At 47.8% G+C, this 45,903-nt stretch carries 35 protein-coding genes and 1 riboswitch; of the genes, 10 read left to right on the top strand and 25 right to left on the bottom strand.

What is annotated here, in order from left to right:
- Positions 1-6 precede the first annotated feature (6 nt).
- A complete protein-coding gene (locus BpJC4_RS05975; RefSeq protein ID WP_151679955.1) occupies positions 7-1,251 on the top strand; it encodes an MFS transporter in 1,245 nt (414 codons plus the stop codon).
- A gap of 42 nt (positions 1,252-1,293) precedes the next feature.
- The gene (gene ggt, locus BpJC4_RS05970) at positions 1,294-2,877 is read left to right on the top strand and encodes a gamma-glutamyltransferase (protein ID WP_151679954.1); all 1,584 of its coding nucleotides are present in this window, start codon (positions 1,294-1,296) and stop codon (positions 2,875-2,877) included.
- A 987-nt stretch (positions 2,878-3,864) separates the two neighbouring features.
- On the opposite strand, the gene BpJC4_RS05965 is transcribed toward ggt, so the two are convergent.
- From BpJC4_RS05965 to tatA, 6 genes are all read right to left on the bottom strand, one after another.
- Positions 3,865-4,572: an amino acid ABC transporter permease gene (locus BpJC4_RS05965; protein ID WP_151697642.1), complete on the bottom strand. Its 708-nt coding sequence runs from the start codon at positions 4,570-4,572 to the stop codon at positions 3,865-3,867.
- Positions 4,573-4,594: 22 nt separating this feature from the next.
- Complete coding sequence (locus tag BpJC4_RS05960; protein ID WP_151679952.1) at positions 4,595-5,248, bottom strand: amino acid ABC transporter permease; 654 nt, start codon at positions 5,246-5,248, stop codon at positions 4,595-4,597.
- Between the two features lie 69 nt (positions 5,249-5,317).
- Positions 5,318-6,121 (bottom strand): transporter substrate-binding domain-containing protein, encoded by an 804-nt coding sequence (locus BpJC4_RS05955; protein ID WP_151679951.1) that lies wholly within the window; start codon positions 6,119-6,121, stop codon positions 5,318-5,320.
- Between the two features lie 23 nt (positions 6,122-6,144).
- Positions 6,145-6,873, bottom strand: coding sequence for an amino acid ABC transporter ATP-binding protein (locus BpJC4_RS05950; protein WP_151679950.1), 729 nt, complete (start codon positions 6,871-6,873; stop codon positions 6,145-6,147).
- Positions 6,874-7,309: 436 nt separating this feature from the next.
- Complete coding sequence (locus tag BpJC4_RS05945; RefSeq protein WP_151679949.1) at positions 7,310-8,332, bottom strand: AI-2E family transporter; 1,023 nt, start codon at positions 8,330-8,332, stop codon at positions 7,310-7,312.
- 131 nt (positions 8,333-8,463) lie between these two features.
- The gene (gene tatA / locus BpJC4_RS05940; RefSeq protein ID WP_151679948.1) at positions 8,464-8,649 is read right to left on the bottom strand and encodes a twin-arginine translocase TatA/TatE family subunit; all 186 of its coding nucleotides are present in this window, start codon (positions 8,647-8,649) and stop codon (positions 8,464-8,466) included.
- Between the two features lie 294 nt (positions 8,650-8,943).
- Between tatA and BpJC4_RS05935 the strand changes: the two genes are divergently transcribed.
- Positions 8,944-9,780 carry an undecaprenyl-diphosphate phosphatase gene (locus BpJC4_RS05935; RefSeq protein ID WP_151679947.1) on the top strand — a complete coding sequence of 279 codons (837 nt, stop codon included), beginning with the start codon at positions 8,944-8,946 and terminating at the stop codon, positions 9,778-9,780.
- 230 nt (positions 9,781-10,010) lie between these two features.
- Here BpJC4_RS05935 and kimA read toward each other — a convergent pair whose 3' ends face one another.
- The 4 genes from kimA to BpJC4_RS05915 all read right to left on the bottom strand — a co-directional run bounded on the left by kimA (position 10,011) and on the right by BpJC4_RS05915 (position 16,969).
- On the bottom strand, positions 10,011-11,831 hold the full coding sequence (kimA, locus tag BpJC4_RS05930; protein ID WP_151679946.1) for a potassium transporter KimA: 1,821 nt from the start codon (positions 11,829-11,831) through the stop codon (positions 10,011-10,013).
- A gap of 99 nt (positions 11,832-11,930) precedes the next feature.
- Positions 11,931-12,074, bottom strand: a riboswitch (cyclic di-AMP (ydaO/yuaA leader).
- Between the two features lie 1,153 nt (positions 12,075-13,227).
- Positions 13,228-14,610, bottom strand: coding sequence for a glycine--tRNA ligase (locus BpJC4_RS05925; protein ID WP_151679945.1), 1,383 nt, complete (start codon positions 14,608-14,610; stop codon positions 13,228-13,230).
- Between the two features lie 766 nt (positions 14,611-15,376).
- Positions 15,377-16,399 carry an HD-GYP domain-containing protein gene (locus BpJC4_RS05920; protein ID WP_151679944.1) on the bottom strand — a complete coding sequence of 341 codons (1,023 nt, stop codon included), beginning with the start codon at positions 16,397-16,399 and terminating at the stop codon, positions 15,377-15,379.
- A 102-nt stretch (positions 16,400-16,501) separates the two neighbouring features.
- Complete coding sequence (locus tag BpJC4_RS05915; RefSeq protein WP_253693483.1) at positions 16,502-16,969, bottom strand: hypothetical protein; 468 nt, start codon at positions 16,967-16,969, stop codon at positions 16,502-16,504.
- A 364-nt stretch (positions 16,970-17,333) separates the two neighbouring features.
- Between BpJC4_RS05915 and BpJC4_RS05910 the strand changes: the two genes are divergently transcribed.
- From BpJC4_RS05910 to ric, 3 genes are all read left to right on the top strand, one after another.
- Positions 17,334-18,452, top strand: a complete 1,119-nt coding sequence (locus BpJC4_RS05910; RefSeq protein WP_151679943.1) for an NADH-dependent flavin oxidoreductase — start codon at positions 17,334-17,336, stop codon at positions 18,450-18,452.
- A 168-nt stretch (positions 18,453-18,620) separates the two neighbouring features.
- Entirely contained in the window at positions 18,621-19,157 is a 537-nt protein-coding gene (locus BpJC4_RS05905; RefSeq protein ID WP_151679942.1) for a YceI family protein, read from the top strand.
- A gap of 322 nt (positions 19,158-19,479) precedes the next feature.
- A complete protein-coding gene (ric, locus tag BpJC4_RS05900; protein WP_151679941.1) occupies positions 19,480-20,184 on the top strand; it encodes an iron-sulfur cluster repair di-iron protein in 705 nt (234 codons plus the stop codon).
- 483 nt (positions 20,185-20,667) lie between these two features.
- On the opposite strand, the gene BpJC4_RS05895 is transcribed toward ric, so the two are convergent.
- The 9 genes from BpJC4_RS05895 to helD form a co-directional block, all read right to left on the bottom strand.
- Positions 20,668-21,360, bottom strand: coding sequence for a Crp/Fnr family transcriptional regulator (locus tag BpJC4_RS05895; protein ID WP_253718635.1), 693 nt, complete (start codon positions 21,358-21,360; stop codon positions 20,668-20,670).
- A gap of 23 nt (positions 21,361-21,383) precedes the next feature.
- On the bottom strand, positions 21,384-22,334 hold the full coding sequence (locus tag BpJC4_RS05890; protein ID WP_172967542.1) for a methyl-accepting chemotaxis protein: 951 nt from the start codon (positions 22,332-22,334) through the stop codon (positions 21,384-21,386).
- Positions 22,335-22,524: 190 nt separating this feature from the next.
- Positions 22,525-23,793, bottom strand: coding sequence for a C4-dicarboxylate transporter DctA (gene dctA, locus BpJC4_RS05885; RefSeq protein ID WP_151679939.1), 1,269 nt, complete (start codon positions 23,791-23,793; stop codon positions 22,525-22,527).
- 243 nt (positions 23,794-24,036) lie between these two features.
- Positions 24,037-24,393, bottom strand: coding sequence for a hypothetical protein (locus BpJC4_RS05880; protein WP_151679938.1), 357 nt, complete (start codon positions 24,391-24,393; stop codon positions 24,037-24,039).
- Positions 24,394-25,021: 628 nt separating this feature from the next.
- Positions 25,022-26,647, bottom strand: coding sequence for a glycerol-3-phosphate dehydrogenase/oxidase (locus tag BpJC4_RS05875; RefSeq protein WP_151697641.1), 1,626 nt, complete (start codon positions 26,645-26,647; stop codon positions 25,022-25,024).
- 236 nt (positions 26,648-26,883) lie between these two features.
- The gene (glpK, locus tag BpJC4_RS05870; protein WP_151679936.1) at positions 26,884-28,374 is read right to left on the bottom strand and encodes a glycerol kinase GlpK; all 1,491 of its coding nucleotides are present in this window, start codon (positions 28,372-28,374) and stop codon (positions 26,884-26,886) included.
- Positions 28,375-28,386: 12 nt separating this feature from the next.
- Positions 28,387-29,187, bottom strand: a complete 801-nt coding sequence (locus BpJC4_RS05865) for an MIP/aquaporin family protein (RefSeq protein WP_151697640.1) — start codon at positions 29,185-29,187, stop codon at positions 28,387-28,389.
- Between the two features lie 247 nt (positions 29,188-29,434).
- Entirely contained in the window at positions 29,435-29,995 is a 561-nt protein-coding gene (locus tag BpJC4_RS05860) for a glycerol-3-phosphate responsive antiterminator (protein WP_151679934.1), read from the bottom strand.
- Between the two features lie 189 nt (positions 29,996-30,184).
- The gene (helD, locus tag BpJC4_RS05855; RefSeq protein ID WP_151697639.1) at positions 30,185-32,476 is read right to left on the bottom strand and encodes an RNA polymerase recycling motor HelD; all 2,292 of its coding nucleotides are present in this window, start codon (positions 32,474-32,476) and stop codon (positions 30,185-30,187) included.
- A 232-nt stretch (positions 32,477-32,708) separates the two neighbouring features.
- Between helD and BpJC4_RS05850 the strand changes: the two genes are divergently transcribed.
- Both BpJC4_RS05850 and BpJC4_RS05845 read left to right on the top strand, forming a co-directional pair.
- Positions 32,709-33,716, top strand: coding sequence for a glycosyltransferase family 2 protein (locus tag BpJC4_RS05850; RefSeq protein WP_151697638.1), 1,008 nt, complete (start codon positions 32,709-32,711; stop codon positions 33,714-33,716).
- A 22-nt stretch (positions 33,717-33,738) separates the two neighbouring features.
- Positions 33,739-34,635: a cation diffusion facilitator family transporter gene (locus BpJC4_RS05845; RefSeq protein ID WP_151679931.1), complete on the top strand. Its 897-nt coding sequence runs from the start codon at positions 33,739-33,741 to the stop codon at positions 34,633-34,635.
- A 521-nt stretch (positions 34,636-35,156) separates the two neighbouring features.
- Here BpJC4_RS05845 and BpJC4_RS05840 read toward each other — a convergent pair.
- Positions 35,157-36,458, bottom strand: coding sequence for a CitMHS family transporter (locus BpJC4_RS05840; protein WP_151679930.1), 1,302 nt, complete (start codon positions 36,456-36,458; stop codon positions 35,157-35,159).
- Between the two features lie 196 nt (positions 36,459-36,654).
- On the opposite strand from BpJC4_RS05840, the gene BpJC4_RS05835 reads away from it, so the two are divergent.
- The gene (locus tag BpJC4_RS05835) at positions 36,655-36,924 is read left to right on the top strand and encodes a hypothetical protein (RefSeq protein WP_151697637.1); all 270 of its coding nucleotides are present in this window, start codon (positions 36,655-36,657) and stop codon (positions 36,922-36,924) included.
- Positions 36,925-37,267: 343 nt separating this feature from the next.
- Here the strand turns inward: BpJC4_RS05835 and BpJC4_RS05830 are convergent, their stop codons facing one another.
- The 4 genes from BpJC4_RS05830 to BpJC4_RS05815 all read right to left on the bottom strand — a co-directional run bounded on the left by BpJC4_RS05830 (position 37,268) and on the right by BpJC4_RS05815 (position 42,109).
- Positions 37,268-37,948, bottom strand: a complete 681-nt coding sequence (locus BpJC4_RS05830) for a response regulator (RefSeq protein ID WP_151679928.1) — start codon at positions 37,946-37,948, stop codon at positions 37,268-37,270.
- Between the two features lie 6 nt (positions 37,949-37,954).
- Positions 37,955-39,547, bottom strand: coding sequence for an ATP-binding protein (locus tag BpJC4_RS05825; protein WP_151697636.1), 1,593 nt, complete (start codon positions 39,545-39,547; stop codon positions 37,955-37,957).
- Between the two features lie 325 nt (positions 39,548-39,872).
- Positions 39,873-41,126 carry an ammonium transporter gene (locus tag BpJC4_RS05820; RefSeq protein ID WP_151697635.1) on the bottom strand — a complete coding sequence of 418 codons (1,254 nt, stop codon included), beginning with the start codon at positions 41,124-41,126 and terminating at the stop codon, positions 39,873-39,875.
- A gap of 359 nt (positions 41,127-41,485) precedes the next feature.
- A complete protein-coding gene (locus BpJC4_RS05815; RefSeq protein ID WP_151679925.1) occupies positions 41,486-42,109 on the bottom strand; it encodes an NUDIX hydrolase in 624 nt (207 codons plus the stop codon).
- A 130-nt stretch (positions 42,110-42,239) separates the two neighbouring features.
- Here BpJC4_RS05815 and BpJC4_RS05810 point away from each other — a divergent pair, with 130 nt between their 5' ends.
- Entirely contained in the window at positions 42,240-43,397 is a 1,158-nt protein-coding gene (locus BpJC4_RS05810) for an iron-containing alcohol dehydrogenase (protein WP_151679924.1), read from the top strand.
- A gap of 1,094 nt (positions 43,398-44,491) precedes the next feature.
- On the opposite strand, the gene BpJC4_RS05805 is transcribed toward BpJC4_RS05810, so the two are convergent.
- Positions 44,492-45,895, bottom strand: a complete 1,404-nt coding sequence (locus tag BpJC4_RS05805; RefSeq protein ID WP_151679923.1) for an amino acid permease — start codon at positions 45,893-45,895, stop codon at positions 44,492-44,494.
- Positions 45,896-45,903 lie beyond the last annotated feature (8 nt).

Below are 45,903 nucleotides of genomic sequence, written 5' to 3'. Positions count from 1 at the left end.
AAAATCATGAAGAAAAACCATCCAATTTTATTAATTATCCTTTTTTCACTGGGCTGGGCTTTTATGTATGCTGACCGCAATATTTTATCCCCGGTTATGGGTACGATCCAAAGTGAATGGGGGCTGTCAAAAAGCGAACTCGGATTGATGTCAACCGTATTTTTTATTACCTATGCTTTTATGCAAATTCCTGCAGGCTTTCTGGCCGACCGGTTTGGAAGATTAAAAATCTTAGTCAGTGGATATGTATTATTTGGCATCGGTACTTTTTTAAGCGGCCTGGCTCCCGGTTTTCTTGTATTTCTTTTGGTGAGGGCATTGACCGGCTTAGGTGAAGGGACTTATTACGGACCGCAATACGGCATCTCTTCCAACAGCATTCCTAAAAAATACCGGGGGATTTCATCCGCAATGATTAACAGCGGAATGGCGTTGGGGATTTCCTTAGGCTTTATCGCATCCAGTTACTTTACCTTTACATTAAAAAAAGATTGGCAGTTTTCCTTCTATTTGTTTGGGATTTTAACAGTTTTCGTTGCAGCGCTTATCGGCATCTTTATAAAAGATACTAAAAACCATACGACACATTTGCAAGAACCGTCAAATTTTCATGAAATCCAAAATATAAGAGTACTCTTCAGCCGCAATCACATTTTGACTTATATCTTAATTTTCTGCTCGCTATACGGTTTTTTCAGTATGATGACCTGGCTTCCATACTACTTGCAGACAGCAAGAGGAATCGATGCTTCTAAAACGGGGATTATTGCATCGCTTGTACCATGGGCGTCTATCCCTGGTGCTATTTTCTTCGGTCATCTTTCGGACCAGGTTAAAAATAAGAAGCCGCTCATTCTCGTTCTTGCATTGTGTGGTGCTATTTGCCAATTTATGATTCCGTATGTCCATAGTTATTTTTTGATGCTGGCAGGTCTAGTGATTTACGGCCTTATTGGAAAACTTGCGCTTGATCCTGTTTTAATCTCCTTTGTGGCGGACAATACACCTGCGCATATGTATGCCCGTGCTTACGGCATCTTTAATTTCGCGGGGATGTTATCCTCTATTTTCGCGCCATATATTACAGGATATTTTGCGGAATTAACCGGCAAAATCGAAATTGGGTTTTACATATCCGGCATATTGCTACTGGCAGGTAGCTTCTTATTCTTATTGGCCCAAACAAAATACTCCATGTCTGCTATGCGCGTTAAAAATATAGAATTAGACTATACTGATATTTCCAAATGATTTAAAATTTATTACAAGATGATTCGAGAAAGGAGTAAAAAAATGGGGAGTAAACCGGTCATTGGCACGAAAACGATGGTTGTCAGCCCGCATTATTTGGCTTCCATGGCAGGGGCAAAAATATTGGAAAAGGGGGGAAATGCTTTTGACGCAGCGGTTGCTGTGAGCGCGTGTTTGGCTGTTGTCTATCCGCATATGACAGGGCTTGGCGGTGATTCTTTTTGGCTGATCTGGAATGAAGCTGAACAGCGTCTCAATGCCTTTAACGGGAGCGGACGCAGCGGTTATCAGGTAAACTTATCGTGTTACGAAGGGGAACAGTCGATCCCGTTGAGGGGAACAAGGAGCTGTATCACGGTGCCCGGTATGGTGGACAGCTGGGATGCAATTTTAAAAACTTACGGGCGGCTGCAGCTAGGGGACGTGCTGGAGCCGGCGATCGGTTATGCTTTAAACGGCTTTCCCTTGTCCACGCACCAGGCGAAAAACACCCGGACTGCTTACGGGGCATTGGCAGGCAGCCGGCCGGGATGCGACATCTATCTTCCAAGCGGGCAAATCCCTGCGCCGGGTTCCCGGTTCGTCCAAAAAGAGCTCGGCCGGTCTTTGCAGCAAATCGCCGAACTGGGGCGCGATGCATTTTATAAAGGCGGTATCGCAAAGGAAATCGTTTCTTATTTAAAAGAAAACGGCGGTTACTTAACAATCGATGATTTTGCCGACCATCACGGGGACTGGGTGGATCCGATTTCGACCGATTACCGCGGTTATACCATTTACCAGTTACCGCCGAATTCGCAAGGTTTTTCCGCGTTGATGGCGCTTAATATATTGGAACATTTTGATTTTTCTTCCATACATCCGCGCTCGTTTGATTATTTTCATTTGCTGGCGGAAGCTTTGAAAAAAAGTTTCCGCGACCGCGACCAAGTGCTGACGGATCCGGAATTTTATGATATTCCGTTAGATCAATTGCTGAGCAAAGCATACGGGGCCCAGCTTGCCGCAGCAATTGACCGGAACCGGGCAGCTGAAGCGGAATCTGAGCCGCTCGGGCGCGATACCGCTTATGCGGCGGTGGTTGATGAAGATGGAAATGCCGTTTCGTTTATCCAAAGTCTTTATTTTGAGTTCGGCTCCGGAGTGGTGGCCGGCAGCACCGGCATCCTGCTGCAAAACAGGGGGTCTTATTTTTCTTTAGATCCGCAGCATGTGAACCGTCTTGAGCCGCACAAACGGACATTCCATACGCTGATGCCTGCGATGGCCTTTTTGGACGGAAAACCTGCAATTTTGTACGGGACACAGGGAGGCGAAGGCCAGCCGCAGACACAGACGGCTGTGATTACAAGAATGATTGATTACGGGATGGATCCGCAGCAGGCCGTCAGTGAACCGCGTTTTGTGTGGGGACGGACCTGGGGGGAAGCTTCCAATGATTTAAAAGTGGAAGCGCGTGTGGGCGACGAAGTTTTGAAGCAATTGGCCGATGCTGGACATTCTGTAAAAAAAGTCAAAGATTTTGACGGTGTGATGGGCCAGGCGCATGCCATTCAAATTGATGAAAACGAGTTCCGGATCGGGGGAACCGACCCAAGAAGCGATGGAGCTCCGATCGGGTGGTAATGAGTTTGGTGCTGCCCCGGCGATGCAGGCTGGGGCAGTTTACTTTTTTCAAGACCGCTTTGGGTTGGTTCGAGTTGGTTTTTGGGCTTTTATAATGACATGTTCGCTGGTGGCTTTGCTGCGAAATGGCCTTTTCGGGCGTTGTCAAGACCATTTTGTGAATTTCCACATTATTTCAGATTGTGATTTTCAAATTATTCCAGATGTATAATATTCAATACACGGCTTGATATGGAGTGGTGAACATGGTAGGCTGCTAGTTAGCTTTGGCGATTTTCTTTTTTCTCCTAACCCCATCGCATCGCCATCAAGCCATGCCCACAGAGGCTCCATGTCAAGCCACCAAAGAGCATCATTATTCGTAATATACAGTGCATATGCTTAATTTTTCGTGAAAAATCTGGAGTAATTTGAAAAAAACCGACTGTTTTTTGCCGAAATAATGTGCCCATTTACAGCTGTTTCAATGTCGGTTTTGACCCGAAATGGACCTTAGATGGCTTATAAGGTACGTTCGAAGCTTATTTCTTCCTCCCAATGGTCCTTAGCTTGCTCCTAAGGTACGTTCGAAGCTTATTTCTTCCTCCCAATGGTCCTTAGCTTGCTCCTAAGGTACGTTCGAAGCTTATTTCTTCCTCTCAATGAACCTTAGATGGCTTATAAGGTACGTTCGAAGCTTATTTCTTCCTCCCAATGGTCCTTAGATGGCTTATAAGGGACTTTCGAAGCTTATTTTTTCTTCTCAATAGACCTTAGATGGCTTATAAGGGACGTTCACACTTATTTTTTGCCTCGTTATGAACCTTAGCAAGCTTCTAAAGGCTGTTTTGAAAAATTTACACATTGAAATATTCTATTGCGCCCCTGTAAAAGGCCTGGTTTTGCACGGTGGGTTTGCTCCGAAGCGGGTTGTAACTGCAAGTGCTTGAGAAGGCCTTGTTCAAGATGTCCAAAACCAAAAAGGGTATCCCAAAAGCCGGGATACCGTTAAAGCAAGTTTTCGGTTGTGTTGGCGAGCTGTTTGGCGGCGGAGCGGTCCGGATCGAGGCGTTTTTCCAACCTCCGCGCCAAAATCGACAACAGGTAGTTGACAATAAAATACATAAATCCGGCGAGCAGCAGGATCGGGATGATGTATTTCGCACCGCTTTCCCCGTTGTAGACGCCTTTTGCATTATGCAACAGTTCCGGCAGCGAGATGATGATTGCAAGCGAAGTGTCTTTTAACAGTGAGATGAACTGGCTCACGAGCGGCGGGATCATTTTTTTCAAAGCCTGCGGCAAGATAATGTACCACAGCGTTTGGATATAACTGAGGCCTGACGAACGGGCGGCTTCGATCTGCCCCTTTGGGATCGAGTTCAAACCGCCGCGTACAATTTCGGCAATCATCGCCGATTCAAACACGGTCAAAGCCGCAATTGCAGCCATCGTGACACTCATTTTGATGCCGATTTCCGGCAGGGCAAAATATGTAAAAAATATAATTAAAATAAGCGGCAGGTTCCGGATTACTTCGACCACAAGCGCCACCACGTGAGATACCACCGGGATTTTTGCGTAGCGCAAAATGCCGAGTATGCAGCCGAAAATGAAGCTTAACACAATCGCGACAATGGCAACTTTCAAAGTAACCGCAAAGCCCTGCAGCAAATAAATCAAATTACTGCTTGAATATGCTCCGGCAAAGTCCATGATGTTCCCCCTCCTTGTAAGATTAATCGGTCTTTGCCAGCCGGCGTTCCAAGAAATTCACGAGCAGGCTGAGCGGAATGGTCAGGACAAGGTAAAACATACCGACAAAAATATACGTATCAAACGTAACCCAAGTTTTTTCGTGGATAATATCGGCGTAGTACATAAGGTCGAGACCGGCGAAAACCCCGAGGATGGAGGAGTTTTTGACCAGGTTCAGGAATTGGTTGCCAATCGGCGGGATGACGATTTTGATCGCTTGCGGCAGGATCACATAGCGCATCGCCTGGATATACGTCAGGCCCGTGGAACGCGCTGCTTCGAGCTGGCCCTTGTCCACCGATTGGATACCGGCGCGCACGGCTTCTGCGATAAAGGCGGCGGTATAAATGGAAAGCGCAATGGTGCCTGCGGTAAATCCGCTGAAGTTAATGTGGAAATAACTGAGCCCGTTGTAGAAAAAGAAACCGGTCAGGATTAATGGAATGTTGCGGATAACTTCCACGTAGACGGTACCGATCAAATTCAGCAGCTTGACAGGGGCAAGGCGGAAAACGGCAATGATGTTGCCGAGGATGAAACTGGCGATGAGGCCGATAATGCTGATTTTAATCGTGTTGACGAAACCCTGCATGTATAGGTCGAAATTGTCGGTGAGGATCGAAAAATCAAGCATACCTGTTTCACTCCTTTAATGTTCCATTAGCGGAAAGGGATGGGCGATTTTGCCCACCCCTTATCCTGATCATTGTTCTTTGATCCATTTGTTTTTGATTTTGTCGTATTCCCCGCTGTCTTTCAGTTCTTTCAACGCTTTGTTGACGGCTTTCACGAGTTTCGTATTGCCTTTTTTCATCGCGATGCCATACGGTTCATTTGTGAATGTCCCGCCAACAACCTGATAGTTCGGATCCTGGGCAGCCATGCCGTAAAGGATCGAGTTGTCGGTTGTCAGCGCATCCCCTTTTCCGGATTTCAAAGCCGTGAACGCCTCCTGATAGTTTTCATATTCCAGCACTTGCGTATCCGGTGCGGCTTTCTTGACGTTGTCCCCGGAAGTTGCACCTTTTACTGTCAATACTTTTGTGCCTTTTGTCAAATCTTTGACGCTTTTAATCTTGCTGCCTTTTTTCACAAGGAGCGACTGTCCGGCATCAAAGTAAACATCCGAGAAGTCCACCACTTTTTTCCGGTCCGGCGTGATCGTCATGGTCGCGACAACCATGTCGACATCGCCGTTTTGAAGCATCGGAATCCGCGTTTTGGACGTGACTTCCTTCAGTTGCACTTTTACCTTGTCGCCGAAAATTTTCTTGGAGATCGCTTTGGCAATGTCCACGTCAAAGCCTTCCACTTTTCCGGTTTTCGGATCTTTGTAGCCAAATAGATATGTATCATATTTGACCCCAACAACCACTTTTCCCCTTTTCTTGATTTGCTGGACCGGATCGCTGCTGCTTGTCGTTTTTGACTTGCCGCAGCCCGCCATCAAAGCAGCCGCCAAAACAAAAACCAAGCCCACTGTGAACCATTTCTTTAATTTTCCCATGCTAATCCCCCTTATATATTTATTTAATGATTGAGAACACGATTTAAAAAGGTGCGCGCCCGTTCTTCACGCGGGTTTTTGAAAAATGCTTCCGGCGTATTGTCTTCGATGATTTTCCCCTGGTCCATAAAGATGACGCGGTCTGCCACTTCGCGGGCGAATCCCATTTCGTGCGTGACGACCACCATTGTCATGCCGTCTTTTGCAAGTGACTTCATAACATCGAGCACTTCCCCGATCATTTCCGGGTCGAGCGCGGAAGTCGGTTCGTCAAACAGCATGATGCTCGGTTCCATCGCAAGCCCCCGGGCAATCGCGACACGCTGCTGCTGACCGCCCGATAATTGCGAAGGGTACGCATTCGCCTTATCCGGGATGCCGACCCTTTCAAGGTAATGCATGGCCTTTTTCTCCGCTTCCTCTTTGCTCATGCCGAGCACTTTGACCGGCGCCAGCGTAATGTTTTGCAAAACGGTCCGGTGCGGATACAGATTGAAATGCTGGAAGACCATGCCGATATTTTTACGCAGTTCGTTGATGTTGGTTTTTTTGTCGTTGACTTTGATATTCCTGACGAAAAGCTCGCCGTCGGTAATCTCTTCCAACCGGTTGATGCAGCGGAGCATCGTGCTTTTCCCAGACCCGGAAGGACCGATGATCACGACAACTTCCCCTTCATCGACTTCGAGATTGATATCTTTTAAAACATGGAAATTTCCGTAATACTTGTTCACATGGCGGAATGAGATCACATCATCACCTCCCCGGCTGTTTTCCTTCATGATGCGCTTCCATTTTTTAGAAACATGACACTACTCTCTATTTTAGAGTATATCAGTCTATTTGAATAACATCAATATTTTTATAAATGGAATTTTTCTGTTGGCTGGTGCCGGTTTATAGGAGCAAAATACTTTTTCAGAAAAATGTTGGGTTGCATTTTATTGTTTCACGATCATCCGTATTTTCAATAGTGGATGTCTCATCCTGGAATTTGCAGAACAGCGGTCCTGTAAGCTGCAGGAAGCTGTCCAGAAATCTCTTTTTCCTCTGACGGTCATGATAAAACTTCACAGTGCCGGTTCCTCAGGGGAAATTTGTTTTAAATGAAAAAACCCGTTGAGAAAAATGATTATCTCAACAGGTTTTCTTGTTTTAATGGAGCTTTTGGGCAGCTCCCAATGGTGTTTATTTTCTTTTCTGCTGCGCATCCTGGCCGGTAACTTCCAGCACGTCGAGGAAGAACATAACAATCGGGATGCCGAGGATCAGCCCCCACACGCCGAAGAAATGTTCGCAAAAGATTAAGATCAGAAATGTAAAGAAGACAGGCAGATTCGTCTTCGATGACATCAACTGCGGATTTAGAACATACGCTTCAACCGCGTGCACGATTACAACCAGGATGAGGACGTACAGTACTTTCATCCCTCCGCCGATGCTGTAGGCAATGACGCAAAGCGGAATAAGTGAAATGAATACGCCGGCAACAGGGATCAGACCGAACCCAAAAATAAGAATCGCCAGGCCGAACAGCTGAGGGAAGCCGAGAATCCACAGCCCGATCGTAGTGAGCAGGCAATTGACGATCGCGATAATGAACTGCGCTTCGATCACTTTCCCAAATGTTCCCACAAATTTGATGCCGAAATACTCCATTTCATCGTAAAACGCCGCAAGCTTGCTTGTTTTAAACTGCTTCGTAAAGCGGATAATCCGGTCTTTTTCGAGCAGGAAAAACAGGCTGAGGATAATCGCCATCAACACTTGCAGGCTGACTTTGCTGACGCTTGTGAAATAGTCGAGCAGGATGGAAACGCCCTGCTGCATGTAATCCATAACTTTCTTTTCCTGGATATTTTTTACCAAGTAATTTAAAATTTCGTTGTGCTGAGGCTTCGTGTAGAAGTCGGAGATTTGCATGACAAGCTGGGTTATTTCATTGATTAAAATCGGCAAGTATTTGACGATCCCAAATGCGAGTCCGCCGACGATCAAAATGTACAAAATGAGAACCGCCAGTCTGCGGTTCATCGGGAACCATTTGGTCACGATTTTTTGCAGTCTGTTCACCAAATAGGAAAAAATAAAGGTAAGCAAGATCAAGTCCATCATGCTACGCAAAAGATAAAGCACCAGCGCGATCAGCACAAAGATGGTGATCCTTCTTACCCCTTTTCTTTGGAAAAAAGAAAACAAACGATCCTCCATAATATTGATTTTGCCCCCTTCAGCATTCAGACAACCGCTTCTCTTTTATTCTTATCTTAACATATTTAAAGCCCGCTAAAATATTTTTTTCAAACAGCAAAACAGCCGCTGCCCGGGACAGCGGCTCATGTTTATGATTCGCTCTTTTTCACCTTCGTTTTTTCTTCATCTTCCATGACCTCATGGACACCTTTTTTGAATTCGCGCAGCGTCTGGCCGGCTGCCCTGCCGAGTTGCGGGAGTTTTGATGGGCCGAAAATTAACAATGCCACCACAAGAATAACCAAGACTTCGCCAAAACTGAGATTCCCGAGCATTTTTTCCCCTCCCTGAACTTCTTTGTATTCATCTTATAGTGTATTGTAAACATTTTCAACTTATAATTGCAGAAATCAATTTATTTTCTGGAAAATCTGTCCGTATAATTTTTCAAAGATCGCGTGGGTACTTGCTGAACGAGTATCCGGCCGTGAAATTATTGTGGGGTATGCACAGCACCCATCCCGATATTTCTAAAAATGCCCGCTTGTACATATAATCGTTTTGTGAAAAAATTTTATTCGCTTTGTCCGGTGTACATGGTAGAATAAAAAAGTCTGGAGGTGACGCATTTGCATTTATGGAACATGTTTGTCGCCGCAATCCTCGGGCTTGTGGAAGGGTTGACGGAATTTGCCCCGGTTTCTTCCACCGGCCATATGATTATTGTGGACGACCTGATTTTGAAATCGAACCATCTTTATGGTGTTGAAGCTGCGAATGTATTTAAAGTTGTCATCCAAATGGGCTCCATTTTGGCGGCGGTTGTCGTATTTTGGGACAGGTTCCTGAATTTGCTCGGGCTGAAGAAAAATATAACGAAAGAGCAGTTGTACGGCGAACGGCTGAAATTGACCCAGGTCATTGTCGGGCTGCTTCCGGCGGCGGTGCTCGGGTTTTTGTTCGAGAATTATATTGATTCCCACTTGTTTTCGATCAAAACAGTGCTCTTTGCCCTTGTCGCCGGCGCGATTTTAATGATTGCCGCTGATTTGCTGCGCCCGCGCAGGCCGAAGACGGAGACAGTTGATCAGATTACGTATACGCAGGCGTTTTTGATCGGGCTTTTCCAATGCCTGTCCTTATGGCCGGGGTTTTCCCGCTCCGGCTCCACGATCTCGGGCGGCGTCCTGCTCGGATTGAGCCACCGGGCCGCATCGGATTTCACGTTTATTATGGCAGTGCCGATCATGTTCGGCGCCAGCTTTCTTTCGCTTGTGAAGCACTGGGATGCTGTGACGGCGCAAACAATCCCGTTTTTTATTGTCGGGTTCATCAGTGCCTTTATTTTCGCGCTGCTTGCGATCCGCTTCTTCCTGAAACTGATCAACAAGGTGAAGCTGATCCCGTTTGCGGTCTACCGTATCATCGTAGCGGTCGTTTTGTTTGTTTTGTTTGTCTATCAATAAGGTTTGGGCTGCGCACCGTTGCGCAGCTTTTTTTGTGGAATGCCGGCGGGCTTGTGGATAGTACAAGCTGGTCATGCCGCTAAGAGACAGTTCCCGTATGATTCCTCGGCATTTTGTCTATTTGAACGCACCAACAGACAAATCCCGCCGTAAGATCTCAGCATCTTTACAGTCCCAGCTAAAGTTTGCCCGTAAAGAAAGGGGCTGCCCGAGATGACAGCCCCCTTCTTTTACTTTTTAAAATGATACGGCAAAGTTGCGACGACGATGTCTTTTTCCCAAAGGAGGCGCATCCGGATGAGGAGCGCGGATTGGTTGTGCAAAATGTTCTGCCAGCGTTTTTTCGGGATAAATTGCGGGATCAAAACCATAACCTGGTATTTGTTTTCCTTTGCTTTCCGCTCAATAATTTCCAAAAATTTCGAGAGTGGCTGGATAATGCTCCGGTATGAAGAATGCAAAGTAACAAGGCGGACACCGTTATTCCACTTTTCCCATTTTTCTTCCATTCTCTTTTCATCTTCGTGGTCAAAAGCGACATAAACTGCGATGACCTGGTCAGATAAAGATTTTGCATAGTTAATCGTCCGTTCCACCACTGTCGTAATGCCGGCTACCGGAACAATGATGACATTGTCGCGGATTTCTTCCTGGAACATGCCTTCAGTCCGGAGCTGCTCGCCGACATCCTGGTAGTGCCGGTTCACTTTCTTGAAAACACTCATGACAATCGGTAAAAAAATGAGCACCGGCCAAACTTGGGTGAATTTTGTAATAAATAAAATCACCAAAACGCTGAATGTAATAAAGGCACCGACACAGTTCACGGACATCCTTCCGATCCACCCTTTTGGTTTTTGGCGGACCCATTTCACTATCATACCGCATTGCGCGAGCGTAAACGGAATGAAAACACCGACCGCGTATAACGGAATAAGGCGTTCCGTATTGCCTCTGAACGCAATGATCAAAAGTATCGAAGCCACGCCGAGAAAGATAATCCCGTTCGAATAACCAAGCCGGTCGCCGCGGATCGTAAACATGCGCGGCATGAATTTATCCCTTGCCAGGTTAAAAGCAAGCTGCGGGAATGCCGAAAACCCGGTATTTGCCGCCAGAACAAGGATCAATGCAGTTGTTGCCTGGACAAAATAATACAATATCCCGTTCCCGAATGTCTTGTGGGCCATTTGCGATACAACGGTTTGTTTTTCTTCCGGTGCAATCCCGAACCAGTAGGCAAGGAAACTGATCCCCGCCAAAAGGCTTGCCAGGATGATCCCCATCATGAAAAGCGTACGGGCCGCGTTTTTCGGCGCCGGTTCCCGGAAGTTCGGGATCGCGTTGGAGATTGCTTCAACCCCTGTTAAAGCCGAACACCCGGACGAGAAAGCTTTTAACAAAATAAACAGCGAAATGCCTGCTACCGGCGTGCCGATTTGCGGATGCAGATCAGGCGGAATTTGCCCTGTTACGATTTTATACAAGCCGACGACAATGACGAGGAAAAGCGCCAGCACAAATAAGTAAACCGGATAAGCGAGAACATTGGCCGATTCCGTCAATCCGCGCAAATTTAAAATGGTAATGACAAGGACAAGAAAAACGGCAATGTACACATTGTACGGGTGCAGACTTTGGAACGCGGAAGTAATGGCATCCGTGCCGGCCGATATGGAAACGGCCACGGTTAAAATATAGTCGACCAGCAGGGATCCGCCTGCAAGAAGGCCGGGACTGACCCCAAGGTTTTCTTTAGAGACGAGGTACGCCCCGCCGCCCTGAGGGTAAGAAAAAATAACCTGACGATAAGATACGATAAGTGCTGCCAATAAAATTAAAATCCCGACTGTAATGGGAATCGAGTACCAAAAAGCCAATGCCCCCACTGTTGCCAGTACGATTAAAACCTGCTCAGGACCGTATGCGACAGATGAAAGCGCATCGGATGAAAGGATCGCCAAAGCCTTTAATTTGGTAAGTTTCTGCCCTTCGAGTTCATTCGAACGCAACGGCCTCCCAATTAAAAATCGTTTAATAGTGGTGAACATTTGAATAGTCTCCTTTTATCTCATATGTTTCATATTGTAGCAAACAGAAAAACCACAAGAGAATTATTCCCCTGTGGTCAAAAGCCCGATCACAGTTTCACATCCTCTCTTATCACGCTGACGAGGTTAGCTGTCGGGTTCGGACATAAGAGTGGCCCTACCTTCGAAAGGATTCACCCCAAAGCGGCGCAGTGCCGCAACATGGTTCCCCCGCTCCGTTTCCGGACTAAGCGGTCCAGTTATGAAACATATTTTTACGTACGACATCCTATCTTACTCCCGTTGCCGCGGTTTGTAAAGACTATTTCGCTTTGCTTATCGGGCTTTCTCCAATTTTTTGCGGGACTATAAAAAATATTTACCCGGCGCGCTCCCGGTCAAACGCACCCTGCCCGCCCTTCTTTTTATTTATTGATGGCCGGGCATAATTCGTCTTGCGGGCCCTGCTCCGGGTTGCTCAATGTACGGCCGCATCATTATCTTAAATCAAACGATGATGATTTCGTAAGTGATAAAACCGCTCCTTTTTGTATCATAACCGAACTTGCCGGAAAGAATCAGGAAATCAGCGATAACATGAAAAAGAAAAGCTTCCCTTTGTAAAATAACTGGCTTCGGAGACCCTGTCTTCGGCTGAACACCCGACCCTTTTCCACCGAATCAGCGGAATCTCCCGGGATATCGGCGGAAAGAATCAGGAAATCGGCGAATCGAAAAAAATACAGGGAGAAGAGCTGCTGTTCCTTCGTAAAAAATTTCTAAACAAGCGGTGCCGGGCTCTTAACTTTGGACAGCTGCCTACCTTGTTCTACCGAATCAGCGGAAACCGCGGGGAAATCAGCGGACTTTCCAGGGATATCGGCGGAAAGAATCAGGAAATCGGCGAAACAAAAAAATACAGGGAGAAGAGCTGCTGTTCCTTCGTAAAAAATTTCTAAACAAGCGGTGCCGGGCTCTTAACTTTGGACAGCTGCCTACCTTGTTCTACCGAATCAGCGGAAACCGCGGGGAAATCAGCGGACTTTCTAGGGATATCGGCGGAAAGGTCAAAAATATCGGCGGAAAGAACCAGAAAATCGGCGAATCGAAAAAAATACAGGGAGAAGAGCTGCTGTTCCTTCGTAAAAAATTTCTAAACAAGCGGTGCCGGACTCTTAACTTTGGCCAGCTGCCCACTTTGTTCTACCGAATCAGCGGAAACCGCGGGGAAATCAGCGGACTTTCCAGGGATATCGGCGGAAAGGTCAAAAATATCGGCGGAAAGAATCAGGAAATCGGCGAAACAAAAAACAGAGAAGTCCGGGAAACCGTACCCCCCTCTGCATGTTTGGTAAAAATTGGATCCTTTTACAGTGGCAAAACCCGCAGAAAACAATTTTCCTGCGGGTTTGCATCATTAAAATTGGACTTTTTCCTCCAAAAATGCTTTCAGTTCGGTGATCGGCAGGCGGGTTTGCTCCATCGTGTCGCGGTCGCGGACGGTTACCATGTGGTCGTCGCGCGAATCGAAGTCGAACGTGATGCAGAACGGTGTGCCGATTTCGTCCTGGCGGCGGTACCGTTTCCCGATCGAGCCGGTTTCGTCAAAGTCGACCATAAATGATTTCGACAAATCAGTGAAAATTTCGCGCGCTTCACCGGAAAGTTTTTTCGACAGCGGCAGAACGGCGGCTTTGTACGGCGCGAGTGCCGGGTGCAGGTGCATCACCGTGCGGCTTGTGCCGTCTTCGAGTTTCTCTTCGTCGTACGCATCAATCATAAAGGCAAGCGCCACGCGGTCTGCGCCAAGCGACGGCTCAATGCAGTACGGAATGAAGCGTTCGTTCGTTTCCTGATCAAGGTACGTGAAGTCTTCGCCCGAATATTCCATATGCCGCCGCAAGTCATAATCGGTGCGGGATGCGATGCCCCACAGTTCGCCCCAGCCGAACGGGAATTTGTATTCAAAGTCGGTCGTCGCGTTCGAGTAGTGGGACAATTCTTCTTTTTCATGGTCGCGCAGACGCAGGTTTTCTTCCTTCATGCCGAGGTTCAGCAAAAATTCGCGTGCATACTGCTTCCAATAGTCGAACCATTTCAGCTCTTCGCCCGGCTTGCAGAAAAATTCAAGTTCCATCTGTTCGAATTCACGCGTGCGGAAAGTAAAGTTCCCCGGTGTGATTTCGTTCCGGAAGCTTTTGCCGATCTGCGCAATCCCGAACGGTAGTTTTTTTCGCATCGTCCGCTGTACATTTTTAAAATTGACGAAGATCCCCTGGGCGGTTTCCGGGCGTAAGTAAAGCTCGTTGGCGCTGTCTTCGGTTACACCCTGGTACGTTTTAAACATGAGGTTGAACTGGCGGATGCCGGTCCAGTTTTTGCTGCCGCAGTCCGGGCAAGCAATGTCATGTTCTTTGATGAGTTCTTCCATTTTTTCAAACGGCAGGCCGTCGACGATCATTTCGATCCCCTTTTCCTGGAGGGCGTTTTCGATCAGTTTGTCGGCGCGGTGCCGGGATTTACAGTTTTTGCAGTCGATCATCGGGTCGTTGAAGTTGCCGAGGTGGCCGCTCGCTTCCCATGTGCGCGGGTTCATCAAAATTGCGGCGTCGAGCCCAACATTGTATGGCGACTCCTGGATGAATTTTTTCCACCACGCCTTTTTGATATTGTTTTTAAATTCGACGCCAAGCGGGCCGTAATCCCATGTGTTCGCAAGTCCCCCGTAAATTTCCGAACCCGGGAAGATAAACCCGCGATGTTTGGCGTGCGACACAATCTGTTCCATTGTTACGCTCATTGTAAAAATCTCTCCTTTTTTCATTGAAATGGTTTCCCTGGGGACGGGAATTTTTCCAATATAAAAAGCTCCCGGCTCCAGGCAACAGCCTGGGGACGAGAGCTTGTATTCCCGCGGTTCCACCCCAGTTGATGCAGATTTTCCGCACCCACTTTCCATGAAAAAATAACTCCGGACTGCCGTTTCGCCGGTTTCCTTGCCGGGCTTCCACCATCCCCGGCTCGCTTTGAAAAGGAGCCCTCCGGTTACTATTGATCCTTCATCGTCGCGTATTGAATTAAATTTACTATATCAAAGATTAGAGACGCAAGTCAATGGGCGCAGAAGTTGGATCTGTTTTTCAAATTCGATAAGGCTGTTTGTATCTTTTAATAGCTCACCAATTTTTGACATCATATTTCCCATGGGAAGACCTATCTCTAAATGTACTCGCCTGCAAGCGTACATTTTTCCACACTTTGACCTCCGGAAAGTATTTTGCTTTGTTTTTAAATTTTCAGGACTGCATTGGGCAGGAAATATCATGGTCAAGAAAAGCATCCTCCTTAAAATGGCGCTTCTGTTTTCACAACTTATATCATCTGCCCGCTGAAAAAACGGATGGAACAGGCACGCTCAGCCTCACGGAAGGGGCGGCCGGCTTGACGGGAACCCAAAACAAACTTACAGCGGATGGCCGATGCCTTGAAAAAAGCGGCTGCCCAGTTTAAAACTTCATAAAAATTGCGGGCGGCCCCGGCTCCCGTTTTTATACGGGGCCGGACGATTATTGCATGTTTGCAATTTGAAACAGGGTCAGTTTTTGTTCCTTGAGGTTTAACAACGGATAACCTTCTATTTTAAGGATGGGCTGATTCGGATAGAGGGGATGAATATGGACAATTTTTCCTCTGGCACCATTTCGCATGGTGATCGGCTGATTCCGGTAATTTTCCATCAGGAAGTTGGCAAAAGGAAGGACGACCTCGGAATCCAGGCGGCCGGCTTTTGCATCGGCCATCAATTCGTCAATCGCATAGAATACCGGTTGCCTCCGGCGGTATGCGCGGTTGGAACAGATCGCATCAAACGTATCTGCCACGGACAAGATTCTGACAAGAAAAGGGATATTTTTCCTGCCTTCCGGGTAACCCGAACCGTCCAACCGTTCATGGTGCATCAGCGCACCTTTTAAAATCATCGGATCCAAAGAAGTATTTTCAAGCAGCCGGTATCCCGCCGCAGGATGCGTTTTTATCACCGCGAACTCTTCATTCGTCAATTTTCCAGGCTTATTGAGGATGCGCGGATCAATGGTGAATTTTCCGATATCGTGGAAAAGCCCCATTTGAGCCAATAGATTTTGCTTCTCGTGCGGCAATTTCAGCATTTTTCCGATGCTGGCGGCAATCAGGCCGACATGGATACAATGCTTGAACAAATATTCATCCGATGAAAAATGTTCCATCAATTCCAAAAAAGAGGTATGGGTGGCGAGCACTTCTTTGTACAGCCTGTGGAAATTTTTCTCCATATCCTGGATTTCGGCATCGCACAGTTCCGCTTTGACTCGAATCGTTTGCTGCAGTTCTTCCATGGAACGGTAAATATTTTCATATAAAACATCATGGAAAATGCCCGTCACTTCCGCGGCAATCCTTCTCCCTTTGAGCGAAGGATCCGGTACGACTTCATATTTATTTAAAATGGAAGCCAGTTTTGCAGTGAGAAACGTTCCTTTCCGCAACAGCAGGATGCCGGTATTGGAGTATAAATCTTCCTTTAGCCTTGCACCTTTCTGAAACTTCATCGAAAAGAGATCCCCCTTCCTTTTTGGAGAACAGGACAGGAAAAAATTTCTTTTCTCTATTTTAACATAGGAAAGGGGAAATGGAAGTCTTTTCCACAAAATTCACTTTTCCGCTTTCGCTTTCAAAAACCGTACCACTTCCGCATAATTGCTTGTGACCAGGGACGGGTTTTCCAATGTTTCATCTATTCTTTTTGTGTCATCCGTTTCCACTAAAATAAAGCCGGGCAGCTCCTGCAGCTGAATCTGCGGGTTGATGCCGCGGATATCGTCATATTGGTAATGCAATTCCAAAGAAACGCTATCCATTTCAAAAAAAGGTGCGTCCTCCTCATCATCCCAAACTTCATCGCTCACGACAATCAGGGTGTACCAGCGTCGATCGCTTTCCGGCCCACTGCATTTTTCTTTGATGATCCGGCCAATGCAGAGCAAACATCCCGCAATGATCAGCGCAATGACGGTATACAGCCATAAATGGGACAACAACAACAGCACTGCCGCAAAAAGCGAAAGGACACTCAACCTTTTTGCCACCATTTGAAGCAGTAGAAGGACATCACTCATCATACACGTCCCCCAATCTAAGATGTAAAGCGTGCTTTCCTCTATGATATGCGCATTTTTTGTCCGTTGTGCCGCTTCGTTTTTTGCAGTTTTATTACGAAATCGGATTTTTGCAAAAAAGCGCCGGGGCATTTGCTTCGATTTTTAATGAAATGGGACTATTCGGTACGAAATCTCCCTGGTGCGTTTCGTTTTCATTTTTCATCAACAGGGAATGTTGTATGAGAAAACCGCAGCATATTTCATTCGCATTGAATTGCGAACCGGAGCGTTTTCCGAAAAAGGTCCTGGTGCGTTTCGTTTCAATTTTTTTACAAATTGGACCATAATAAAAAAGAACGAAATTACAGGAAAGGAGCATCACAAGTTGGACAAATACAGCAAATTGTTTGAACCGATGACGTTTAAAAGCGGCGTAAAGACGGACAACCGCATTGTGATGGCGCCGATGACCCACTATTCCTCCAACGATGACGGAACGGTTTCCGAGGCCGAACTCCGCTATTATGCGGAACGTTCCAATGGGCCGGGTGTCGTGATTACAGCATGCGCCAACGTAACGGCCAACGGGAAAGCTTTCCCGGGGCAGCCCGGCGCCCATGTTGACAGCATGATCGAAGGAATGAGGAAACTTGCGGAAACCATTCAAAAGAACGGATCAAAAGCCGTGCTGCAAATCCATCATGGCGGCCGCGAATGCCCGCCAGAGCTCGTTCCGGACGGGGATGTCGTCAGCGCAAGCGCAGTGGACTCTTCAAACGGCAATGTGCATGCACGCGCATTGACGGACGAAGAAACCGCGGAAATTGTGCGGGCGTACGGAGAAGCTACCCGGCGCGCGATTGAAGCGGGCTTTGACGGGGTGGAAATCCACGGTGCGAACGGCTATCTCATTCAGCAATTTTTCTCCCCGTTTACAAACCGGCGTGATGATCGCTGGGGCGGCAGCCTGGAAAAACGGCTCGCTTTTCCGCTCGCCGTTGTCGATGCAGTGAAAAAAGCGGTCTCCGAACATACCAGGCGGCCGTTTTTAGTCGGGTATAGGCTTTCTCCGGAAGAACCGTACGAACCGGGCATTACAATGGACGAAACTTTTGCGCTTTTGGATGCCCTCGTTGAAAAAGATCTCGACTATCTGCATATTTCACTGCAGGATTTCTGGTCGAATGCCCGCCGCGGCGGAGATCCGGGCCGCTCCCGCATCGAACAGATTTTGGAACGCGTAGACGGCAAAGTGCCGGTGATCGGCGTCGGTTCGCTGCATACCGGCGAAGATGTTTTGAAAGCAATGGAAACAGGTGTGCCGCTTGTTGCCCTCGGACGTGAGCTGATTATGGAACCGCACTGGGTGGAAAAAATCCGCGCCGGAAAAGAAGATGAAATCCAAACGGCGCTCCGAAAAGATGACCGCGAACGGCTTGTTATTCCGGAACCGCTTTGGAACGGGATCGTGTCCAGGCCCGGCTGGTTCCCGTTTGAATCCTGATTTTTTAAAAACTGAACTCCATATCTTAGGCAGCACGCTTTTGATCAACTTTGGAACCGAACCGGCTTTAAAAAGTTGGTTCGGTTTTCTTGACTTTTTTTACTTACGATATTAAACTAGGTTACGAAAAGTAAGTTTTGAGAAATAAATGACCGGGAGGAATTTTTGATGGCAAATGCAAAATGGGCAGTAGACTATGCGCACAGTTCAATTGATTTTACGGTAAAACATATGATGATTTCGAAAGTGAAAGGGTCTTTCCAAAAATTTGAGGCGGACATCGAAGCCGATCCGCAAGATTTAACTTCCGCGAAAATTTCTTTTACAGTTGATGCAAGCAGCATCCATACAAAAAATGCCGACCGCGACAATCACCTGCGTTCTGCTGATTTCTTCGATGTGGAAAACTACCCGAATATTACGTTCGTTTCCAAATCGGTTACGAAAACGGGCGCCAATACGTATGATGTTACCGGCGACTTGACGATCCACGGCGTGACAAAAGAAGAAACATTCAAAGTCACGTTTGAAGGGTTGTCGAAAAACCCGATGAGCGGTGCAGAAACGGCCGGCTTCAGCGCCGAAGGATCCGTAAAACGGAGCGACTACGGCCTCACCTGGAACGCAGCGCTTGAAACAGGCGGCGTACTGGTCGGTGATGAAATTAAATTTACAGTTGAAGTGGAAGCAAGCAAAGCGGAATAAGTTCTTAGGGCGCCAATGTGGTTGGCGCTCTTTTTATTTTTCAGGCAGATATACTTATATAACGTCTTTTTCATTTTAGGATGCACGATAGCGGTCACCAATGGGTTTTGCACTCTGTTTATTTGGGGTTGTGTACCCCGTCAGGTATTTGGAACCATTCGTGGATATCTTTCCTTGGCCCGGATTTTTTCTGCAAGGATACCCCGGAATTTTTAGCAAAGACCCAAATAAGAATTTTTCTCAATTAATGTGATATGCATCACAAACAAGCGGGAGCGGATGCATTATCATAAGATTAGCAAACCGAAAAGGAGTGGATTGGATGGAACGTTTTACGACGAGCCAGACCGTGGGGGAAATTGTGACACTGTTTCCGAAAGCAGCGGATCTGTTTAAAGCAAACCGCATTGATTTTTGCTGCGGCGGCAATGTTTCTGTGAAAGAAGCGGCGGAAAAACGCAATCTTTCGGCAGATGAACTGATTGCGGCGATTCAGGAAATATACGACAAACATGCCGGCAGCGGCAATGAGAAAAATTGGAATGAAGCAAGCTACACGGAAATTGTCAACCATATCCAGGAGACCTACCACGCATTTTTGCGTGAGGAACTGCCGAATTTGAGTCCGTATGTGACAAAAGTAATGCGCGTCCACGGCGAGAACCATCCGCATCTCGTTGAAGTGCACGAAATGTTCAACCGTTTGAAAGCGGAGCTCTTAGAACATACCGAAAAAGAAGATGCCGAACAATTCCCGGCGATCCGCGCGTATGACCTTAATCCGACGGCGGAAAACCTGGCGACTGCAACAAAAGAATTGACCGATCTTGAAACCGAGCATGCTTCCGTCGGCGATATTTTGCACCGCCTTCGTGAGATTACGAATGACTACACGCTTCCGGAAGGGGCATGCCGGACATTCCAGCTTGTTTACCGCCGCCTGGAAAACTTTGAAAATGATACATTCCAGCACATTCATTTGGAAAACAATATTTTGTTTAAGCGCCTGCTTGAAGAAGCCGTTTAACATGTTAGAAGGCTGCCTCATGGATTTGGGACAGCCTTTGCCCCTTCATGAAAGACAAATTGCGGTTCACTGTGATTGTTTTTGTCCTTTATCACTCTTATGAAAGACATTTGGCACCCGGTTCGCCTTTCTTTTGTCTTTCATCACCTTTATGAAGGACATTTCCGTGTACAGTTCTCCCCGTTTTTGGATCTGTCCCAAAAGCCCCTTTTAAGCAGAAATTTTTCTCAAATGGTCTTGAGCAAGTTTCTCAGATCCATTTCTAAGGGGAAATCTTCCTCTAACGGTCGTGACATTGCTTCTCAGAACCATTTCTTCCGGAAAATTTTCCTCTAATGATCTTGAGATGACTTCTCAGAACCGTTTCTTCGGGGAATTAATTCTCTAACGGTCGTGACAGAGATACTCAAAACCATCACCGGGAAAATTTTCCCCCCCTAAGTCAGTTTACCGATTTTTGGAACATCTCCGCCCAATCCATTTTCAGACCCCGAGCAGTTCGTTTGTCAGTTTTTCCTGGTGGATCAGATAGGTTCCTTTTTCTTGCGGGATGATGAGGTTTTTATGTTTAAGCTGGTGAATCGTCCGGCTGACCGTTTCGCGCGTGACGCCGATCATGCTGGCGAGGTCTGAGTTGTTGAGCGGGATTTTGACGAGCACATGGTCGTTTCCGGTTTGGATGCCGTGCGTGCGGGCGAGGCGCAGGAAAAGTTTGATGACTTGCTCATAGGCATTGTTTAAAATTTGGGCTTCGAGGCGGTCCTGCAAGTCGAGGATCTCATCGCTCATCACGCCATATAAGGTCATCGTCAGCTTAGGGTTGTCAAGCAGCACTTTTTCAAAATCAGCGATTCGGACGGCCAGAAGTTCCGTATCGGTGGCGGCCATTGAATTGGCGGGATAGCGGATTTTTCGGAAAAAGCCGACGTGCGGGAACATGTCGCCGTCGCGGAGCAGCGTGACGATCTGCTCTTTGCCGTTTGCATCGGTACGATAAATTTTCACTTCTCCCTGTTCAATAAAATACACGGCTTCCTGCGGGTCGCCACGGAAAAAAATATGGTCTCCTTTTTCGACATGTTTCTTAACGGATACGGCGGCAATCACAGCCAAATCTGAATCTCCCATCCCTTTAAACAGCGGCATTTTTCGCAGCGACTCACTCCGGTTTTCCAAAGCACTCCACTTCCTTTCCTATTCTATTTCAGGCTACGAGCGGCAGCGGTCCTTCTGATTCCTTCTTCGAGTTTCTGATCCACCACTGTTGCGTCTTCAATATGCTGAAGGATCGTTTCGTATGCTTCCCCGAACAGGTTTGTTGCTTCTTCCACTTCTTTCCGGACTTTAAGGGCGTCATCTTTTTCCAGTTGTATTGTTTGCCGAATGTTTTCTATATTTTCCTGGCTTGTTTCGATTGTATGCAGTACTTCAGCAATTTTTTCGGCTGCAAGGGTGCTGGCCGACACGCCGTTGTCCACAAGCTCGGCACTTTTTTGTGTCGCTTCGAGGGAAGACTCAATATCTTTTTGGATGGAAAGCGTCAGCGCGTTGATATTTTCCGTACTCTTTGCCGTGCTTTCCGCCAATTTCCGCACTTCCGAGGCTACGACGGCAAAACCTTTTCCCTGTTCGCCCGCGCGTGCAGCTTCAATCGAGGCATTAAGGGCAAGCAAGTTTGTCTGTTCGGCAATTTCTTTGATGACCTGGACAATTTCCCGGATTTCACTTGATCTTGTGTGCAGCTGCGCAATCTCATTTTGCGTCTTGCGGATTTGCTCCCCCAGCCGGCGGATCGCTTCTGCCGTATTATCAACATATTGGCGGCCTGCCTGCGATTCTTTTACCATACCGGCGGCGAGCTCATTCAGCTTTTCCCCTTTTTCGCCCAAAACAATCGAATGCTCGGAGTTTTCTTTGGTGATGGAAGAAATATTTTTGAATTTATCTTCGATTTTCGTGACCAAATCGCGCAGGACGAGATGTTGCCCGTTCACAAGCTCATGCTGGGCAATGGTGGCGGAAAGCTCTTCGTGAAAACCAGCCAGCCATGTTTCTAGCTGCTCCTGCATTTTTTCTTTTTCCGCCTCCAGTTCGGCAATGCGTTTTTCAAGCTCCTGTTCTTTCTCCAATTGTTTTTTCCTGCCAATCAAGTTGCTTCTCTCCATTCTATTACCGTTTGCTTTCCTATTTTACTATAAAATCATGCCGGATTATAATGCTATGCCGCAAAAACAAAAGGCACCCCTGATTGGAATGCCGTTGAAAAAAAAGCGGCGGCCGGTTGTGGCATCTCACCGCTTTTTAACATTTCAACCCCCCCGATCGGGAGCGCCTTTCTTTTTATGATGGAATCGATTCAGTATGTTCGGCAACCGCTGCAGGTTCTGCCACGCGCTCAAATTCTTTTTCCGTTTTGGAAATGACGACGGTCGCCACCGCATTTCCGATAATATTCGTGATCGCGCGCGATTCGGACATGAACCGGTCGACGCCGATCAGAAGGGCAATCCCCGCAACCGGAATCACCGGGAATGCGGACAATGTTGCGGCCAGTGTGATAAAACCGGAGCCAGTCACGCCCGCCGCCCCTTTTGAGGTCAGCATTAAAATCAACAGCAGCATGATTTGGTGACCGATCGTTAAATGCACATTGTACGCCTGCGCAATGAAGATAGACGCCATGGATAAGTAAATGGCGGTACCGTCCAGGTTAAAAGAATAGCCGGTCGGGACAACGAGGCCGACAACAGATTTCGAGCAGCCAAAGTTTTCGAGTTTTTTCATCAGAGAAGGCATCGCCGATTCCGATGATGAAGTCCCAAGCACAAGCAAAAGTTCTTCCTTAATATAGGCGATGAATTTAAAAATGTTGAACCCGAATATCTTCGCAATGCTGCCGAGCACAAGCAAAATGAAAATGATCATCGTCAAGTAAACGGATGCCATTAATTCGCCGAGGTTGATCAGCGAGCTGGCGCCGAATTGGCCGACCGTATAGGCCATCGCCCCGAATGCGGCAATCGGCGACACCCTCATGACAATGCCGACAATTTTAAAGAAGATTTCGGTCATGTCTTCAAAAAAGCGAATGACCGGTTTCGCTTTTTCCCCCAAAGATGCCGCGGCGGCCCCGAACAGGACGGAGAAAAATAAAATCGGCAAAAGATCGCCCTGTACGAATGCGCCCGCAATGCTTTCCGGAATGATATTGGAAATAAAGCCGATAAAACCGGTTTCGTTGTCTTTCGCCTGGGTGACAAATTGCGAAACCTCGCTTGTCTTGGCTTGGCTCGTATCAATGCCGTGGCCCGGCTGAATCAGGTTGACGACAATGAGCCCGATGGCGAGCGCAATGGTGCTGACGACTTCAAAATAGATGAGCGCCTTGCCTCCGATACGGCCGACTTTTTTCAAATCGCCCATGCCGCCGATGCCGATGACGACCGTAAAGAAAATGATCGGCGGAACGAGCATTTTAATGAGTTTAATAAACCATTGGGCCAAAATGTTCAGCTCGGCGCCGAATTTCGGGGAGGCAAGCCCTACGATAATCCCCAAAATGATGCCGATAACCACTTGCACTGTAAGATTCCGAAAATTGATCTTCACGTTTCCATCCCCTTTGTTTGCGCTTACAATTTAGTGGTTCGAATTATATTTCTATTATATAACAGGTTCACTTTATTTTCATTATTTTTATATTGAAAAGGTTTTGTTTTTTTAGAGGTATGCAAAAAAACGGCGAGATGCCCTGTACGGCACGCCGCTTTTTGTGAAACAAAGTTTTTGGCTACAAATTGCGGACTTTTCCAACGCCGAATTCATTTTTTCTTAAAAATACTTCTTCTGCCATTATAGGCAAAGATCATGGATGGATGAGGAAAGCGTTGCTTTGTCGCGGTCTCCTGCCCCGAAAGCTGCTTTGCCCTGATATCGGTCGCGTCCTGAGGATACTGGACCCAGGCATCCAAATGGTTCGGCACAGTTGAAGATTAAATCCGCAGCCAGATTGGCAACGGAGACCAAGTAATTGTCAACAACATACTGGTATTCGTTCATCACTTTTTCAATCGTTGTATGGATATTTTTGTAGCTTTCCGGGGGCTCGATGTTGTTGATTTGGTCAAATTCATGCTGCATGCCGCCGAGCACGGCCACCATGTCCAATTTCCATTCCAGGTCTTTAAATTCTGCAAAATCAATCTGCATTTTTGCAATGGGGATGCGGCTCTTTTCTCTTTTTTTCTATTTTTCTCCGATTTCTTTTATCTTTCCGCTGATTTCCAAAGGATGTTCGCCGATTTTTTGGTCTTTTCGCTGATTTTTCGAGGAAGTTCGCTGATTCCAGAAAAAGAAAGGAGGGGAACGGCTGGAGTTTCAGACTTTAACGCTGTTTTTAGGAGAAATCTTGACAAAGTTCAGTGCCGTTTCCTCCTTTTTTTGCTCAGCGCCGATTTTTTGGTCTTTTCGCTGATTTTTTGAGGAAGATCGCTGATTTCCCTCTAGTTTCCGCTGATTCCTCTAAAATGAGTAGACTGACCGGCTGCCGTTTCAAGTTTCACCGCCGGTTTTTCAGCTATTTTCTGACGGAGATGCAGCTCTTTTCTCTTTTTTTCTATTTTTCGCCGATTTCTTGTACCTTTCCGCTGATTTACAAAGGATGTCCGCCGATTTTTTGGGCAGTTCCGCCGATTTTTTCAATGTTACCGCTGATTCCTAAAATGGATGAAATGACCAGTTGCCGTTTCAAGTTCCACTACCGATTTTTTCCGGGGGTTCCCCAAACCTCCTCACCCTGATTTTCCATTTCAGCTGCCCCCACTTTGGGTTGTGGACGCTACATTTCCGGCACGGCTTCGCGGATCGCTTCTTCCAATTCTTCCCTGTATTGTTTTTCCGTATCGGAATCCCACGAAAATTCGCGCCCCATCCAGGCAATGACAGGCTCTTTCCATTGGCGAACCCAGTTGATGTCAAAGAAAAGCGTACCGGTGCGGCGGATGAAAAAGTCAACCGGTTTAACGGCCATTTCCTGCTCCACCGCGTATTTGAGCAATGCATACACTTCCCGCGGCAGCCCGGCATCGCCCCCGTTTTTCGCATACACAAAAAGCTGGTCCGCGTTCGTGCCGTATTTTTCCACAATCGCACTGCTTGCTTCAGGAGATAAGCCGCAATCTTCCCCTTCTTTGCTTTTTGATTCAATAAAAGCCGGGAAATTTTCTGAACCGCCGACATCACCGCCGGATATCGGCAGATGTTTCGTTTGGCACGGTCGGAAATTGCCATCGAGCCTTTTCGCAACAAGATCGACGACGGTTTCCGCCATTTTCCGATAGCCCGTCAGTTTTCCGCCGGCGATCGTGATCAGGCCGCTTTCCCCTTCCCAAATTTCGTCTTTACGCGAGATTTCGGATGCGTCTTTCCCTTCTTCATAAATCAAAGGGCGGACACCGGCCCAGCTCGATTCCACATTACGGACAGCTGCTTTTACAGATGGGAACATAAAACGGATTGCTTTTAAAAGATATTCAATGTCTTCCGGCAGCGGTTTCGGATGCACCGGGTCCTTGTCATAAAACGTATCCGTTGTGCCGACATACGTTTTGCCGCCGCGCGGGATTGCAAAAACCATTCTGCCGTCCGGCGTGTCAAAATAAATGGCCTGGCGGAGCGGGAATATGCTTTGGTCAAAGACGATGTGGACCCCTTTCGTGAGGCGCAGCCGTTTTTTCCCCGGCGCATCTTTATCCCGCATTTTGTCGCTCCACGGGCCGGTCGCATTGACTACCGCTTTTGCCCGCACTTTTACAGTTTTCCCGTTGATTTGGTCGCGGACAAGGGCTCCTGTGATGCGGCCGTTTTCGTAAAGGTAATCTTCGGCTTTTGCGTAGTTTACGGCAAGCGCCCCGTGTGCAACCGCCGCTTTCATCACTTCGATCGTCAGCCGCGCATCGTCTGTCCGGTATTCAACATAATAACCGCCGCCTTTGAGCCCGTCTTTTTTAATGAGCGGCTCTTTTTCCAATGTTTCCGCGGCCGACAGCATTTTCCGCCGTTCCTGTTTTTTTACGCCGGCCAAAAAGTCGTACAGCCTTAAGCCGATGTTTGTTGTAAACGCGCCGAACGTCCCCCCTTTGTGGAACGGAAGCAGCATCCATTCCGGCGTTGTCACATGCGGCCCATTTTCATAAACGATCGCCCGTTCTTTTCCGACTTCAGCCACCAGTTTCACTTCAAATTGTTTTAAATACCGGAGCCCGCCGTGGACAAGTTTGGTCGATCTGCTCGAGGTGCCGGCCGCAAAGTCCTGCATTTCAACAAGCGCCACGGACATGCCGCGCGCCACTGCATCATAGGTAATGCCCGCCCCCGTGATGCCGCCGCCGATTACGAGCAAGTCAAATTCCTTTCCGCCCATCTTTTGTAAAATTTGATCACGCTGTTTACTTGAAAATTCCATTTCCGTCGCCTCCGTTATTTGATGATCGGGAAATTCACCCGCTTCCTAAGACGGGGTCCCGCCCGGCTCTTTTTTCCCGCGGGAGACGTGACTTCCTCGGGAAAATTGAACAGAGCCAAAAATCAAAAAGAGACCTGTAACAAGCATTATGGAAATTTTTCCATAAAACTAGCCAGGTCTCTCTGCATCTCTTGACAAGAATATGAACTTTTAACAATTATAACAAAACTTTTTTCTTATTTGAAAGCGATTGTGGCTTGGATTGCTTTTTTCCATCCGGCATACAGGGCGCCGCGTAAAGCTTCGTCGAGTGATGGTTCAAATTTGCGCTCGATTTTCCATTGTTTGGCGATTTCTTCGCGCGATTCCCAGTATCCGACGGCAAGGCCCGCCAAATACGCCGCACCGAGGGCGGTCGTTTCGCTCACGACCGGGCGCTCAACCGGTACGCCTAAAAGATCGCTCTGGAACTGCATAAGGAAATTATTTTTCACCGCTCCGCCGTCCACGCGTAATGTTTTCAGCGGCAAACCCGAATCTGCTTCCATCGCATCCAGCACATCTTTCGTCTGGTAGGCAAGTGATTCGAGGGTGGCGCGGATAAAATGCTCTTTCGTCGTGCCGCGCGTCAGCCCGAACACCGCGCCGCGCACATCGCTTTCCCAGTACGGCGTGCCGAGCCCGACAAATGCCGGCACAACATACACACCATCGGTTGATTCGACCCGTTCCGCGTACGATTCGCTTTGGGCGCTGTCTTTGATCATGCGCATCCCATCGCGCAGCCATTGGATGGCGGATCCGGCGACAAAAATACTGCCTTCAAGCGCATATTCAACCTTTCCGCCAATTCCCCAGGCAAGTGTGGTCAAAAGCCCGTGTTTTGACGCAACCGCTTTTTCGCCGGTGTTCATGAGCATAAAGCAGCCGGTACCGTACGTATTTTTCGCCATGCCTTCTTCATAGCAGGCCTGCCCAAACAATGCCGCCTGCTGGTCGCCAGCCACACCCGCAATCGGGACTTCTTCGCCGAAGAAATGATGCGGTGCCGTTTTGGCGTAAACATGGGAGGACGGCTGGACTTCAGGGAGCATCGAGGCCGGGATATCGAGCATTCCGAGTAGTTCCGGATCCCATTTTAAATCATAAATATTATAAAGCAGCGTCCTTGACGCATTAGAATAGTCGGTCACATGGGCTTTTCCTCCTGAAAATTTCCAGATCAGCCATGTATCGATCGTCCCGAAAAGGAGTTCGCCTTTTTCTGCACGTTCCCTTGCCCCGTCAACATGGTCGAGGATCCATTTGATTTTTGTGCCGCTGAAATACGGGTCGACCAAAAGCCCTGTTTTTTGGCGGATCATGTCTTCATGCCCTTTTGCTTTTAAATCGGCGCAAATCCCCGCTGTCTGCCGCGACTGCCAAACGATCGCGTTGTAAATCGGATGGCCCGTATTTTTATCCCAAACGACTGCCGTTTCGCGCTGGTTTGTAATTCCGATCGCGGCCACCTGCTTCGGCTGGATATCCGCCTCTGTTAAAACGGTTGCAACAACAGCCAGCACCGATGCCCAAATTTCATTTGCATTGTGCTCGACCCAGCCCGGTTTCGGGAAATACTGGGTAAATTCCTGCTGCGCGGTGTGTACGACTTCCCCGTTTTTGTTGAACAGGATCGCCCTTGAACTCGTTGTCCCCTGGTCAATCGATAAAATATACTGCTCCATGCCGTTTCCCCCTCATACGTTCTTTTTCTTGTTTTCTACCATCCATATTACCAGTAATACAAGCAAACACGTTAGCAAAACATACCAAAAGGAAGGTGTCCAGTCGCCTTTAAATACAGCATGGTAAAAAACGCCTCCGAGTGCCCCCCCCAACAGCGGGCCTGCAACCGGCACCCATGCGTATTTCCAGTTGGAAGGGCCTTTTCCCGGGATCGGCAGCAAAAAGTGAGCAATCCGCGGACCGAGGTCGCGTGCCGGATTGATCGCATAACCGGTTGTGCCGCCGAGCGAAATACCGATCGCAACGATCAGCATGCCAACGATAAACGGATTGAGACCATCTGTAAATTTATTTGCGCCGATGGTAAGGATTCCGAGCACCAAAACAAAAGTTCCGATGATTTCACTCAGCATATTCGCAAAATAGTTCGGGATCGCCGGGCCCGTAGAAAATACGGCGAGTTTTATGCCGGGATCGTCCGTTTCTTTCCAGTGCGGCAAAAAGTGGCGAAACACAACAGCCGCTCCGATCATGGCGCCGATCATTTGCGCAACAATATATTCCGCCGCTTTGGACCATGGAAAGTCCCCGTTAAATGCAAGGCCAAATGTGACGGCCGGATTTAAGTGGGCTCCGCTGTATTTTCCAACTGCATAAACGGCCATCGCGACGCCAAGCCCCCATCCGAACGTGATTACAATCCAGCCACCGTTATAAGCAAATGATTTTTTTAAATTGACGTTGGCGCATACTCCCCCGCCAAAAATAATGATAATGGCAGTTCCAATCAGTTCCCCAAGAAATGGGCTCATTTCCCGCTCCCCCTTTTACAATCGTGTGATGAACGGTGAATCTTCCTCCTTTCCGCAAAAAAGAACAAGAAGACCCCCACTACCGCAATTGGATCGCTGCGAGTAAGGTGATCTCCTTGTTCTCCGTCAAAGTTATTAACTTATTTAAGATGATAACGCTTACTTCCCGTTCTGTCAATAAATGTTCACAAAAAAATTTAAGTTCCCGGCGGCCTATGATCATGGCCGCCGCTTTGACTAGCTATTTTTATTTTCTTGCCGCAAACATATCCCAAAGTTCCGTGTCCGAAGTTGTGATGCCCTCTGCCCCCGCTTTGAGCGCATTTTCCACATCTTCCCGGGTGCGGATCAATCCGCCGGCAAAAATCGAAATGCCGAGCCTTTGTTTTACTTCCGTGATCATCCACGGCACAATCCCGGGCAAAATTTCAATATAATCCGGCTGCGTCCTTTCGATCAATTTATAGCTTTTTTCAAGGGCATGTGAATCGATCAGAAACATTCTTTGGATCGAAATGACCCCTTTTTGTTTCGCCTTTTGAATGACATTGGATTTGGTGGAAATCAGCGCGTACGGTTTATATTCCTGGCATAAATACTCTGTTGCGTAATCATCGCTTTTCAGGCCTTGGATGAGGTCCACATGATAAATCATTTTTTTGCCGCTTGCCTTTGCCATTGCTGCGATATGCTTCAGCTGCGAAATGTGCAATTCCAGGAAAATTCCTGTCTCGTAATCACTTTTTAAAAATTTTTCAAACTCCTTCATGTTTGCCGAAGCCGGCAGTATTTTTTGTGACAGAACCATTTTCCTCTCCCCTTACGTTTTTCATAACATTAGTTTACCATTTGGAAGTGGTAAATGCTTCCATCCTGCCCGGGAAAAGGGGAAGCTTCGGCTGATATTCCGCCCTGTTTCACGTTTTCTGTGAAAAAACTAATCCGGTAGCGTGGAGAAGGCCCTTTTTTGGTTGCGAGCAAGACGATCATGGATGTTTTATTCCTCCACATACAAATCCTCCGGCACTTTATCGAGCAGCGGGGTCACGGGGCCGTTGCTGACCAAAACAAGGTTGTGCATGGCCCGGGTGCCGACCGTGTACAGCAGGTTGCGTTCCGCTTCATCGTGGTACGTGGCCGCTGAAACATCGAGCACAATGACACTGTCGAATTCCAACCCTTTCGCGAGATAAGACGGAATGAGGATCGTACCTTCCGGGAGGCCGCTGTATTCTTTTTCAATAAACGTCAGATCCAGTTCTTCCCGCAGTTTTTCGTAAGCCTCCTCGCATTGCTTCCGCGATTTGCCGATGATCGCGACCGTGTTGCTTTCCGCGGATAATTTTTTCACATAAGCCGTGATTTTCGCGATGGCTTCCTCTTGACTCCCCGCAACGGCCACAACCGGCAGTGCGCCTTCGCGATCGAACCATTCGATTTTTTCCCCGTCTTGTAAAATTTCTTTCGTAAAGCGAGTGATCGCGGCTGTCGAGCGGTAGCTTTTTGTCAAATAAACGACCTGTGCCTTTTCTTCCCCGAAAATGTCCTTGATCAGTTCCATCTGCGGTCGGCCGCTTGTGCCGAAAATCGACTGGTTCAAGTCGCCGAGCATTGTGAATTTACTGTACGGGAACAGATAGCGCAAATAAGCCAGCTGAACCGGCGAGTAATCCTGGATTTCATCGATAAAAACATATTTGATCGAACTGCTCATCATTTTGCCAGTTGCAAGGTCGAGCAAATACATGTACGGCACCGTGTCTTCAAACGGCAGCCAGCCTTCCTGGAATGCAGCCCGCGTTTTCGCATCGAGCGGACCTTCTGCACCACGGACAAATTCCGGCGCTTTTTTCAGGAAGTCCAGATACTGCGCCCGGATATGGAAATACCGGAACTGCTTAATATGCTTTCGGATCGAGCTGAAGCGGCGGTTGACAATTTTTCGCGCCAAAAATTCTTTTTCATAGGCAGTACCGCTGAAATCATCCCTGTTCTGGCGCATTTTTCTTTCGGCGTATTTATGGGCCGCCAAAAAAGCCTCCTGCCCGAGCAGTTCGATTTCTTCTTCCACCCACGGTTTTTTGCGCTCCTCTTTTGAAATGCGCTCCAGTTCTTTCAGCAATTGTTTGCTGACAAGCTGGAAACGGTTCGGCAGCGAATAGCTTTCATCATAGGCGTAAAACATGGCGGCAATGTCTTCTTTCGAAATGATCGTTTCGCCTTTAAAGCGGATATCGCGGAAAATGATCCCGCCTTCAAGCAGTTTTTTTGCATAGTCTTCAACGGCACGGAAAAATTCGAGGCTGCCTTTGATTTGCGCAGTTTCTTTATGTTCTGTTTTCCCTTCGAGCGACTCTTCCATCTGATCAAGCAGGCTTTCAACTTTTAAAGCTTTTCCGACGCGGGCCTGGGCATACTCGAGAAAAGTGGTCTGCTGCATATTGTTTTCCCCGAGTTCCGGCAGCACTTTTGAAACATAGTGGTTAAACAGCTGGTTCGGCGAAAACAGGACAATCTGCTCGGAATGGAGCGAGTCGCGGTAACGGTACAATAAATACGCGATCCTTTGCAGGGCAACTGACGTTTTTCCGCTGCCGGCAGCCCCCTGCACAAACAGCAGGTTGCTTGAAACGTCGCGGATGATCCGGTTCTGTTCTTTCTGGATCGTTGCGACAATGCTTTTCATATGGGTGCTCGCGTGATGCCCAAGAATTTCCTGCAGCATCTCATCGCCAATTGACAACCCGGTATCAAACATCGCTTCAATTTTTCCGCGGCGGATTAAAAATTGCCGCTTTAAATCCATGACTCCTTCGCGCCTGCCGTCCGGCGCCTGGTACGAAACAGGCCCCGGAACGCCGTCATAGTAAATACTTGAAATCGGCGCACGCCAGTCATATACGAGATATTCGTCCTCATCACGGTAGGAGGCGGTCCCGATGTAAATCGGCTCGGACGTCTCCCCTTCTTCATGGAAATCAACACGGGCAAAATAAGGCGAGTAAATGAGGCGATCCAGTTGCTTCACGTTTTTTTCCATATGGCCGTAGCTCCGCTCACGCTCGGCAAGGAGTTCTGCCTGCTGGCGGACGCTCGCGGAGGTTTCCACGACATCGTCCGGCTCGTCCAGGTTGACCGTCACATCTTCCCAGAACGTATTGCGGATTTCCTGTGCCTCGCCCCGGACTGCCCTTACTTTTGAAAGCAGCTCCTCTTTTTCTTTTTTCATTTTTCCAACCGTGTAATCAACACGTTTTTGCTCTTGTATCCATTCTTCGTCGTGTGGCATAAATTCGGCACCTTCCTAACTGTAAGCAAAATATTTGACGTTTCTATTTGATGTTTGCTATAATATAATAGGATAAATATATTTATCATTTTTATATGACTCCGTATTTTAGTATACCACATTTCCGGCTGATTTTCCACGTGCCGGATGCCTCTACCGCTCTTCTAAATTCTGCATAAAGTTGCGCATCCTTACAAAAAATATCCGTAATATTGTTTGGAGGTCCGCAACTATGGATAACCCTATACTCACCATTGTTGTTCCTTGTTACAACGAAGAAGCCGTTTTATATGAAACCGAACGGCAATTAACAGAAACGATTTTTTCCCTTATGAATGAAGGCCTCGTTTCGCCGAAAAGCAACATTCTTTTCATCGATGACGGCAGCCGCGACCAGACATGGCCGATCATTGAAGAAATGACAAAGAAAAACCGGCTTGTCAAAGGGTTGAAACTCTCGCGCAATTTTGGGCACCAAAAAGCGCTGCTCGCCGGGCTTGAAGCGGCAAAAGAAGAATCAGACTGCGTCATTTCCATTGACGCCGATCTGCAGGACGACGTTTCGGTCATGCGCGAATTTTTGCTGAAATATCGGGAAGGCTGTGACATTGTATACGGCGTAAGGAAAAGTAGGGAAAAAGATACCGTTTTTAAAAGGGCGACCGCACAAGGGTATTACCGGATGATGAAAAAACTGGGCGTAGATCTTGTTTACAACCATGCAGATTACCGGTTGATGAGCAAACGCGCCCTCGAGGAACTTGCCCGCTTTAAAGAGCAAAATTTGTTTTTGCGTGGCGTGGTGCCGCTGATCGGCTTTAAAACAGCTGAAGTGCTTTACGACCGGAAAGAACGGGCAGCCGGCGAGAGCAAATATCCGCTCAAAAAAATGCTCGCTTTTGCCTTTGACGGCCTCACTTCTTTCAGCGTCGTGCCGATCCGCCTCATTACGCTTGTCGGCCTTTTTACATTTTTATCGAGTAGTATCGCCGGCATTTATGCCCTTTTTGTGAAATTCTTTGGCCATGTGGATGACGGCTGGACATCCATTATTATTTCGATCTGGTTTTTGGGCGGTTTTATGCTGATGAGCCTGGGCTTAATCGGCGAATATATCGGCAAAATTTACCAGGAATCAAAACAGCGGCCGCGTTATACGGTCGAGCGGGATGCAGCCCCTGAGGCAATGGGCCAACAATTGCTGCGGTCCCATTCAGATCCGGCAAAAAGAATCAATTGATGACAACGCTGGAGGTGGAAGCATGATCACGGCACGCGAATCGCTTGCCAGGAAGGTTGCGTGGATCAGCGTTTGGAGCAATATTGTGTTAATGGCCGGAAAGACGCTTGCCGGCTGGCTCGGAAATAGTGATGCCGTGTTTGCGGACGGGATCCACTCTGCGGCGGATGTTTTTGCGTCGGTCATCGTGCTGCTCGTCATTAAAGTGGCCAACAAACCGGCGGACGCCGACCATCCGTACGGGCACGGCAAAGCGGAAGTGATTGTTTCCGGCATTGTCGGCTTATTGCTCCTGCTTGTCGCATTTTATGTCGTGTTTGAAGCGGTGATCGGATTTTTCCACCCCACCGAATCCCCTTCCCTCCTTACTTTATGGGCAGCCGTTTTTTCATATATTGCCAAACTGCTTTTATACCGTTATTCTTTAAAAATTGCCCGGGCGCATAACAGCAAGGCAATCGAAGCGATTGCCTATGACCACAAGGCAGATATTGCCGCATCAATTGCCGCGGCTTTCGGGGTGGTGTTGTCTATTATCGGGGGCAAGTTTCATCTGCCGCTTCTTTTATACGGCGATAAAGTGGCCAGTATTTTTGTCGCTTACTTGATTTTCCGGATCGCCCAGGAAATTTTGGCGGAGTCGTTTAACATTTTAATGGAAAGCAATGTCGATCCTGAACTGCTCGAAGAACTCGAGCATACGATCCACTCTTTCCCGGACGTCCGGCGCATTGACCGCATCCGCGCCCGCGAATACGGCAATTACATCCTCGTTGATATCCGCATTGCCATCGATTACAACAAAACGATCCTTGAAGGCCATAACCTCGGCCAAAAAATCAAAGAGGCCCTGATGAAAAGAAACGACCATATCCGGGAAGTACTCATCCACTTGAATCCGTTTTTCGGTGAAACATAAAAAAGGGGCTGCTCCGGCCAATGCCGGGCAGCTCCTTTTTCCTATGGTTGAGGGTATACATTATAGCAAAGGCCGCGCGACGGGCTGCCATTGAAAAAGCTTCCATGTCTTTTCTAACAGATGACTGTTTTAGAAATCCCATAAGGACCATTTTGATCCTTTTTTCGTGGCATAATGGTCTGGAGGCGTATTCTCTCGACCGTTTCTTCCCTTTTCTCGAAGCTTAATGGTCATGAGGTGACCCTTCTAAACCGTTTCTTTCCGGTTTCCGAGAGTTAATAGACATGGGAGGACTTCTCTAAACCTTTTCAGAACTATCCCGCTGCGAAACGGCTTTAAAAACTGTTCCATCACTATTCACCGGCCAATAAACTGGCTAATGATCGTTTTACAAGTATTCACGCACTAGCTGTTCCAAAATCCCCTTTTAAACAAGAAAACCCGGTGAGATAAAATAATTGTTCTCATCGGGTTTTCCCAGTTTCGCGAAAGGGGATCCTGCCCTTTTCGCTTAAGCCATTTTAAAACGGAATGACGCCGACGGCCAGCGCCACAACAATCATGACAAGCGCCGATCCGCATGCCCATTTTAAAAATGACCGCTGCAAGTCGCCAAACTCTGCGCCGACCATACCGACAAGCAAATAAGTGGACGGAACGAGCGGGCTCAACAGATGGACAGGCAGCCCCAATAATGATGCCCTGCCGATCACCGCCGGGTCAAGGCCGTATGATGCGGCAGCTTTTGCAATGAGTGGCAGGACGCCATAGTAAAACGCATCATTGGACATGAAGAATGTAAATGGCGCACTAATCAATGCCGTAATTACCGCAAAATGCGGGCCCAATGCATCCGGGACATGTGCAATCAGCGTATTGGCCATTGCGTCAATCATTTTCGTACCGGATAAAATCCCTGTAAAAATGCCGGCTGCGAAAATCATCGAGACGACCGACAAAGCATTTCCTGCATAAGCGGCCACCCGCTCTTTTTGCACTTCCATATTCGGGTAATTCACCATCACGGCGATTGCAAAACCGAGCATGAACAAAATTGCCGGCGGCAGCACTTCCATAATCAATCCGACAAGCAGTGCAATCGTTAACAGCCCGTTAAACCAGATCAGTTTCGGGCGTTTCAGCACATTGCCTTCCCCCACTTCAATGGCTGCCGCCTGCTCCAGAAATACCTCATTTTCCGTATTGGCAATCCCAAGGCGCTTCCTTTCTTTTCTTCCAAGGTAAAAAGCGATAAATAGTACAAAGAGCAAGCCGCCGATCATGGAAGGAATGACCGGTGTAAACAACTCGGAAGACTCAAGGCTGAGCGCGCTCATTGCCCTCGCCGTCGGTCCGCCCCACGGAAGGAGATTCATCACACCGGAACCCGAAACCGCGATCCCCGCCAGTACAATCGGCTTCATCCCGATCCTTTGGTACAGCGGCAGCATCGCAGATATCGTAATCATATAAGTTGTCGTCCCATCCCCGTCCAATGAAACGAGGATCACGAGAACCGCCGTCCCGATCGCAATTTTCAGCGGATCCCCTTTCACGACCCGTAAAATCGTGGAAATCACCGGGTCGAACAATCCTGCATCAATCATCAGCCCGAAATACAAAATCGCAAACAAAATCATGATGCCGGTCGGCGCAACGCTTGATACCCCGTCGAGCGCCATTTTCCCGATCCCTTTCCAAAACCCGCCAATTACAGCAAATACAACTGGAATGACCATCAAAGCAATCATAGCGGACAGCCGTTTGGTCATGATTAAAAACATAAAAACTATGATCATAAAAAAACCCATTAACGCTAACATACAGCCACCCCTTTGTTCGTTTATCTCCAGTTTACTCAAACAAAGAAGTATTGTAAGCGTTTGCAACATTAGGGATATAAAATCCTTTTTGGACATTTTGTTCATTTTGTGCACGGAAAAGCGGCGGGATTGTCCCGTCCGGCTTCAGGCATCGCTTGCACCGCCCTGAAGTCATTTTGTCAAAAAACCGGCGGAATTGTCCGCCGGTTTTGGCAATTCTTTGCGCTCCAAATTCAGTCACGAAAAACAGCGTACCCATCACACTGGTTTGGGCAGCCCCGGTTCGTTTTGTCCACGAAAAGCCAGGGCGATTTTCCTGCAGGCCCGAGCAATCGCCTCCACCGCTCAGATTCATTTTGTCCACGAAAAAGCGGGGCTGATCCCGCCGCTTCCTCCTGTTTTTTTGCTCAGCGCCGATTATTTGGGCGTTTCCGCTGATTTATTGGCCTTTTCGCTGATCTTTTGAGAAAATTCGCCGATTTTTTCAATGTTTTCGCTGATTCCTCTAAAATGAGTAGGCTGACTGGCTGCCGTTTCAAGTTTCACCGCCGGTTTTTCAGCCATTTTCTAATGGGGATGCGGCTATCCTCTCTTCTTTTCTACTTTTCGCCGATTTCTCGTACCTTTCCGCTGATTTTTTCTAACCTTCCGACGATTTCCAAGGGAAGACCACCGATTCCCCTCTAGTTACCGCTGATTCCGGAAAAAGAGAAGGGGGAGAACGGCCGTAGTGTCAGACTTTAACGCCGTTTCTTGGAAAATCTTTCAAAAGTTCAGCGCCGCTTTATCCTTTTCTGGAGGCCCGTGCTTTACACGAGGTAATATTTCCGTTCCGGTCTTCCGACAATGCCGTATTCCACTTCTGCCCTGCAAATATGTGCCGAAACCAAGTATTCCAAATAGCGGCGCGCAGTTGTCCGAGAGGCGCCGATTTTTTCGGCGACTTGCTCCGCGGACTGCCCCTGGTCCGGAAGTAGCACCGCTTTCACTTTTCCGAGCGTAATCGCATCAATCCCTTTCGGCAGCGGCGTTTCTTTAGACGCCGCTTCTTGCCGCGCCGCCCCGAACAGCGAATCGACCCACGCCTGGTCAACTGTATCCGCCGTTTGAAACAGGCTTTTTTTATCCAAGTACTTTTTGATCGCGCGTTTAAATTGATCCAGTGATACCGGCTTGATGAAATAATGCTCAACCCCATAATGGAGCGCTTTTTCAATAAAATCTTTTTCCGCGGCTGCCGTAATCATCATGATGTCCAAATGCGGAAACTGGAGCCTAAGGTCAGCCAGCAAATCAACGCCGAGCCGGTCGGGAAAATAAACATCCAAAAGCAAAAAGTCAGGCTTTTTTTCCCGAACCAACTGCAGCGTTTCTTTTGCATTCAGCGCTTTGCCCACGACTTTAAAGCAAGGAAATTCCCCCAAAAACTTTTCATGTACCTGCGCCACACGGAAATCATCTTCAGCAATCACCGCTTTTATAGTTTTCACGATCCGTCACTCCTCCCCTTTCGGCAAATAGACGGTAAAAACCGACCCTTCCCCGGGGTTGCTGTGGACTTCAATAAATCCCCCCAATTCGGAAACGGCGTGGTCGACATTGGACAGCCCGAATCCCCTCGCAGCTTCTCCCGTTTTCGTCGTAAAACCCCTTTCAAATATACGTCCCAGCATTGTCTGTTCTATACCGGTTCCATTATCACTGATTTCAAAAACAATATCGCTGCCCAAATCTGTCGCAAAAAACAAGACCGTTGGATTTTGCGCTTTTGCCGCTGCTTCAAAAGCGTTATCCAGCAAATTGCCGATAATGACAATCAACCGGGATAAATCGATATATTTTGGAAGCGATTGCAAAGAACTGTTCGGATCGATATCAAAATGGATTTTCTTTTCCGATGCTCTGCCCAGTTTCCCCAGCAAAACCGCCTGGACTTTTGAATCCTTAATATTTTGAAAAACACGGGCATGCTGGTTTTGCAGGCTTGCCGATTCTGCGCGGATAAATTCGACGGCATCCTCATATGCCCCCAACTGCAACAACCCGGAGATGACATGCAGTTTATTTGCGTACTCGTGGGACTGGGCGCGCAGATCTTCCGAATATTTGCGGACTTCGCTCAATGTATTGACCATCCTTTCGATTTCAGACCTGTCGCGGAAGGATGCCACGGCCCCCTGTACTTCCCCATGCTCATCCAGGATCGGGGTACTGTTTACAATCAGCGTCCGGCCTTTCCATACCATCTCCCGGTCCATCTTCGGCCGTTTCGATTCCATTACCTCATAAAAAAAGGAAGCCGGAACCAACTCATCGACTTTCATGCGCCTGACAGAACCGCCAATATGCAGCAAGTTTTTTGCCGGCTGGTTCATTGTGGTCACAAAACCTGCACGGTCAACCGCAATGATCCCTTCTTTTACCGCATGCAAAATCGCCCGTTTTTCTTTGTAAAGTGCCGCAATTTCGTACGGTTCGAGCCCCATTGTGTCTTTGCGGATATCCCGCGCAAGAAGCGCGCTCCCCAATACGGCGGCCAAAAAAGAAAGCAGCGCGACACCCCCGGCTTCTTTCGCACGGTTGTCCATTTGCTCGTGAATGTCTCTCAGCATGAAACCGACCGATACAACACCGATGATTTTCCCGTTCCGGTCACGGATCGGCGTTTTGCCGCGCAGCGACGGGCCGAGCGATCCGTTCGCTTTCGATATGTATGATTCGCCTTTTAAAATCGCCCGCTCATTGTCTCCGCCCACCATTTTCTTTCCAATCCGGTTTTTTAGCGGATGTGAGTAGCGGATGCCTTCCCTGTTGCCGACGACGATAAACTCCGCGCCTGTCTGCATGCGGATTTTTTCCGCAAGCGGCTGGATCGTTTCAGCCGGATTCTTGCTTTGAAACGCATCAATTAACGTCGGCATCGTCGCGACCGTTTTCGCAATCTCCAAAGCGAGGCGGCCGTCCTGAGCTTCAATTTGCCGGCTTTCCATGATCATAAAGTAACTTGCAAGCGTCCCGATAATGAAAAATGACATCAGGAGAACAAGCCCCAATATTTTTGTCTGTAATGAAACTCTTATTCTGCGCATCCCCATCCCCCACAAAACCCTACATGCACTTATTTTACATGATTTTGCAAAAATTTTATAATACTGTGCAAAAAAGGGGCGGTTACATAGCTACAAAAAGCGGTAATCCTGTACGCGTTATGGTATCTCACTGCTTTTTTCACAAAAGAAATTATTTCCAATCTCTATTCATATTGCGTCCGACTTTTGTACGCGTAAACAACAAGGCTGCCTGATTTTTCCCAGTGGATGACAACTGTCCGGCTTTATTACACCAAAAATAAGACTGCCAGGAAATTCCCAGCAGCCCGGAAACAGAACCGGTGTCTCCGGCTCTTTTCTCACATTATTTTGCTGCAGCATGTTCATATGCGACTTCTTCATACGGCTCGCCATAAGCATGTTCGCCGTGCATCGTGATGTCTAGGCCTTTGATTTCAGCTTCTTCATCGACGCGGATCGGCATGAACAATTGGATGGCTTTAATGATGACAAATGAGACAACTGCGACGAAAATGTACGTGGAGACAATGGCGACAAGCTGTTTTAAAACGAGCGTCGGGTCGCCGTAGAACAAGCCGTTCGCGCCGGCTGAATTGACCGCTTTTGTTGCGAACAAGCCTGTTGCAATGCCGCCCCATGTGCCGCCGATGCCATGAATGCCGAATGCATCGAGCGTATCATCGTAGCCGAGTTTCGATTTCAAATACGTGACACCCCAGAAGCAGACGATGCCACCGACCAAACCGATCAAAATGGATGCCATTGGCGTGACAAATCCTGCCGCCGGCGTGATCGCAACCAGCCCTGCAATGCCACCGGAAATGGCACCGGACAAAGTTGGTTTTTTGTTGACGATCCATTCGATTCCGGCCCATCCAATTAAACCGCAAGCCGCTGCAGTATTCGTATTGATAAATGCGTACATCGCAACATCATTTAAAGTTAACGCGCTTCCTACGTTAAATCCGAACCATCCGAGCCACAGGAGACTGCCGCCGAGCAAAACAAGCATTAAATTATGGCGCCCGGTCTCTTCTTCTTTCCGTTTACCAAGAACAAGCGCAAGCACAAGTGCTGCAACACCGGAAGAAATGTGGACAACGTTCCCGCCTGCAAAATCCAGTGTGCCAAGGTTGCGGAGCCATCCGCCAACACCCCATACCCAGTGAGCAACCGGCGCATAAACAAGCACGCACCATAAAGAGATGAAAATCAAGTAAGCCGAGAAACGTAACCGCCCGACAAATCCACCGGAAATAATGGCAATTGTCAAAACAGCGAAAGTCATTTGGAACATCATGAATAAATTATGCGGAATGGTTGCGCTGTAATCCGCATTCGGCTTAAATGTGACATTGTGCAGCCCTGCCCAGCTTAAATCGCCCAGGATCGCGTTGCCGCCTGTGGAAAATGCAAGGGAATAACCGACAAGAATCCATAATACCGAAACAATTCCGAGCGAACCGAAGCTGTACATGGCCGTGCTCAAAACGTTTTTGCTTTTTACCATGCCCCCGTAAAAAAGCGCAATTGCAGGCGTCATGATCCATACCAGCGCTGTCGACACAAACATAAATACTGAATCTGCAGGAACCATTTACCTCTCCCTTTCTTATGTTAGTTTTTTTAACTTGTGTTTGTTATATGAATTATCATATGTGATGTCAGACAATTTTTCAATACTTTTTCTCTAATTTTTTTAAAAATTTTTGTTTTTATTGTAAGGTTTTCTTACAAACTTTTGTGTAACCGATTTTAAACGCAAAAAAGGGCACCACTGTTCGAGTGCCCTTTATCTTAAATGATCGGCGCCGCCCGGATCCGCGGTCATAACCACCGGCCCGACCCTTGCCGAAACGGCAGCCAGAGTCCGCGGAACCGCACAGCCTTCAGACGATCTTATGTTAGACCATCATGATTAAAATATGATGAATGAATCTGGAAAAAACGCTAATGTTAGCAAAAATTTTTCCCAATTGCCTCTATCAATTTCGCATAATATGCGGATTCGTGCGGGGCAAAATCTCCCGGCTGTACGAATTTTTGCACCGGATGCCGCCGCCCGGTTTCATCGATCATAAACCCTTCGACATGCAGGGAGCGGATTTTTCTTTCGCAGTAAGCGGCAAATTCTTCAAGGCTGGCTTTTACGATTCCTGCTACTTCTTCCTTTTGCAGCCGGAAATCTTCCACTTCCCCTGACCATTTATGTAAGAAAATATGACATATTTCACGGTCAATAAAGCCTTCCCTTTCCGTCACGTTCGGAATGGTTCCAACCGGGACCAGCGAATCCATGGAGAGATCCAGCCCCAGTTCTTCTTTCACTTCCCGTATGCCGTCTTCCACGCTTTCATGCGCAAGCAAATGCCCTGCTGCCGTAATGTCGAGCTTATTCGGGAAATCTTTTTTCTGCGGGCTGCGGATTTGGAAATAAATGTGTGCAGCCCCTTTTTCCTGACCGATCAGCCACAGGTGGAAGGTTTCGTGCCACAGCCCTTTCTTGTGGACTTCCGCGCGAGTTGCCGTCCCGATTTCCGCACCATTTTCATCAAAAATTTTCAACCGTTCACTTTCCATCGTATCACTTCCGTTTTTTTCTATTTTACCACGGGATTCTGTCTTCACCATGCAAGCCTTTAAATTAATTGATGCATCCTAAAATGTGGTACAATCTGTCTGTAAAACGCAAAGGAAAGAAGGTTGTTGCATGAACCCATTTACATTTTACAATCCGACTGAATTGATTTTCGGAAAAGGGCAGCTGAATAAGCTGGAAGAGAAAATCGACCAGCTCGGCAAGCGGATTTTGCTTGTGTACGGCGGTGGCAGCATCAAACGTTCAGGGCTTTATGACAAACTGCAGGCTATCTTCCAAAAGAAAGGCTGCAATGTGCTGGAACTGGCCGGCGTTGAGCCGAACCCGCGCCTGTCGACGGTCAAAAAGGGGATTTCCATCATCCGCGAAAACGAACTCGATTGGATTTTGGCTGTCGGCGGCGGCAGCGTCATCGACTGCTCCAAAGCGATTGCGGTGGGCGCCCTGTATGACGGCGATGTGTGGGATTTTTATGAAAGAAAAGCGAAAGCCGAAAAGGCCCTCCCGCTCGGTACGGTGCTCACGTTGGCGGCAACCGGGTCGGAAATGAACCGGGGCTCCGTCGTCACCAATTGGGAAACGAAGCAGAAACACGGGGCAGGCATGACGTTCCCGACCTTCTCGATCCTTGATCCGGAAAATACGTTCACCGTACCGAAAAACCAAACCGTTTACGGCATTTCAGATACGCTTTCGCATGTGTTTGAACAATATTTCTCCCATACGAAAGAAATCCCGTTGCAAACCGGTTTTGCAGAAACAATCATGAAAACGGTCATTGAAAATGCGCGCAAAGTGCTCCAAAACCTTGAAGATTATGATGCGCGCGCCAACTTGATGCTGAGTTCGACATTTGCGCTGAACGGTCTGCTGGCCACCGGCGTTGAAACGGACTGGGCGACGCACTCGATCGAGCATGCGGTCAGCGCCGTTTACGATATTCCGCACGGCGGCGGCCTTGCGATCATCTTCCCGAACTGGATGAAGTACGTTTATAAAGAAAATGTCCCGCGTTTCAAACGGTTTGCTGTGGAAGTGTGGGGCGTGGATCCGGAAGGGAAAACGGATGAAGAAGTTGCTTTGGCCGGCATCGATGCGGTCCGCGCTTTCTTTAACGAAATTGGCGCACCAAGCCGCCTTGCCGATTACAATATCGGGGATGACAAACTTGATGTCATGGCGGAAAAAGCCCTGCCATTCGGCCCGATCGGCAACTTCACAAAACTTACTAAAGAAGATGTTTACGAGATTTTAAAAATGTGTTTGTAATGCGGAAGGATGTCCCCTTTTGGGCGGCATCCTTTTTTAAATGCGGTTTGAATGATGGCGGCGTCTGAAACTGCGATGATTTTTTCTTTTCGGCTTTGCGGAATAAGCGGAAACTAGAGGGAAATTGGCGGACTTCCTCAAGTAATCAGCGGGAAGACCTATTAAATCGGAGGTGCCGCACAAATAATCGGCGCTGGGCAAAAAAAAAGGAGGAAGCGGCACTGAACTTTTGTAAGATTTCCCCTAGAAACGGCGTTATAGTCTGAAACTCCGACCGTTCTCCTCCTCTCTTTTTCCGGAATCAGCGGAAACTCCGGAAATATCGGCGGACATTCCTTGGAAATCAGCGGAAAGGTACAAGAAATCGGCGAAAAGTAGAAAAAAAGAAATGATAGCCGCATCTCTATTAGAAAATAGTTGAAAAACCGGCGGTGAAACTTGAAACAGCAGCCAGTCAGCCTACTCATTTTAGAGGAATCAGCGAAAACTAGAGGGAAATCGGCGAATCTCCTCAAAAAATCAGCGAAAAGGCCAATAAATCAGCGAAAACGCACAAATAATCGGCGCTGGACAAAAAAAGGAGGAACCGGCACTGAGCTTTTGCAAGATTTCCCCTAGAAACGGCGTTATAGTCTGAAACTCCGGCCGTTCTCCTCCTCTCTTTTTCCGGAATCAGCGGAAACTCCGGAAATATCGGCGGACATTCCTTGGAAATCAGCGGAAGGTTCGAAAAAATCAGCGTAAAGGTACAAGAAATCGGCGAAAAGTAGAAAAAAAGAAATGATAGCCGCATCTCTATTAGAAAATAGTTGAAAAACCGGCGGTGAAACTTAAAACAGCAGCCGGTCAGCGTACTCATTTTAGAGGAATCAGCGAAAACATTGAAAAAATCGGCGAATTTCCCCAAGAAATCAGCGGGAAGACCAATAAAATCAGCTGAACCGTACGAGAAATCAGCGAAAAGAAAAAGATCCTCCGCCCCTTTACTAAAATCGAAGGATCCGCAGAAATTTATTGAATTTTCAATCCTATGTCCGAATCGAAGGAAATCCGTCGAGAAGTATTGTCTTCCCGACGGGTTTCCTTACTTTTTGTTAATTCAACACTTCTTTCAATGCCATGTTTTCCCTCATCAGAACCGGGTACAAAACCAATCCTACGATAAACAGCCCGATGCCGAGGAAGAACGTATTTAAATCGGCAGTGCCGGTGATAATCACCCACACTGAATAAACAAGCGCCATCGCGGTCATGATACCATCTGTTATGCGGGTGCGCAAAGTCGTATACGTTTCCCCGGTCAGAACCAGTTTGAACTGGTATATGACCGAAACGAGGTACGGGATCAAGTATGCCAATGTCGCCACAACAATCGCAAAATCATATGCCTCCGAAATCGTACCGGAAACGGTGGAGAATAAGAAGATTTGCGTCATGATATTCGTTACGGTTAGTGAACGGACCGGCGAGCCTTTGCCATTGCTTTTTCCGAAAAGTTCCGGGAACAGCCCGGCTTTCGCCGCCTGGTACGGCACTTCGGAGCTGACAATAATCCAGCCGACCGTTGAACCGAACAGCGAGATCAGCGCCAATGCCGCCAAAATATACTGGCCGTTTGCACCGAGTACCTGCCCGAGCGCATCGACAAGCGGTTTTTGCGATGCGCGCAGTTCAGCTTGAGACAAGGCTCCCATCGTAAGCAGCGTAATGCCGACATAAATGAGCATCGAAATGAGCAGGCCGAGCAGTGTTGCTTTTTTTACATCTTTTTGCGATTTCGCGCGGTTGGAAAGCATGACGGCCGACTCAATGCCGACAAATGCCCATAATGTCGAGATCGCCGCGCCATTGATCTGGCCGCCGAGCGGAACGGCGTTACCCTTTGCATCCACGAAAGCTTTCGCATTGCCGAAGTTGGCGTCATCAAAGGCAAAGACCGTGATGACAATGAACATCATAAAGCCGAGCACTTTTGTCACCGTTGCAACGAGGTTCATTTTCCCGCCGCTGTTAAAATTTTGGGCGAGAATCCACTGGATGCCCCACAGCATCGCCGTACATACAACGAATGTCAGGAATTTCCCAGTTTCCAATTGGAAAGATCCGATCGAAACCATGATTTTCGTGCTCTGCATGATCGGGAAAAAGGTCGTCAAATAGCCGGCAAACGAAATGATGACGGAAGCAGTGGCAGCCCAGTTGGCCGCCCAGTAGCCCCATGCCATGCTGTAGCCGGCGATTCTGCCCGCTTTTTTCGATTTAAACAATGATTGGGCATAGCTTTGCGGCCCTGCTTTTAATTCCGGTTTGCGGATTGCCAGATTTCCGAACACAAGCGCGATCGTCAAGACGCCGAACCCGGTCAGCAGCCATGCCAACGTCGAACCGAGTACGCCCGAAACTTGCGCCAGGTTCGCCGGCAGCATAAAGATCCCACCGCCCACCATATTTCCTACGACAAACATTGTTAACGTCCATAAACCCCATTTTTTATCCATTTATGTCC

Origin of the sequence: Weizmannia acidilactici, from assembly GCF_008974185.1 — a bacterium.
Classification (GTDB): Bacteria; Bacillota; Bacilli; order Bacillales; family Bacillaceae_C; genus Weizmannia; species Weizmannia acidilactici.
This window is presented reverse-complemented; position numbering and strand designations above follow the sequence as displayed.

Bases quoted from the DNA above. Each gene is read 5' to 3' on its own strand.
- BpJC4_RS05975 (WP_151679955.1), top strand. From the start codon at position 7: ATGAAGAAAAACCATCCAATTTTATTAATTATCCTTTTTTCACTGGGC.
- ggt (WP_151679954.1), top strand. From the start codon at position 1,294: ATGGGGAGTAAACCGGTCATTGGCACGAAAACGATGGTTGTCAGCCCG.
- BpJC4_RS05965 (WP_151697642.1), bottom strand. From the start codon at position 4,572: ATGGACTTTGCCGGAGCATATTCAAGCAGTAATTTGATTTATTTGCTG.
- BpJC4_RS05960 (WP_151679952.1), bottom strand. From the start codon at position 5,248: ATGCTTGATTTTTCGATCCTCACCGACAATTTCGACCTATACATGCAG.
- BpJC4_RS05955 (WP_151679951.1), bottom strand. From the start codon at position 6,121: ATGGGAAAATTAAAGAAATGGTTCACAGTGGGCTTGGTTTTTGTTTTG.
- BpJC4_RS05945 (WP_151679949.1), bottom strand. From the start codon at position 8,332: ATGGAGGATCGTTTGTTTTCTTTTTTCCAAAGAAAAGGGGTAAGAAGG.
- tatA (WP_151679948.1), bottom strand. From the start codon at position 8,649: ATGCTCGGGAATCTCAGTTTTGGCGAAGTCTTGGTTATTCTTGTGGTG.
- kimA (WP_151679946.1), bottom strand. From the start codon at position 11,831: ATGTTCACCACTATTAAACGATTTTTAATTGGGAGGCCGTTGCGTTCG.
- BpJC4_RS05925 (WP_151679945.1), bottom strand. From the start codon at position 14,610: ATGAGCGTAACAATGGAACAGATTGTGTCGCACGCCAAACATCGCGGG.
- BpJC4_RS05920 (WP_151679944.1), bottom strand. From the start codon at position 16,399: ATGAAGTTTCAGAAAGGTGCAAGGCTAAAGGAAGATTTATACTCCAAT.
- BpJC4_RS05915 (WP_253693483.1), bottom strand. From the start codon at position 16,969: ATGATGAGTGATGTCCTTCTACTGCTTCAAATGGTGGCAAAAAGGTTG.
- BpJC4_RS05905 (WP_151679942.1), top strand. From the start codon at position 18,621: ATGGCAAATGCAAAATGGGCAGTAGACTATGCGCACAGTTCAATTGAT.
- ric (WP_151679941.1), top strand. From the start codon at position 19,480: ATGGAACGTTTTACGACGAGCCAGACCGTGGGGGAAATTGTGACACTG.
- BpJC4_RS05880 (WP_151679938.1), bottom strand. From the start codon at position 24,393: ATGCAGATTGATTTTGCAGAATTTAAAGACCTGGAATGGAAATTGGAC.
- BpJC4_RS05875 (WP_151697641.1), bottom strand. From the start codon at position 26,647: ATGGAATTTTCAAGTAAACAGCGTGATCAAATTTTACAAAAGATGGGC.
- glpK (WP_151679936.1), bottom strand. From the start codon at position 28,374: ATGGAGCAGTATATTTTATCGATTGACCAGGGGACAACGAGTTCAAGG.
- BpJC4_RS05865 (WP_151697640.1), bottom strand. From the start codon at position 29,187: ATGAGCCCATTTCTTGGGGAACTGATTGGAACTGCCATTATCATTATT.
- BpJC4_RS05860 (WP_151679934.1), bottom strand. From the start codon at position 29,995: ATGGTTCTGTCACAAAAAATACTGCCGGCTTCGGCAAACATGAAGGAG.
- helD (WP_151697639.1), bottom strand. From the start codon at position 32,476: ATGCCACACGACGAAGAATGGATACAAGAGCAAAAACGTGTTGATTAC.
- BpJC4_RS05850 (WP_151697638.1), top strand. From the start codon at position 32,709: ATGGATAACCCTATACTCACCATTGTTGTTCCTTGTTACAACGAAGAA.
- BpJC4_RS05845 (WP_151679931.1), top strand. From the start codon at position 33,739: ATGATCACGGCACGCGAATCGCTTGCCAGGAAGGTTGCGTGGATCAGC.
- BpJC4_RS05840 (WP_151679930.1), bottom strand. From the start codon at position 36,458: ATGTTAGCGTTAATGGGTTTTTTTATGATCATAGTTTTTATGTTTTTA.
- BpJC4_RS05825 (WP_151697636.1), bottom strand. From the start codon at position 39,547: ATGCGCAGAATAAGAGTTTCATTACAGACAAAAATATTGGGGCTTGTT.
- BpJC4_RS05820 (WP_151697635.1), bottom strand. From the start codon at position 41,126: ATGGTTCCTGCAGATTCAGTATTTATGTTTGTGTCGACAGCGCTGGTA.
- BpJC4_RS05815 (WP_151679925.1), bottom strand. From the start codon at position 42,109: ATGGAAAGTGAACGGTTGAAAATTTTTGATGAAAATGGTGCGGAAATC.
- BpJC4_RS05810 (WP_151679924.1), top strand. From the start codon at position 42,240: ATGAACCCATTTACATTTTACAATCCGACTGAATTGATTTTCGGAAAA.
- BpJC4_RS05805 (WP_151679923.1), bottom strand. From the start codon at position 45,895: ATGGATAAAAAATGGGGTTTATGGACGTTAACAATGTTTGTCGTAGGA.